Here is a 55,906-nt window from a genome sequence, read left to right as displayed (position 1 = left end):
CGAGCACCAGTTGCTGGCGGCCAATGCCAATATCGGCGCCGCACGCGCGGCGTTCTTCCCGAGCATCAGCCTGACCGCCAATGCCGGGACCTTGAGCCCGGACATGGGTGGCCTGTTCAAGGGCGGTTCGGGGACCTGGTCGTTCTCGCCGAGTATCAACATTCCGATCTTCAACGCCGGCAGCCTGAAAGCCAGCCTGGATTACTCGAAAATCCAGAAGGAGATCAGCGTCGCCAACTACGAGAAAGCCATTCAGACCGGCTTCCGGGAAGTCTCCGACGGCCTGGCTGCGCGCCAGACCTTCAACCAGCAGTTGCAGGCCCAGCGTGACCTGGTCGCCGCCAACCAGGATTACTACCGCCTGGCCGAGCGTCGCTACCGCATTGGTGTCGACAGCAACCTGACCTTCCTCGATGCCCAGCGCTCGTTGTTCAGCGCCCAGCAATCGCTGATCAGCGATCGCCTGTCGCAGCTCACCAGCGAGGTCAACCTGTACAAGGCCCTCGGCGGTGGCTGGTACGAGCAGGCCGGCCAGGCCCAGCCGATCGACGAGACGCCACCGAAGGGCTGAAGCCTTTCACGCCACACAAAAAACCCGCCACCGGCGGGTTTTTTCATCCCTGAACTGTTCTGTTCGATAATCGCACAAAATCGCCCGATCTCAATTGAACTAACTGGTTAATTCGCCGCACCATTCCCTGCACTGACCCATAGCCATAACAACAACAGGTTCATCCGCATGTCTCGATACCCCGCCCTCACCGGCTGATCACACCCGCCGTTCCCCGTTCGAACACCTTGTCTGCACCCCTGGTTGCGGCTACGCCCTGCTTCATCCCTAACAACTAGAGAGACCGATCCATGAAGCCACTGAACACGCGCATCGTTTCCTCCCGCACCCTGCTGGCCATCGCCATGGCCAGCGCGACCCTGCCGGCCATGGCCGAGGAACATGGCTTTGTGGAGGACGCCCAAGCCAACCTGAACCTGCGTAACTTCTTCATCAACCGCAACTTCACCAACCCGGCCTTCCCTCAATCAAAGGCCCAGGAATGGACGCAGAGCTTCATCCTCGATGCCCGATCCGGCTTCACCCAGGGCACCGTGGGCTTCGGCGCCGATGTGCTGGGCACCTTCTCGGAAAAGCTTGACGGCGGCAAAGGCACCGGCGGTACCCAGTTGCTGCCACTGGACGGTAACGGACGCCCAGCCAGCAACTTCGGGCGCCTGGACGTGGCCTTCAAGGCGAAGATTTCCAAGACGGAACTGAAGGTCGGCGAATGGATGCCGGTGCTGCCGATCCTGCGCTCGGACGACGGTCGCTCGCTGCCGCAAACCTTTCGCGGCGGCCAGATCACCTCGAAGGAAATCGACGGCCTGACCCTCTACGGCGGCCAGTTCCAGAAGAACAGCCCGCGTAACGATTCGAGCATGACCGACATGTTCATGAACGGTAAGCCAGGCATCACCTCCGACCGTTTCAACTTCGAGGGCGGCGAATACACCTTCAATGACAAGCGCACGATGATCGGGCTGTGGAATGCCCAGCTCAAGGACATCTACAGCCAGCAGTACGTCAACCTGGTCCACAGCCAACCGCTGGGCGACTGGACCTTGGGCGCCAACCTCGGCTACTTCTACGGCAAGGACGACGGCAGCGCCCGCGCTGGCGAACTGGAGAACAAGACCATGTCCGGGCTGTTCTCGGCCAAATACGGCGGCAACACCTTCTATGTCGGCTTGCAGAAACTCACCGGCAACAGCGTCTGGATGCGCGTCAACGGCACCAGCGGCGGCACCCTGGCCAACGACAGCTACAACAACAGCTACGACAACGCCCGGGAGAAGTCCTGGCAGCTGCGCCATGACTACAACTTCGCGGCCCTCGGCATTCCGGGGTTGACCCTGATGAACCGCTATATCAGCGGGGACAACGTGCACACCGGGGCCATTACCGACGGCAAGGAGTGGGGGCGTGAGTCCGAGCTGGGCTACACCGTGCAAAGCGGTAGCTTCAAGAACCTCAACGTGCGCTGGCGCAACTCCAGCATTCGCAAGAGTTTCAGCAGCAACGAATTCGACGAAAACCGCCTGATCGTCAGCTATCCGATTTCGTTGCTGTAGGCCTACCTCGGCCTACTCTGAATTCTTGTTCCACCACCAGTTCCAGAACCCGGGCAAACGCACGGGCACGGAACTGTCCTGAACCGTGCGGGCCATCACGGCCCGCAACAAAACCGAGCGATCCGTATAGAACGGTTGCTCGGCCGTCCGCACTCCGGTCTCCCGTGCGCAGTCCATCAGGATCTGCAAATACTCCTGCATATGCCGGGCGGTGTAGCGATTGAGGTCGTGGAAAGTCACCACCACCGGAATCACCCCATCGACCACCGGCATCTTGCCCTGGGCAATCTGCTCGCGGACCTCGGCCAGGTGCTTGAGCAGGTTGGCCCGGCGCTGCGGGCTGGCGGTAATGCCCCAGATCTTGCCGTCATTGGCACTCAGGTCCGTCAACAACACGTGCAGGCCATGCTGCTGGTAGGCGGCGAAAGTGCGCTTGTCGTAGTTCCAGAACGGCGGGCGCAGGATCGTCGGTGGCGCACCGGTGATCGCCGCAATATCCGCACTGCCGTCGGTGAGCGACTGTTCCAGTTCCTCCGGACTCAGCGAGCGGTGATTGGTGTGCCAGGGGGTCGCAGTATGAAAGCCGAGGATATGCCCCTCGGCATGCTCGCGCCGCATCAGCGCACGACCGATGTCGCTGTTGCCGGCCCGCGGGGCACGGGTCTGGACAAAGAACACGGCCTTGATCCCCGGCTGGATCGGGTTGCGCGCCAGGTCGTCGAGCACCGACGCCGTCGGGTTCCAGAAACTCGAGGCGCTGGGCCCGTCATCGAAGGTCAGCAGGAAACGGATCGGTGGTTGCGAGCGCAGGGCCTGTTCGGTCTGTGCGGTCAAGGGCATCGGCGGACCGATGCAACCGGCCAGGCTGACGGCGATCACAACGGCGGACAAGAGTGCGGCAAACGACTTCATGGGATTGGGCGGGTCCAGATCAAAGCAATGGCAGAGCAGCCATTGCTTCCATCAGAGCACAAACACCCGGAGCTGTTCAGGTGGCGGCGAAATTTTCATCCAAAAGAGAAAGATTTCGCTCGAAACCTTTCAAGCCCCGGCGGACAGAAACGCCAGCACCCGCTGGCTGAACGCATCGCCGGCCTGCACGTTGGACAGGTGCGCGGCGTGGAACTCGGCGTATTCGGCGCCCTCGACGTGCTCCTGGATAAAGATCCCGCCCGACGGGGGCGTCACCGCATCCTCGGTACCGGAAATCACCAGCAGCGGCACTTGGATCTGCACCAGTTGATCGCGAAAATCCGCGTCGCGCACCGCACAGCAGTTGGCCGCATAGCCCTGGGGCGACGTGGCGGCAAGCATATCGGTAATCGGCGTGACCCGATCCGGATGCGCCTGGGCGAATTCCGCGGTGAACCAGCGTGAAACCGCCCCGTCGCGCAGGGCCAGCATCGCCGCCTGGCCGCCCGTCGACACCGCCTCGATCCGTGGATTCCAGATGCTCGGATCGCCGATCTTCGCCGCCGTGTTGCAGACGATCAGCCGCTGCAGACGGTGGCCGGCGTTGATCCCCAGCCACTGACCGATCAGGCCGCCCATGGACAGGCCGCAGAAATGCGCGCGCTCGATCTGCAGCGCGTCCAGCAACGCCAGCACGTCACGCCCCAGTTGCTCGATGCTGTAGGGCCCGGGCGTGACCAGCGAGCGGCCATGGCCGCGGGTGTCGTAGCGCAAGACCCGAAAATGCTCGGCAAACGCGGGTATCTGGGTGTCCCACATCCCCAGATCGGTTCCCAGCGAGTTGGACAACACCAGGACCGGCGCACCGGGCGGGCCCTCCAGCTGGTAATTCAGTTCACCTTCGGCAAGTTGTACGAAAGCCACGCTCATCTCCTTCAAATGAAAGCCAACGGTAGGGTCCGGTCGTTACAGGGGTGAAGCGCGCCCGCAAAGGACGCGCGAACCGATCAATGATCGCTATGCAGGTAGGCCGCCTGCTTCGGCAGGCGCAGGCTGAACAGGAAAGCGACCACCATCATCACGGTCACATACCAGTAGAAGGCGTTTTCCATCCCCGCCAGCTTCAGGTTCAGGGCCACGTATTCCGCCGAACCACCGAAGACCGCATTCGCCACCGCGTAGGCCAGGCCCACGCCCAGTGCCCGTACCTGGACCGGGAACATCTCGGCTTTGACCAGGCCACTGATGGAGGTATAGAAACTGACGATCGCCAGGGCCAGGGTGATCAGCACGAACGCCAGGAACGGGCTGGTGACAGTCTTCAGGGCCAGCAGGATCGGCACCGTGAACACGGCGCCCAACGCGCCGAACCAGAGCATCGAGTTACGCCGGCCGATCCTGTCCGAGAGCATGCCGAAGAACGGCTGCATGCACATATAAAGGAAGAGCACGGCGGTCATGATGAAGCTGGCGGTCTTGGCCGTCATGCCGGTGGTGTTCACCAGGTACTTCTGCATGTAGGTGGTGAAGGTGTAGAAAATCAGCGAGCCGCCGGCGGTATAGCCGAGCACGGTGATGAAGGCGGCCTTGTGATCGCGGAACAGCGCCCGCATGCTGCCGGCGTCCTTGTCCTCGCGGTTTTCCTTGCTGGTGGTTTCCTTCAGGGCACGACGCAGAAACAGCGAGATCAGCGCCGCGATGGCGCCGATCACGAACGGAACCCGCCAGCCCCAGGCCTTGATCTCAGGTTCGGTGAGGAACTGCTGGATGATCACCAGTACCAGCACCGCCAGCAACTGGCCACCGATCAGGGTCACGTACTGGAACGAGGCAAAGAAACCGCGCTGGCCACGCAGGGCCACCTCGCTCATGTAGGTCGCGGTGGTGCCGTATTCACCGCCCACCGACAGGCCCTGGAACAGTCGCGCCAACAACAGCAGAACCGGCGCCCAGGCACCGATGGTCGCGTAGCCGGGCAGGAAGGCGATGACCAGGGAGCCGGCGCACATCATCAGCACCGAGATCACCATCGAGTTCTTGCGTCCGTGCTTGTCGGCCACGCGACCGAACAGCCAGCCGCCGATCGGCCGCATCAGGAAGCCGGCGGCGAACACCCCGGCGGTGTTGACCAACTGCACCGTGGGATTGTCGGAGGGAAAGAACGCAGGGGCGAAGTAGATGGCACAGAAGGCATAGACGTAGAAGTCGAACCATTCGACCAGGTTGCCGGAAGAAGCGCCGACAATGGCAATGATCCTCTTGTTACGTTCTTCGGCAGTGTACGGCATCGTTGTTGTTGTCATGTTTCATCACTCGAAGGAGGTAAGTTGCAGTCTAGACATACTTTGCAACGAGCCTGTTTCGCAAGAACATTCGCCCGAATGACGGTGCGTGGCAGTCATCCGGGCGCCTGTTTTGTTGCCTGTGGATCTCAGATCCGTTCAATCGCCAGCGCCAGCCCCTGTCCGACACCGACACACATGGTCGCCAGGCCCTTGCTGCCGCCGGTCTTCTCCAACTGGTGGAGCGCCGTCAGCACCAGGCGGGCGCCGCTCATGCCCAACGGATGACCGAGGGCGATGGCCCCACCGTTCGGGTTGACCTGCGGCGCATCGTCGGCAATGCCCAGTTCACGCAGGACCGCCAGGCCCTGGCTGGCGAAGGCTTCGTTGAGTTCGATGACGTCGAAGTCACTGACGGCCAGCCCCAGGCGCTCGGTCAACTTGCGCACCGCCGGTACCGGGCCGATCCCCATGACCCGCGGCGCGACACCCGCGCTGGCCATGCCGAGCACCCGGGCACGCGGCGTCAGGCCGTGTTTCTTCACGGCCTCGGCAGACGCCAGGATCAGCGCCGCGGCCCCATCGTTGACACCGGACGCATTGCCGGCGGTGACGGTCTTGTCCGGGCCGTTGACCGGCTTGAGTTTGGCCAGGGCTTCCAGCGTCGTGTCGGCCCGTGGATGTTCATCCTGTGCCACCACGGTTTCGCCTTTCTTATGGGCGATACGCACCGGCACGATTTCTTCATCGAAGAAACCGGCGGCCTGAGCAACCGCCGTCCGTTGCTGGCTGCGCAGGGCAAACGCGTCCTGGTCGGCACGGGACACTCGATAGTCGTCCGCCACGTTATCGCCGGTCTGCGGCATCGCATCGACACCGTATTGGGCCTTCATCAGCGGGTTGATAAAGCGCCAGCCGATGGTGGTGTCTTCCAGTTTCATGTTGCGGGAAAACGCCGCGTCAGCCTTGCCCATCACGAAGGGTGCCCGGGACATGGACTCCACGCCGCCGGCAATCGCCAGTTCCATCTCGCCGCTGGCGATGGCGCGGAATGCGGTGCCGATCGCGTCCATGCCCGAGGCGCAGAGACGGTTGAGGGTCACGCCTGGAATGCTTTCCGGCAGCCCCGCCAACAACAGCGCCATGCGGGCAACGTTGCGGTTGTCTTCGCCGGCCTGGTTGGCGCAGCCGAGAAACACTTCATCGACCTCGCTCCAGTTCACCGACGGGTTACGTTCCATCAGCGCCTTGATCGGCACGGCCGCCAGGTCATCGGCGCGCACCGTGGACAGGCCGCCACCGAAGCGACCGATGGGAGTACGAATGGCGTCACAGATAAAGACGTCGCGCATCAGGCTTCTCCCGGGGTTTGGCCATGGGCCGCAGCGGTGCGGGCTTCGAGGTCACGCAGGGCGCTCAGTTCAAGCTCGGTCGGCGCGGCGGTGCTGTCCACCTGCTCGGCGAAACGCACGGCCCAGCCGGTGGCGGCGATCACTTGCTCGCGGGTCACGCCCGGATGCAGCGAGGTGACGATGAATTCGTTGCTCTGCGCTTCCGGCTCCATGATGCACAGGTCGGTGATGATCCCTACGGGACCGGCACCCGGCAGGCCCAGGCGCTTGCGCGAATCGCCGCCTTCGCCGTGACCGACGGAGGTGATGAAGTCCAGCTTGTCGACAAAGGAGCGCGACGACTGCTTGAGGATTATCAGCACGCTTTTCGCGGAGCCGGCGATTTCCGGCGCGCCACCGGCACCGGGCAGACGGACCTTGGGCGAGAAATAGTCGCCGACCACGGTGGTGTTGATATTGCCGAAACGGTCGACCTGGGCCGCGCCGAGAAAGCCGACATCGATGCGCCCGCCTTGCAGCCAATAGCGGAAGATCTCGCCGGTGGGGACCACGGTGTCGGCGGTTTCCGCCAACTCGCCGTCACCGATGGACAGCGGCAGCACACTGGGCTTGGCGCCAATCGGACCCGACTCGTAGATCAGCACCACGTCCGGCGAAGAAGTCAGGCGCGCGAGGTTGGCGGCCTTGGACGGCAGGCCGATGCCGACGAAGCAGACCGAACCGTTCTTCAGTCGACGGGCGGCGGCCACCGTCATCATTTCATTGGTGGTGTAGGTCATTATTCAGCCTCCGAGGCGTGGGCCAGCTTGCTCTGGAACTCGGCAAAGTTCGCGGTGCCATGGATGTACTCGGCGATCCAGGCGGTAAAGGTCGCGCGGTCACGGGCAATCGGATCCCAGGCCTGGTAGAAACGGTTATCGCGCTCGGTATAACCATGGGCGTAGGACGGGTGGGCGCCGCCGGGCACATGACACACGGCGCTCAGCGCCCAGGTCGGCAAGACACAGGCGTTCATCGGGGCCTGCAGGTCGTCGACGATTTCCTCGACGGTGACGATGCAGCGCTTGGCCGCCAGGGCCGCCTCCTTCTGCACACCGAGAATACCCCAGAGCAGCACGTTGCCCTTGCGGTCGGCTTTCTGGGCATGGATCACGGTGACGTCCGGGCGTACCGAGGGCACGGCGGCCAGCACTTCACCGGTGAACGGGCAGGTGACCGTCTTGATCAGCGGATTGACCTTCGGCAGGTCGGAACCGGCATAGGCCCGCAGTACCGCGAACGGCAAGCCGGAAGCACCGGCCACATAGGCATTGGCCAGGTCGGCGTGGCTGTGCTCTTCGATTTCCAGCGGATGCGGCCAGTGTTTCTCGACGGCGTCGCGCAGGCGGTGCAACGAGCCCACCCCCGGATTGCCGCCCCAGGAGAAAATCAGCTTGCGGGCGCAACCGGAACCGATGAGCTGGTCATAGATCAGATCGGGCGTCATGCGGACCAGCGTCAGGTCTTTCTTGCCCTGACGAATGATTTCATGACCCGCCGCAGTCGGAATCAGATGGGTGAAGCCTTCGAGCGCGACGGTATCGCCGTCGTTGACGAACTGCTTCACCGCTTCATGCAGCGAAAGGATTTCAGCCATGGGTGCAGACTCCCGGTTTCAACAAGCCTGAGGGACAGCGCGAGGTTCAGCGCCGTGATGAGCTCAGGTTAAGCCGGGGGGCGGCGGCCAAACAATCCGATAATCGATTAACCGTTCGATAATCGAACCGATTGTTTGCAAGCTACCGGTTTTATCCTTCAAGGCATTCGTCGCCTGGGAAACCGCATCGCGAGCAAGCTTGCTCCTACAGTGCTGTGTCGTACACATAACCTGTGATCGACACAAATTTGTAGGAGCAAGCTTGCTCGCGATGAACGATAACGCGGTCTCCTGCCAGGACTACAGCTCAGGAAAACAACTGCGCACTCAACTCGCGACTGGCCTTGAGCAAGCTCGGCAGGAAACGCTGCTCCAGCTCGCCGCAGCTGACCCGCCCGGCATGGGTGCTGATGTTCAGCGCCGCCAGCACTTGCCCGGAGGCGTCGTAGACCGGCACGGCAATGGAGCGCAAGCCCTGCTCCAGTTCCTGGTCGACAATGCACCAACCTTGCTGGCGAACCTGTTGCAGGCAGTCGAGCAAGGCTTCGGGGGTGTGCAGGGTCCGACTGGTCTTGGCGTGCAGGTCGGCGTGCTCGAGGTACTCGCGCAAGGAGGCATCGTCCAGCGCCGCCAACAGGATTCGCCCCATGGACGTGCAATAGGCCGGCAACCGGCCGCCCACCGACAGGTCGACCGAGATCAGGCGCTGGGTGGTGGCGGAACGGGCGATGTACAGAATGTCGTCGCCCTCCAGGGTCGCCATGTTGCAGGCTTCGTGCAGTTGCTCGCTCATGCGGTCGAGATAGGGTTGGGCCGATACGGCCAGGGGCGTGGACGACAGATAGGCGTGCCCCAGGGTCAGCACCTTGGGCAACAGCGAATAGGTACGCCCGTCGGTGGTGGCGTAGCCGAGCTTGATCAAGGTATGCAGGCAACGTCGCACGGCCGCACGGGGAATTTCCGTACGGTGGCTGATCTGCGCGATGGTCAGATGCCGCTTGCGTTCCTGGAACGCCTGCACCACCGCCAGGCCACGGGCCAGCGAAGTCATGAAGTCGGGGTCGCCGGTAAACGCCTGGATGCGCTTGGCCGGCGAGGCAACGATGGGCGGTGCCACGGAAGCGAAGGCATCACGCAGTTGGTCGTTCATTGCAAATCCCTTCTCTGCGGTGGAAGCCCATTACAGGCCGAGCCCGGGCCGATAGACAAGCCAGGGCAACGTGGTTTGGTTCGATTATCGAACCAATGACCGATAATCGCAATTGACCCTGATCGCCGCAGCTTATACCTTGGGCGTGCCGTCGTGGACTTCCCGGGATACTGGTCAGGTACCCACCGGGAGCTCCCTCGGTCCGGCCTCACCCACGAAGTGAGGCCGTTTTTTTACCCTTGGACGCGCCTCAGCGAGGGGCGATCAGGAAGTTGAACCGCGGTTCTGCAACAGAACCGGGATTCTATTTCCAAGTACCCGGCTTATTGCAGTGCAACTTGAGTTGATAACTGTCGTCAAAAAACAGGCAGCTGTTAGCCGGTCCTCAAGTTACAGTTAAAGATTCCTACATCACAAAACTCACCGACAAAGTTGACGAACTCCCCTATCTTCGCGATAGTGTGAGTCAAACCGACCGCTATAATACCCTGTACGACCATAAGGCCGTCCGGCCCGACAGTGGCTCCAACTGTCAGCGCTCAAACCCCGGATTGAACGACTCGTCAGGGCGGTTGCGTTTAATGGAACACAATAACCCAACTCAAATTAGGTAGTACTGTGACGAAAGACGAACTGCGCGCGGAACTTGAGCGCCAGGAACAACGTTACAAGGATGTTTACGGCGGGGCAGTCACCACCTACGCCGCGCAACCCGATCCAGAACGCAAACCCTGGCGCAAGCGAGCCAGTCTTCTGGACCAGGCTTTTACCCAGGAACTGCAAAAGATGGAAAAGGAACTCAAGGCCGAGGAGCCCTAGGCTTATCGCTATTGAACCTTTTCGGGCCCTGCCCTTCGCCGCCTGGCCTTTCCTACCCGGACAACGCCAGGCCCGCCGGATGCCAAGAATTGCGCCACCCGCGTGTCAACCGTCGGCCCTGACCACCCGCTCAGGTCAAATGGTATCAGGCAGGCCCTCACTTGAAAGTTTTCTGGCATAATCGCGCCCCCTTATGACCGGGTCAGAAAACCTTCATGATCGATTTATTCAGCGGACTGGATGTCTGGGTACTTGTGAGCCTGGTGCTCGCCCTGGCCTTTGTCCTCAGCTTCGAGTTCATCAACGGCTTTCATGACACCGCTAACGCGGTGGCCACCGTTATCTACACCAAAGCCATGCCGCCCGAACTGGCAGTGTTCTTTTCCGGCCTGTTCAACTTCCTCGGCGTGCTGATGGGTGGGGTGGGCGTTGCCTATGCCATCGTCCACCTGCTGCCGGTCGAACTGCTGATCAACGTCAACACCGGACATGGCCTGGCCATGGTGTTCTCCCTGCTCGCGGCGGCCATCGCCTGGAACCTGGGCACCTGGTACTTCGGTATCCCGGCCTCCAGTTCCCACACCCTGATCGGCTCGATCCTCGGGGTCGGCCTGGCCAACGCCCTGCTCACCGGGATTCCCGTGAGCGAGGGGGTGAACTGGCAGAAAGCCGTGGATATCGGCGCCTCGCTGGTCTTCTCGCCGATTGCCGGCCTGGTGCTGGCGGGCCTGCTGCTGGTCGGCCTGAAATGGTGGCGACCGCTGTCCAAGATGCACAAGACCCCGGAACAACGGCGCAAGATCGACGACAAGAAGCACCCGCCGTTCTGGAACCGCATGGTACTGGTGATCTCCGCCATGGCGGTAAGCTTCGTGCACGGCTCCAACGATGGCCAGAAAGGCATCGGCCTGATCATGCTGGTGCTGATCGGTATCGTGCCGGCGCAGTTCGTCCTGGACCTGAGCACCACCACTTACCAGATCGAACGCACCCGCGACGCGACCCTGCACCTGAGCCAGTTCTATCAGCGCAACCACGAAACCCTGAGCGACTTCCTCGCCCTGGGTAAAAACGTGGTGGACGACATGCCGGGCAAATTCCGCTGCAACCCGCAACGGACCGAGCCGACCATCAACGCCCTGATGAGCAACCTCACCGGCGTGACCGACTACCATTCGCTGTCGGCGGAAAAACGCATTGAAGTGCGCCGCGACCTGTTGTGCCTGGATGACACCGCGAAGAAAGTCGGCAAGTTGCCCGGCCTGGATTCCCGTGAAAAGGCCGACCTGGAAAAACTGCGCAAGGACCTGACCGCCACCACCGAATACGCGCCGTTCTGGGTGATCATGGCGGTTGCACTGGCCCTGGGCCTGGGCCTGGGCACCATGATCGGCTGGAAACGTGTGGTACTGACCATCGGCGAGAAGATCGGCAAGCAGGGCATGACCTATGCCCAGGGCATGTCGGCGCAGATCACCACCGCCGGTCTGATCGGCCTGGCGAACATCGTCGCCCTGCCCGTCTCGACCACCCACGTGTTGTCCTCCGGTGTGGCCGGGACCATGCTTGCCAGCAAAAGCGGCCTGCAAGGCAGCACCATCAAGACCATCCTGCTGGCCTGGGTCCTGACCCTGCCGATGACCATCGGCTTGTCCGCCGGCCTGTTCTGGTTGGCGACGAAGATACTCGGCAACTGACCCCGGTCGGATAATAAAAAAGGTGCGCTCCCATCGGGACCGCACCTTTTTTTATTTCATTCTATGACCGGCCTGGATACCGTCGACCGGCTGCTCCTACAAAAAAAGCAAAAAAAGGGCGACCGAAGTCGCCCAAAATGCCTTGCGTGCTCGTTCCCTGGAAGCTCTACGGTTTCTTCCGTTTATGTGAGTCTTTCCAGATAAAAATTCCAAAACCGGCGAAGAACATCACCATGAGGCCAACCGTCAGCACTCCGGCGATCACCACGTTATCGAAGAACATGACTGGCCTCCTGCACTTGCCCTGTTGCGATGGAGCTAAGTTAGCCCAGCGGGCACAGTGGGAAATTGACCAGGGTCAATGCCGTCCAGGGCTGGGCGCGGGAGAAAGGGAATAACTGATCCATATCAAGAATCAGCGGGGGTATCAGCGCTTTTTCGGTTTGTTCTTCGGTTTCTTCTTGCCCTTGCCCAACGGCATGGCCTGTTCGAACGCCTGGCGAACTTCGTTCAAGCGTTTTTCGTTGAGATCATGGACGCGCTTGGCCCGTTCGGCATTAAGGTCGATCAACTTGTCGTCTTGGCTCATGGTCACACTACGTCGCTATCAGTCGAGTTCCATCGAAGCACCACCCTGGGCAGCCTTCGACACACGCTACCGCTTAATAATGCGGGCAAGTGTGGCGGTTATCCAGACCTCCCGCTCAACAAGGCCTGGGCAGTCCCGCGATTTCCCAGCACAATCCCTGACCCCGATTGAATGCAAAGGAGAACTGAAGTGGCACTGCACCAGGATCTCCCGCCGTTGATGGCCCTGCGCGCCTTCGAGGCCGTGGCCCGCCATCTGAGCTTTATCAAGGCCGCCGATGAGCTGTGCGTCAGTCAAAGCGCTATCAGTCATCAGGTACAGAAACTCGAACAGCATCTGGGCCAGCGACTATTTGTCCGACGCACTCGCGCCATTGATCTCACAGAAGAAGGCGGCCAGTACTACCTGCAAATCCGCCCGGCACTGGAACAGATCGCCCAGGCGACGCAACGGTTCAACCAGCCCCGGCAAAACCAGGTACTGCGTATCGGTTTGCTCGCCTCCTTCGCCACCCTCTGGCTGGCACCGCGCCTGGCCGGTTTCACCCGTCGTTACCCGCAGATCCGGGTCGAGCTGAAACCTTCGGTCCAACTGGCCGATGTGGCCGGCGCCGAGGTGGACCTGGCGATCCGCTATGGCAAAGGCGGCTGGCCCCATGTCAACGCCGTGCGCCTGATGGGCGAACGGCTCTTTCCGGTGTGCAGCCCAGCCTTCAAGGCCGCCGGTGTCGAGCAGGGTCCGTTGCTCATGTCACAGGCACCGCAACCGTTCGAATGGATCGATTGGTCCCGCCATCATCACCTCGACGTCCAGCGCTACCCCTGCGTCATGCTCCACGACTACAACATCGTGGTCGAAGCAGCCATCGCCGGACAAGGCATCGCCATGGGCCGCCAGCGCCTGATCGAGCGACGCCTCAAGGAGGGCGTACTGGTGAATGCCTTCGACCAACCGGCCTATGAAAGCGAGATCGGCTACTGGCTGGTCAAGCCCAACGCGGCGCTGAGCCCCGCCGCCGAATGTTTCCGTGAGTGGTTGGTGGAGCAATGCAACTCAGCTGACACATGAGTTATCTGGATACGTCGGATTGAATCTATCCGTTTGTCGCCCCATCGGCGGCCCCGCATGCTCAAGCCTCTTTCCCCGGAGGTTTGCCCATGAATCATTCCCTGTCCGACCGAGTGGCCCAACTGGGCCTGAGCCTGCCGCAGCCTGGCCAGCCGATCGCCAACTACGTGAACTACGTCATCAGCCAACATCAGCTGTTCATTTCCGGGCAGATTCCCCTGCAGGACGGCAAACCGGCCTTTATCGGTCGCCTGGGCGACACCCTGGACGAAGCAGAAGGCGCGCAGGCGGCGGAACTCGCCGCGCTCGGCCTGCTGGCACAACTGGGCCACGCCCTTGACGACGATCTGTCACGCCTGGTGCGGATCGTCCGGCTGGGGGTCTTTGTCGCCAGCAGCCCCGACTTCCAGCGCCAGGGGGCGGTGGCCAACGGTGCGTCCAACCTGCTGGTCAATGCCCTCGGCGACAAGGGTCGCCATGCGCGTACCGCCATCGGTGTCGCCAGCCTGCCCAGCGGTGTTGCGGTGGAGATCGACGCGATTTTCGAGCTGCGCCCATGAGCGACACACTGGCTGACGAGATCGTCCACCTGCGTGCCGCCACCCCCGGCTGCGCCCGGGTGATCCATTTCAATCACGCCGGCGCCTCCCTGCCCAGCCAGGCCACGCTGGACGCCATCACCACCCAGCTGCTGCGCGAAGCGACCCTGGGCCCGATGGAGGCCGGTGTCGAAGGCGCCAGACTGCAGGAAGAGGCTCGCCAGTGGGCGGCACGACTGCTGGGCACCGACAGCGCCGCCATCGCCTTCACCAGCAGCGGTTCGGCAGCCTGGGGCATGGCATTCAATGCCCTGGGCAGCTGGCAACCCGGCGACCGGATCCTGGTGGGACGGCATGAATGGGGCGGCAACCTGGCCTGCATGACCCAGGCCGTCCAGTCCGGAGCCCGGCTCGAGGTGATTCCCTGTGACGAGAACGGCGCGGTGTCGGTGCCCGCCCTGGAGCGGATGATCGACTCCCGCGTTCGGCTGATCGCCCTGACCTGGCTACCGGCCAACGGCGGCCTGATCAACCCGGCCCAGGCCATCGGCGCAGTGGCACGGCGTCATGGTATCGCCTACTTCATCGATGCCGGACAGGCCTTGGGGCAGATGCCCTGCGATGTCCAAGCCTTGGGTTGCGATGTGCTCAAGGGCGCCGCGCGCAAGTTCCTGCGCGGACCTCGGGGCACCGCGCTGCTGTATGTACGCCCGGGCTTCATGGCGCAACTCAGGCCAGCCCAGCTGGATGTGCTCTCGGCGCCCTGGGACGGCCACGCCTTCACCCCGCGGGCCGATGCCCGACGCTTCGAAACCAGCGAAGTCTCCCTGGCGCTGCTGGCCGGGCTGGCGAATGCGTTGAAAGAAGCCGCAGAGCTGGGCATCGAGCGCATTCATCGACGCATCCAGCGGTTGAGCCAGACACTGCGTCAGGCGCTTGGGCAGATCAACGGCCTTGAACTGCGCGACCTGGGCCTACCCGGGCAACAATCCGGGCTGATCGCGTTCACACTGGAAGGTTGGGACGCTTTTGCACTGAAACAACGGCTGGCCGAAAGTGGCATCAACCTGGGGGCCAATGGCACGGCTTATACGCCACTGGACATGCAGGCCCGGGACCTGCCGGCCATTGCGAGGATCGCTGTCAGCTATCTCAATACCGAGGAGGAAATCGACACCCTGCTCAACGCCCTGCGGGCGCTGGCCAACGAGGGTCATCAGACTTCGACGTCCACCAGCAGCCCCTGACGCGGCTGATCTTCCATCAGCGCCACCACGGGCACGGTGTTGTCGGCATTCAACTCATGGCCCGGAACGGCCAGGTGCAGCTCCGGGTCGTCATCGGCCTCGCGCCGACGTTGCTGCTGTTCCTGCTTGCGCCGCTGCTCCTCGCGCAGCAGCCGGCCGGACTCTTCCGGGTTACGTTTTTGCAGGTCGATGGTACTTTCATTGGAGCTTTCCTGGACCGGCACCACGGGCGGGATATCCGGTCGCTGTCGAATCGGATCCGTCTGGGATGTAACCGGTACGACACTCAGGGGCAGTATCGGTGGCAGCATGGTGGTTTTCTCCTGTCATCAGGCTGTCGGCGGCGCGCCCGGCGACTTGAGCGCGGCAGACTCAAAGTGTGACCGGATAGACACACAAAGGTGCCCGACATCCCGATGAGCTACCCTTTTCCCCAGGTCTCGCCTCTACAGGGCCGGGATGCTGGCTAAAAGCACGGTATTTGTGAGCTTCTTTTGGCCTGAAAGCATCGATTCCGTTAAGATAGTCGGCTTTTTCAAGGCGGGAGTCAGGCAGCATGGCGCAGCAGTATCAACCGGGGCAACGCTGGATCAGTGACAGCGAAGCGGAGTTGGGTTTAGGCACCGTTCTGGCACAGGACGGCCGCTTGTTGACCGTGCTCTACCCGGCCACTGGCGACACCCGCCAGTATGCGCTACGGAATGCGCCCCTGACCCGCGTGCGGTTCTCGCCGGGCGACACCATCACCCACTTCGAAGGCTGGAAAATGACCGTGCGCGAAGTCGACGATGTCGACGGACTGCTGGTCTACCATGGCCTCAACGGGCAGAACGAAACCGTCACGCTGCCGGAAACCCAGCTGTCGAACTTCATCCAGTTCCGCCTGGCCAGCGACCGCCTGTTCGCCGGGCAGATCGACCCGCTGCCCTGGTTCTCGCTGCGCTACCACACCCTGGAACACACCAGCCGCCAGTTGCAGTCCTCGCTCTGGGGCCTGGGTGGCGTGCGCGCGCAACCGATCGCCCACCAACTGCACATCGCCCGGGAAGTCGCCGACCGGATCGCCCCACGGGTCCTGCTGGCCGACGAAGTGGGCCTGGGCAAGACCATCGAAGCCGGCCTGGTGATCCATCGCCAACTGCTCTCGGGCCGCGCCAACCGCATCCTGATCCTGGTGCCGGAGAACCTGCAGCACCAGTGGCTGGTGGAAATGCGCCGGCGCTTCAACCTGCAGGTCGCGCTGTTCGACGCCGAACGCTTTATCGAAAGCGATGCCAGCAACCCGTTCGAAGACACCCAGCTGGCCCTGGTGGCCCTGGAGTGGCTGGTGGACGACGAGAAGGCCCAGGATGCGCTGTTCGCCGCCGGCTGGGACCTGATGGTGGTCGACGAAGCCCACCACCTGGTCTGGCATGAAGACCAGGTCAGCCCGGAATACGCCCTGGTCGAACAACTGGCCGAGACCATTCCCGGCGTCCTGCTGCTGACCGCGACCCCGGAACAACTGGGCCAGGACAGCCACTTCGCCCGCCTGCGCCTGCTCGACCCGAACCGCTTCCACGACCTGAAGGCCTTCCGCGCCGAGAGCGAGAACTATCGCCCGGTGGCCGAAGCCGTGCAGGAGCTGCTGGACAAAGGCCGCCTGTCGCCTGCCGCGCATAAAACCATCCAGGGTTTCCTCGGCGACGAAGGCGAGGCCCTGCTGACCGCCATCAATGACGGCGACAGCGAGGCCAGCGCCCGCCTGGTGCGCGAGCTGCTGGACCGCCACGGCACCGGCCGCGTGCTGTTCCGCAACACCCGCGCCGCCGTGCAGGGTTTCCCGGAGCGCAAGCTGCACGCCTACCCGCTGCCCTGCCCGGACGAATACCTCGAACTGCCGCTGGGTGAGCACGCCGAGCTGTACCCGGAAGTCAGCTTCCAGGCCCAGCCGGACATTGACGACGAAACCCGCTGGTGGCGCTTCGACCCGCGCGTCGAGTGGCTGATCGACCAGTTGAAAATGCTCAAGCGCACCAAGGTCCTGGTGATCTGCGCCCACGCCGAAACCGCCATGGATCTGGAGGACGCCCTGCGCGTGCGCTCCGGCATTCCGGCCACGGTCTTCCACGAAGGCATGAACATCCTCGAACGCGACCGCGCCGCCGCCTACTTCGCCGACGAAGAGTTCGGCGCCCAGGTGCTGATCTGCTCGGAAATCGGCAGTGAGGGTCGCAACTTCCAGTTCGCCCACCACCTGGTGCTGTTCGACCTGCCGTCCCATCCGGACCTGCTGGAGCAGCGGATCGGTCGTCTGGACCGGATCGGCCAGAAACACGTGATCGAACTGCACGCGCCCTACCTGGAAACCAGCCCGCAAGAGCGCCTGTTCCAGTGGTATCACGAAGCGCTGAACGCCTTCCTCAACACCTGCCCGACCGGCAACGCCTTGCAGCACCAGTTCGGCCCGCGTCTGCTGCCGCTGCTGGAAAATGCCGACGACAGCCAGTGGCAAGCCCTGATCGACGAAGCCCGCGCCGAGCGCGAGCGCCTGGAAGACGAGCTGCACACCGGCCGCGACCGCCTGCTGGAACTCAACTCCGGTGGCGCCGGCGAAGGTGACGCGCTGGTCGAGGCGATCCATGAACAGGACGACCAGTTCGCCCTGCCTATCTATATGGAAACCCTGTTCGACGCCTTCGGCATCGACAGCGAGGACCATTCGGAAAACGCCCTGATCCTCAAGCCGAGCGAGAAGATGCTCGACGCCAGCTTCCCGCTGGGCGACGACGAAGGCGTGACCATCACCTACGACCGCAACCAGGCGCTATCGCGCGAAGACATGCAGTTCATCACCTGGGAACACCCGATGGTGCAGGGCGGCATGGACCTGGTGCTGTCCGGTTCGATGGGCAACACCGCCGTGGCGCTGATCAAGAACAAGGCGCTCAAGCCCGGCACCGTGTTGCTGGAGCTGCTCTATGTCAGCGAAGTAGTCGCACCGCGCTCGCTGCAACTGGGTCGCTACCTGCCACCGGCGGCACTGCGCTGCCTGCTGGATGCCAATGGCAACGACCTGTCGGCACGGGTGTCCTTCGAAACCCTGAACGACCAGCTGGAAAGCGTGCCAAAGGCCAGCGCCAACAAGTTCATCCAGGCCCAGCGCGACAGCCTGACGCCGAAGATCAATGCGGGCGAAGCCAAGATCGCGCCGCGTCACGCCGAGCGCGTGGCCGAGGCGCAACGTCGCCTGGCCGCCGATACCGAGGAAGAGCTGGCGCGCCTGACCGCGTTGCAGGCGGTCAACCCGAGCGTGCGCGACAGCGAACTGATGGCCCTGCGCCAACAGCGTGAGCAAGGCCTGGCGATGCTGGAGAAAGCCGCGCTGCGCCTGGAAGCGATTCGGGTGCTGGTAGCCGGCTGACACACCACCCTGTAGGAGCTGGCTTGCCGGCGATAGGGACCTCGAGGCTTGCATCGCCCATGATGGCCTCATCGCTGGCAAGCCAGCTCCTACAGGGTTCAGTGTCAAGCGGTAACCGGTGCCACCCCCGGCTCATCCGCCGCCATCCCCTCGCGCATGCGCCGTGCATCCTTGCTGAAACACCGCGCCGCCTGGAACAGAAACACCAGCGTCAACAACAGGGCTCCGGGAATCAGGTACATCGCATCATGCAGCCCGACCGCCTTGAACGCCTCGCTCATCTGCTCGGCTCCCGCCGCCAGCATCGCTGCATGGGCGAAATGATCGGAGAGCAGCCCCACCACCACCGGCCCCAGGCCACCGCCCAATAGATACAAACCGGCAAAGTAGACGGCCATGGCCGTCGCCCGCAGCCGTGGCTCGACCACGTCCTGAATTGCCGTATAGACGCAGGTATAGAAGTTGTAGGCAAACAGCCAGCCGACACTGAACACCACCACGAACACAGCGATCTCGATCCGCCCGGCGTGCAACGCCCAGGCCGTGGTCAGCGTCGAGATCACCAGGCTCACCGCCGCGAACAACAGCCGACCATTGGCAATGCGCTGATGAAGCTTGTCCGCGACCCAACCGCCCAGCGTCAAGCCGATCAACCCGGTGACCCCGACAATCAAACCGGTCGCCACCGCCGCTTCCTGCAAAGGCATCAGGAAATAGCGCTGCAACATCGGCACCAGAAACGAGTTGCAGGCGTAGGTGGCGAAGTTGAAAGTCAGCCCCGCCAGCACCAGCCAGAGAAACGTCGGAATCGCCATCAGGCGCCGCACGGGACGGTCGACCTTCTCCTGGGACACCTTCACCGTTTCCGCCGCACCGCGTTTCGGTTCCTTGATGAAGAACATGAATACCGCCAGCAGCAGCCCCGGCACTGCGGCGATAAAGAACGGCGCGCGCCAGCTGTCGAAGGCCTTGACCATCGCGCCGGTGGTGAAGAACGCCAGCACCAGCCCCAACGGCAAGCCCAGCATGAAGATCCCCATGGCCCGCGCCCGACGGTGCGCCGGGAACAGGTCGCCGATCAGCGAGTTGGCCGCCGGCGCATAGCTGGCCTCACCGATCCCCACGCCCATGCGCACCAGCAGGAAGGTCGCGAAACTGCCCACCAGACCATTCGCCGCCGTCAGTCCACTCCAGGCCGCCAGGCCCCAGCCCATCAGCTTGCGCCGCGAGCCATTGTCGGCCATCCGCCCCAGGGGCAGGCCGGCAATGGCATAGACAATCGTGAACGCGGTGCCGATGATGCCGATCTGGAAGTCGCTCAGGTGCCACTCCATGCGGATCGGCTCGATGATGATCGCCGGCAGGGTACGGTCGTAGAAGTTGAAGAGGTTGGCGAGGAACAACAGGAACAGAATGCGCCAGGCATTCGCCGCTTGGGTCGAGTTCTGCATGGGGTCCGTCTCTTTATTGTTATAGGGGCTGGCCCGCCAGACGCGTTAAGCCCGGAACCCTCAATCTAGTGAGCAGGACCGGGACTGTCTGCCACCATTCGTGGCGCTGATACCCGGCAATGCCCTGCGCACCCTGCCCTGTCACCCCATCGCCGCGGCACCGACGCAGGCCCTGCAAAAAAATACCGTGCCACCCCCTTCCAAAGCCCGGGCCGAAGCCTAGAATAGCCGCCGATCCCCTCCCCCACTTGCTCCGTGACCTTCCATGCCCGACGCTAATCCGTGCCTGAATTGTGGTGCCTGCTGCGCTCATTTCCGCGTGTCTTTCTATTGGGGAGAATGCGCCTCGGCCGGCGGGCTGGTACCCGACGAACTGGTCACCCAGGTCAGCCCCAACCACGTCGCCATGCTCGGCACCGAACGCCGCCCCGTTCGCTGCACCGCCCTGGAGGGTGAAGTCGGCCAGCAGACCAGTTGCTCGATCTACCACCAACGTTCCAGTACCTGCCGGGAGTTCGAGGCCTCATGGGTCGACGGCGTGCACAACGATCACTGTGACAAGGCGCGCGCGGCTTTCGGGCTGCCACCGCTGGAGCAGGAACAGGTCGATTTTTTAGTACCCATTGCTATTTAGATTATTGCCAAATCATTGGCATCACTGTGCCATCCCCCTCTTGCGGCCCGACGCACGCGTCTTCAGCCCCACTTCATCGGAATGCAGTCGCTGCACCGGCTCAATCAGCGTCTACACTCGCCTCCCGGCACGTTCAATCCGCGGGTAGTACAAAATTCATAAAAAGTTCCCCGCCAATTAAAGAACGTCAATTTTTGGCCGATCCAGCGGTATACATTCAAGGATCACCCTTAGGGGAGCCTAGGGATAAACCCTATCGCTCAGGCCAATATCGCGCGCTACAGTCGCGATTTCTCACTCCGTGATGGCGCGTTGATATCCTTTCGACCGCCGAACCCGACCAGGCAAATGGCGCACAATGACCTCTAAAAATATTCCAGCCAACGCAGTATCCGATCTGATGTTGCCCACGGTCGCGGAAAAAACCTACAAGGCCTATTCCACCCCCCGTCCACTGGCGACCCAGCAATATCTCTACTTCACCGAAACCAACACCGACCGCATCCTCGACAACCTCGACGGCCTGCGCGACATGGTGTTCCCCCGCGCGCTCCATGCCGAAGCTGAAAACGAGCAGCGCCGCGACCAGGAATTCCCGTCGGTCTGCCTGATCGGCCTGGGCCGCTGCGGCTCGAACATTGCCCTGGACGTCGCGGAACTGGTCTACAACGCCCGCAAGTTCTACCTCAACGAATTCAACAACGAAGACAAGGCCAGCGACAAAGGCTATCGTCCCGCGCAATGGATCCGTAACAACCTGCGACTGGTGCAGAACAAATCCACCAAGCCGGTGTTCCTGGTGGAACCGCTGGTGATGCTCGGCGACCTGGACAAGGACATTGCCGGGCGCATCCGTTTCTCGCGCAAGGGCGAAAAAAGCGGCTTTATCCGCGACTACAGCAAGATGAAGATCATGGACCTGTCGGAAGTCCATGCCGGCGGCGCGGGTAACGCACCGATCCTCGGCCAGTACCTGGCCAAGATCATCCTGAACAAGGACACCCAGCGCTTTTCCAGCCCCGACTGGAAGATGATCCACTCGTACCTGATCGACTCCTGCGGCATCAAGGCCAACCAGTCGCGCCTGTACTTCTCGATCTTCAGCGCCGGCGGCGGTACCGGTTCGGGCATGGCCTCGGAGTTCGGCCTGGCCCAGCAATACTCCTACATGAACAAGACCTTCGACACCAAGCCGGCCGACGAGCACGACAGCAAGAGCGGCCACTCCTTCGTGTTCGAACCGATCTTCACCAGCGGTATCTGCGTACTGCCGAACATTTCCGACCATCGCAGCGAAATGTCCGAAGCGCTGCACATCAACGCCGGTCGCCTGCTCTGCAAGTACCTGTCCGAAGAATGGGACTTCTCGTACAACTTCGACAACGACGACAGCAGCGAAGCCAGTGTCATGGGCCGCATTCGCCCCTGGAACGCCATGATGCTGATCTCCAACGACATCATGCGTTATGCCGAAGAAAACGATGACGGCAATATCCAGAACATTGATGTCAATGCCATGGAGAAGCACGCCAACCAGTACATCTCCCAGCAGATCTTCAACATCCTGACCGCCCAGGCGGTGACCACCGACTACGACCAGAACTATTTCCGCCGTGCCGGCATCGACATCGGCGAAACCATTCGCCTGGATGCCAACGACCTGTTCATGAGTCTGGCCGGCCCGGTGGCCATCGCCTACGCCGAATCCGTGGTACCGGAACAGCCGACGCCCAGCGGCGACAAATTCAAAGTGTTCGAGAAAGAGCCCCAGCGACTGAACATCGACGACCTGTTCTTCCGCTCCATCGACCTGCCGCACTTCAACAAGGTGACCCAGGCGATCGAAGGCATCAGCCTGCTGCCCATCGAGTCCAAGCGCTATCGCGCGGCCCTGGAGCAGTACAAGGCCTCGGGCTACGATGCGGCGGCGCTGCACGACCTGCATTTCTTCAAGAACTGCTCGTCGGTGGTCTCGATCGTGTCCCTGCCCAAGGACTACAAACTGTCCTACATGGACCTGAACCGGCTCAAGACCCACCTCAACAGCCTGTTCCCCAACACCACGCTCAAGCGTTACGCGCTGGTGATCGGCGCTTCGGCGAACCTCTCGCTGACCACCCTGATCGCCAAGAGCCCGTGCCTGTCGGACGACTTCCTGACGCTGATCGTGGCCTTCATCAAGCGTTGCTTCGCCCGCAATCCGTACCGTTTCGACGATACGCTGGACAACTCGATGCTGGAATTCATCACCCGCGATGAGTTCGACGAGCAGAGCATCGACGAGTTGCTCAACGAATTCGAGAACCCGGCGAAAATCCTCGACACCAACTGGTACGCGATCAAGCCGATGTACGAGAAGAAGTACCGCGAGCTGATCAACGACAAGGACAAGTTCGTCTCGATCAACGATATCCGCCTGTCCCGCGACTGCGTGAAGAAGGCCATCAAGTACCTGCGCGAGATCTACCGTCACCGCATCGGCAAGACCAGGGTCATTTCGCTGAACAGCCACACGGGCAAGACCGAGTACTGAGTACGATCCTGTGGGACCCGGATTGCTGGCGATAGCGGTGGTGAATATCACATCGCAATCGCCAGCAAGCCGGCTCCTACAGTACAGCGTCGTATTCAAGAAAGTCCGGGGTGAGCGGATGACTGTGGAGTTTCTCCACGGGCAAACTGCCATTACTGCGCAACGCAGTTACGGACCTACACACCCCCAGGCCATAAACGCATAAGGCTTATGCACGATTACGGTGCGCTGAATTATTTTGTTGCCCTTTCCTGGATCATCACCCAGGGCGAAACCACCACCGCCCACAGCGTCGGATCGCGCTCGAAAAGATCCAGCGCCCGCGACTCAGACACCTTGGCAAGCTCCCCGCTCGCCAGCCAAGCGGCGACTTTCCCGGCCTGATTCTCGGCCACGGCCTCGGCGGCGGCGATCAGATCCAGTGCCGGTTCGACCCACAATAGGGCACCCCGGGCAAAGAACGGTTGCAGCTCTTCCCAGCGAATAGATGCAGTTTCACCAAGCAGCTTGGCATAGAGGGTGCTAGGTTCTTGAATCATGGGGGTCCACCTGAGAAAAAATCGGCGCAATGATAACGTCGAGGCTCGGTTGGAAACACCCAGATGAAACGCAAGGGGTGAGCGAGGGGATGGAAGGCGCCAGGGATTGCAGCTGAAAGCTAGCAACATCCAGACAAAAATCTGCATGACAATCTGCCGCTATTCTGTATCTTTCTTTCGCCCAGGCGACGTATCTCGATTTTGCCTCCGGCTGCCCGCTATCCAATCGATAAGGGCGCACACTAAACTGTATCGGTACAGTTGCCGGGGCAAGAACCGGGGTATCGGCGTCAATCTGACCCGGTCCCACAGCTCCGGCCGTAGGACTCTAAAAATTACAACAGCAAGAGTGGAGCACTAATGACTAAGCAGATTTCCAAACTGTTCGCCGCTATGGTTCTGGCCGGTATTGCCAGCCATTCTTTCGCTGCTGACACCATCAAGATCGGCATCGCCGGCCCGAAAACCGGTCCTGTGACCCAGTACGGCGACATGCAGTTCAACGGTGCGCACATGGCCATCGAGCAGATCAACGCCAAGGGCGGCGTCGACGGCAAGATGCTCGAAGCCAAGGAATACGACGATGCCTGCGACCCTAAACAGGCCGTGGCCGTAGCCAACAAAGTGGTCAACGACGGCGTCAAGTTCGTGGTCGGTCACCTCTGCTCCAGCTCCACCCAACCGGCTTCGGATATCTACGAAGACGAAGGCGTGATCATGATCACTCCGGCCGCCACCAGCCCGGATATCACCGCTCGCGGCTACAAGATGGTCTTCCGCACCATCGGCCTGGACAGCGCCCAGGGCCCTGCCGCCGGTAACTACATCGCCGACCACGTCAAACCGAAAATCGTTGCTGTTCTGCACGACAAACAGCAATACGGTGAAGGCATCGCCACCGCCGTGAAGAAAACCCTCGAAGGCAAAGGCGTCAAGGTTGCCGTCTTCGAAGGCCTGAACGCCGGCGACAAGGACTTCTCCTCGATCATCCAGAAACTCAAGCAAGCCAACGTCGACTTCGTCTACTACGGCGGCTACCACCCGGAACTGGGCCTGATCCTGCGTCAGTCCAAGGAAAAAGGCCTGAACGCCAAGTTCATGGGTCCGGAAGGCGTCGGCAACGACTCCATCTCGCAGATCGCCCAGGACGCTTCCGAAGGCCTGCTGGTGACCCTGCCGAAATCCTTCGACCAGGATCCGGCCAACAAGGCCCTGGTAGATGCCTTCACCGCCAAGAAACTGGACCCGACCGGTCCGTTCGTGTTCCCGGCCTACTCGGCCGTGGAAATCATCGCCGAAGGCATCAAGGCCGCGAAGAGCGAAGACACCGCCAAGGTGGCCGCCGCCATCCACGCCGGTACCTTCAAGACTCCGACCGGCGACCTTTCCTTCGACGCGAAGGGCGACCTGAAGAACTTCAAGTTCGTGGTCTACCAGTGGCACTTCGGCAAACCGAAAACCGAAGTTTCCCCTCAGTAAGTCAGGCCTGACAGGTCAAGAAGCCCACTGTGCAAGCAGTGGGCTTTGTTTTACGAGGTTTATGGGCCTGACACCCGCGATCCGGGAGCTGGCTCACCTGAAAATCTTAAAACCGTCACCAGCGGTTCGCTGGCAAAGGCTCATGCCGACGTGGCAACAGACCACGGCACCGGGCCGGAACATGACTCCACCAGTGAAATGCGTATCGGGTTTTTAGGAGCGCTGTAATGCCTGAGATCTATCACTTCTTCCAACAGCTGGTTAATGGTCTGACCATTGGCAGCACCTATGCCTTGATAGCCATTGGCTACACAATGGTTTACGGCATTATTGGAATGATCAACTTCGCCCATGGCGAGGTATACATGATTGGTTCCTACGTGGCCTTCATCGTCCTTGCCGGGCTGGCCATGCTGGGTATCCACTCACTGCCGCTGTTGATGACCGCCGCGTTTATCGCGACGATCGTCGTGACCAGTGCCTATGGCTACAGTATCGAGCGTGTTGCCTACCGCCCCCTGCGGGGCAGCAACCGCCTGATCCCGTTGATTTCCGCCATCGGCATGTCGATTTTCCTGCAGAACACCGTGCTGCTGTCCCAGGATTCCAAGGACAAGTCCATCCCCAACCTGATCCCGGGGAGTTTCTCCTTCGGTCCAGGCGGCGCAGAGGAAGTGCTGATTTCCTACATGCAGATCCTGGTCTTCGTTGTCACCCTGGTGGCCATGACCGGACTGACACAGTTCATCTCCCGTTCACGCCTGGGCCGCGCCTGCCGTGCCTGTGCCGAAGACATCAAGATGGCCAACCTGTTGGGGATCAACACCAACAACATCATCGCCCTGACCTTCGTCATCGGCGCCGCCCTCGCGGCGGTCGCGGCCGTGCTGCTGAGCATGCAATACGGCGTGATCAACCCCAACGCCGGCTTCCTGGTGGGCCTGAAAGCCTTTACCGCGGCCGTCCTGGGTGGCATCGGCAGTATTCCGGGCGCCATGCTCGGCGGGCTGGTGCTGGGGGTGGCCGAAGCCTTTGGCGCCGATATCTTCGGCGACCAGTACAAGGACGTGGTGGCATTCGGTCTTTTGGTTCTGGTGCTGTTGTTCCGTCCGACCGGCATCCTGGGCCGTCCGGAGGTTGAGAAAGTATGAACAGATATCTCAAATCGGCGCTGTTCAGCGCCTTGCTGGTCTGGGCCGTGGCCTTCCCGGTGCTCGGACTCAAACTGAGCATCGCCGGGATCAGCCTCGTGGTGGAGGGCAGCAGTCCCCTGACCTTGGGCGTGATTGCCCTGTGCTCGGTGCTGATGTTCCTGCGCGTGCTGTTCAGCGAGCAGTTCAGTGCGCTGTTCAAATCGTCCCGTGGACCGCTGGTCTCGCCCAAGGTCGGCCAGTTCCTGACCCTGCCGCGTACCCAGCGCTGGATCATCATCGGGCTGATCGTGAGCGCACTGATCTGGCCGTTCTTCGGCTCCCGCGGCGCGGTCGACATCGCCACCCTGATCCTGATCTACGTGCTGCTGGGCCTGGGCCTGAACATCGTGGTCGGCCTGGCCGGCCTGCTCGACCTGGGTTATGTCGGCTTCTACGCGGTCGGTGCCTACACCTACGCGTTGCTGTCGCACTACTACGGTCTGAGCTTCTGGATCTGCCTGCCGATCGCCGGCCTGATGTCGGCCACCTTCGGCTTCCTGCTGGGCTTCCCGGTCTTGCGCTTGCGCGGTGACTACCTGGCCATCGTGACCCTGGGCTTCGGTGAAATCATCCGGCTGTTCCTGCGTAACCTCACCGGCCTTACCGGCGGCCCCAACGGCATCAGCAACATTCCCAAGCCGACCTTCTTCGGGCTGACGTTCGAACGTACCGCCACCGAGGGCCTGCAGACCTTCCACGAGTTCTTCGGGCTGACGTACAACCCGGTGAGCAAGGTGGTGTTCCTGTACCTGGTGGCGCTGTTGCTGGCATTGTTCGCGCTGTTCGTGATCAACCGCCTGCTGCGCATGCCGATTGGCCGTGCCTGGGAAGCGCTGCGCGAAGACGAAATCGCCTGCCGGGCCCTGGGCCTGAACCCGACCGTGATCAAACTGTCGGCCTTCACCCTGGGTGCTTGCTTCGCCGGTTTTGCCGGCAGCTTCTTCGCCGCCCGCCAAGGCCTGGTGACCCCGGAGTCGTTCACCTTCATCGAGTCGGCGACCATCCTCGCCATCGTCGTGCTGGGTGGCATGGGCTCGCAGTTGGGCGTCGTGCTCGCCGCCACGGTGATGATCCTGCTGCCGGAGCTGATGCGTGACTTCAGCGAATACCGCATGTTGATGTTCGGCGCCTTGATGGTGCTGATGATGATCTGGCGTCCACAAGGTCTGCTGCCTATGCAACGTCCTCACCTGGAGCTGCATAAATGAGCCGTGAGATCCTGAAAGTAACCGACCTGAGCATGCGCTTCGGTGGCCTGCTGGCGGTCAATGGCGTGGCCCTGACCGTCCAGGAAAAACAAGTGGTGGCGCTGATCGGCCCGAACGGCGCCGGCAAGACCACGGTGTTCAACTGCCTGACCGGCTTCTACAAGCCGAGCGCCGGTAGCATCCTGCTCGACGGCCAGCCGATCGAGGGCCTTGCCGGCCATGAGATTGCCGGCAAGGGTGTAGTGCGGACCTTCCAGAACGTGCGTCTGTTCAAGGACATGACCGCGGTGGAAAACCTGCTGATCGCCCAGCATCGTCACCTGAACACCAACTTCCTGTCCGGGCTGTTCAAGACCCCGTCGTTCCGCAAGAGCGAACGCGAGGCCATGGAGTACGCCAAGTACTGGCTGGACAAGGTCCACCTGACCGAGTTCGCCAACCGCCCGGCCGGCACCCTGGCCTATGGTCAGCAACGTCGCCTGGAAATCGCCCGCTGCATGATGACCCGCCCGCGGATCCTCATGCTCGACGAACCGGCGGCCGGTCTGAACCCTCGGGAAACCGACGACCTCAAGGCGTTGATCAGTGTGCTGCGCGAGGAACACAACGTCACCGTGCTGCTGATCGAGCACGACATGAAACTGGTCATGAGCATTTCCGACCATATCGTCGTGATCAACCAGGGCACCCCGTTGGCCAACGGCACGCCACAACAGATCCGCGACAATCCCGAAGTGATCAAAGCCTACCTGGGGGAAGCGTAAATGCTGCAATTCGAAAACGTTTCCACCTTCTACGGCAAGATCCAGGCCCTGCACAGCGTCAACGTGGAGGTTCGCCAGGGTGAAATCGTCACCCTGATCGGCGCCAACGGCGCGGGTAAATCGACCCTGTTGATGACCCTGTGCGGTTCTCCGCGGGCCCACAGCGGCAGCATCCGCTACATGGGCGAAGAGCTGGTGGGGCAGGAATCTTCGCAGATCATGCGCAAAAGCATCGCGGTGGTGCCGGAAGGCCGTCGGGTGTTCTCTCGCCTGACCGTAGAAGAGAACCTCTCCATGGGCGGCTTCTTCACCGACAAGGGCGATTACCAGGAGCAGATGGACAAGGTCCTGGGCCTGTTCCCACGCCTCAAGGAACGCTTCACCCAGCGCGGCGGCACCATGTCCGGCGGTGAACAGCAGATGCTCGCCATCGGCCGGGCGCTGATGAGCAAGCCGAAGCTGCTGTTGCTGGACGAACCGTCCCTGGGCCTGGCACCGATCATCATCCAGCAGATCTTCGATATCATCGAACAGCTGCGCAAGGACGGGGTGACGGTGTTCCTGGTGGAGCAGAACGCCAACCAGGCGCTGAAAATCGCCGACCGTGCCTACGTGCTGGAAAACGGCCGGGTGGTAATGGAAGGCAGCGGCAACGACCTGCTGACCGACCCGAAAGTGCGTGAGGCGTACCTGGGCGGTTAATCCCTCCAGCGGCCCAAAGAGAAGCCCCGACCTGTCGGGGCTTTTTCTTTTTAAAAAACCCTTAATCTTTTGCTTCCAGGCTGTAACGAATCCTGTCGATGCCACTCAAGTAAGGCAGGAACGCAATGCAACCCACCCCTGACAACTTCTTTACCTGAACAACACTGGAGATCGACCATGAGCACCACCACTACCCGTACCCTGTCCGCCGCCACCCTGGCCCTGGCCCTCGGCTCCGCCCTGAGCATGGCGGCACTGCCGACAACCGCCCACGCCGCCGGCGACGTGGAGAAATGCTTCGGCGTCGCCATGAAAGGCAAGAACGACTGCGCCGCCGGTGCCGGCACCACGTGCGCCGGTACTTCGACCAAGGACTTCCAGGCCAACTCCTGGAAATCCGTGCCAAAAGGCACTTGCACGACGCTTGAAAGCAAGACCTCGCCCACCGGTAAAGGCCAACTGGAAGCCTTCACCCCCAAGGCCTGATCAAAAGCGTCCCTCCCCTGCCAGCCTGAGCGCCGAAGATGCCCATGTCACCGCAACCCGCTGCCCTTCACCGCGCTCAGGCCCTCGGACCCGGGCTCCCGCCCCGCGCGGGGCTGGGGCTCAAGACCGAACACTTTCAGGTCATCCTTGAGACGCGTCCGGACCTCGGTTTCTTCGAGGTCCACGCCGAAAACTACATGGTGGCCGGCGGGCCGTTTCATCATTACCTGGGCCTGATCCGCGAACAGTACCCGCTGTCGCTGCACGGGGTCGGCCTGTCCATCGGCGCCGAAGGCCCCCTGGACCACGAACACCTCAAGCGCCTCGCGACACTGATCGAGCGCTATCAGCCCCAAGCCTTTTCCGAACACCTGGCCTGGTCCAGCCACGGCCCGGTGTTTCTCAACGACTTGCTGCCCCTGGCCTACGACAACGCCACGCTGCAGCGGGTCTGCGAACATGTCGATCAAGTACAAAGCACCTTGAAACGCCCGATGCTGCTGGAGAACCCAGCGACCTACCTGCAGTTCCAGCGTTCCACCCTGGACGAAGCGGACTTCATCGGCGAAATCATCCGCCGCACCGGTTGCGGACTGCTGCTGGACGTGAACAACGTCCATGTCTCCTGCATCAATCACCGGCGCGATGCGCTGGCCTACATCGAGGCGCTGCCGCTGCACGCCGTGGGAGAGATCCATCTGGCCGGCTTTGCCGAAGATGCCGACAACCTCGGTGACCGCCTGCTGATCGACGATCACGGCGCGCCGGTCGATCAGGCAGTCTGGGCGTTGTATCGCCAGGTCCTGGCAAAAATCGGCCCGGTTGCCACCCTGATCGAACGCGACAATCAAATACCCGCCTTCGCCGTCCTGCTGGCCGAAGCCGAGCAGGCCCAGCAGTTGCTGCTGCAGGCCGGAGAGCGACCATGAGCGATCAAGCCAGCTTCAGCGCCGCCTTGCTCGACACCTCACTGTCCTGCCCGCCCGGCTTGTGCAGCGCCAACGGTGCCGACCCGGCCAGCCGTTTCGCGGTGTACCGCAACAATGTCCAGAGCTCGCTGATCAACGCCCTGGCGGACAGCTACCCGGTGGTCAGGCAACTGGTGGGCGACGAGTTCTTCCGCGCCATGGCGGCGGTCTATCTGCGGCACTTCCCGCCGACCAGCCCGGTCCTCAACCACTACGGCCAAGACTTCGGTGATTTTGTCCAGGGCTTTGAACCGGCCGCCGGCCTGCCTTACCTGGCCGATGTCGCCCGCCTGGAGCGACTGCGCGTGCGCGCCTACCACGCCGCCGACGCCCAGCCCTTGAGCCCGGAACAGATCGCCGTTCACCTTGCCGACCCACAGGCGCTCAATGACCTGCAGGTGCGCCTGCACCCCAGCCTTGCGACATTGAATTCAGCCTATGCGGTTATCTCGCTATGGGAAGGTCATCAGGACGGCGGCGACCTGGAACAGGTGAATCCGCTACAGGCCGAGTACGCCTTGGTATTGCGCCATGACTGGCAGGTGGAACTGTTCCGGCTCGACATCGGCACCCTGACGTTTATCCACCGTTTGCAAAGCGACTGTCCGCTCGGGCTTGCCCTGGCACATGCCCACGACGCCAACCCGGATTTCGACCCCAGCCGGGCGCTGGCCTTGCTGATTCGCCATGGCGCCATCATCCAACTACACCCCCAGGAGGCGACCCGCCCATGAACATTCACAGCGAACCCCGGAGTCCCCTCGCCCGCCTGATCGGACGTTTTATTGGACTCTTCGAAGCGATTCCCTACAGCCTGATCGCCTTTGTCGCACGCTTCTCCATCGCCGCGGTGTTCTGGAGATCCGGCCAGACCAAGGTCGAAGGCTTTGCCGTGGACCTGATCTCCGGCACCTTCGATATCGGTCTGCCGCGCCTGGCGGACTCCACCATCCCGTTGTTCGCCAGCGAGTACAAGGTGCCGCTGCTGTCGCCGGAAATCGCGGCGCACGTTTCCGCGTTCGCCGAACACTTTTTCCCGGTGCTGATCCTGCTCGGGCTCGCCACGCGCTTCTCGGCCCTGGCGCTGTTCGGCATGACCCTGACCATCCAGCTGTTCGTCTACCCGGACGCCTACCCGACCCACGGCACCTGGATGGCGATCCTGTTGCTGCTGATGGCCAAGGGACCGGGCGTGTTCTCCATCGACCAATTGATCGCCAAGCGTTATCGCTGATCGGTTGCGCCCTCCTCGTCAATCAAGACCACCGCGGACCCTGTAGGAACGGCCGGTCGACGCTCGATTGCCGGCGATGGGGCCCTTAAGTCTTGCAGCGACTATTTGGGCGCTATCGCCAGCAAGCCGGCTCCCACAGGTTTGCGGTGCGTTCAAGATTGGCGCCTACAACCGATCCAACGCCTCGCTGCTGCGTTTGAACCAACCGATCAGATAGTCCGCCAATACCTGCGTACGCCGGGGCAGGCCGCCCTGGTAAGGGTGCACCAGGTACAACGGCATATCGCGGGTTTGGTAGTCCCGCAACAGCCAGCGCAGGCGCCCATCGGCCAGTTCCGCGGGTAATACGTAGGACGGCAGGCGGGCGATTCCGGCCCCCACCAGCGCGGCTTTCTTCAGCAGGCTGTAGTGATTGCTGGCAAAGGGGCCGCCGACCCGCACCCGCAGCAACTCGTGCTGGCGGTGGTATTGCCACTCCTCGCGACCGCTGTAGTGGCTGTTGAGCAGACAGCGGTGATTGGCCAGCTCCTGGGGCGTCTGCGGTTCGCCGTGACGCTCCAGATAGGCCGGACTGGCGCAGGTCAATTCGTTCATCACCAGCAATGGCCGAGCCACCAGGCGTTCGTCGCTGCCGACCTCGGTGCGAATCGCCAGATCGAAGCCTTCGCGCGCCAGATCGCGGAAACCATTGCTCAGGTCCAGTTCGATCTGCACATCTGGATAATCCCGAGAAAACTCCAGCAACAGGCCATCGAAAAAGGTTTCGCCCAGGGACACCGGCACCGTCATGCGCACCGGTCCGGCAATATCGTCCTTGAGCCGGGCCAGGGCCTGATGCGCCCGTTCCACTTGCACCACCAGTGCCTGGGCCTGGGGCAACAAGGCCGCACCGGCGGCGGTGAGGCTCAGCCGCCGTGTCGTGCGGTGCAGCAACACCACCGAAAACTGCGCCTCCAACTGGCTGATGCGCTTGGACAACTGCCCCTTGCTGCAGCCCAGTTGCTGGGCAGCCAGGGTAAAACTGCCCGCCTCGACCAGCACGGCAAAGGCTGCCAGATCATCCATCTCACTCATGGATTGTTTCCAAAAGAAAACCAAAGGTTGCCTATTAGTGCGCTTATCAGTTGAAAAATCCACTCTAGACTGAAAGCTCGATCACCCACTGGAGGAAGCGCACGATGAAAATCCTATTGATTGGCGCCCACGGCACCATCGGCTCGGCTGTGGCAAAGGAACTGGGCCCGCGTCACGAAGTCATCAAGATTGGCCGCAGCAGCGGTGACCTGCACGTGGACATCAGTGACAGCGCGTCGATTCGCAAGCTGTTCGAGCAGACCGGCAAGTTCGATGCGCTGGTCTGCGCGGCGGGCAATGTGACCTTCGCGCCCCTGGCGGACATGAGCGAGAAGGATTTCGCCCTGGGCCTGCAGGACAAGTTGATGGGCCAGGTCAACCTGGTGCTGATCGGTCGCGAGTACGCCAATGACGGCGCTTCGTTCACCCTGACCAGCGGCATCCTGAACCGCGATCCGATCCTGGCCGGGGCATCGGCCAGCCTGGTCAACGGTGCCATCGACAGCTTCGTCAAGGCCGCCGCGATCGAACTGCCACACGGCCTGCGGGTGAACTCCGTCAGTCCGAACGTGCTGGTGGAAGCCATGGGCAGCTATGCGCCTTATTTCCGGGGCTTCAAACCCGTGCCGGCGGCGGATGTGGCCTTGGCCTACGCCAAGAGCGTGGAAGGCCGGCAGACCGGCCAGACCTATCAGGTCGGTTGATCCAAAAGAGACACTTGAAAACGCTACAAAACCTGTAGGAGCCGGCTTGCTGGCGATGACGTCCGCAAGATTCACCGGCCTCATCGCCAGCAAGCCGGCTCCTACAAGGGATCGTGTCCGCATCGAGGCTTGTGCAGCCCTCCCGGCCTGAGTAACGTGGCGGCACTTGCCAGGAGACCCCATGATGCGTGCCGCCCGTTCCTTGATGATTTTCGCCCTGCCGCTGTTCGCCGCCGGTTGCCAGTGGCTGGCGCCAGCCACCTCGCACCCCACGGCGGGCCTGAGCCGGATGCAAGGCGAACTCGCCAGCGTCAACGGCAAGATGATGTTCCAGCCCTGCCAGGAACAGCGGCACTTTGTCGTCAGCGACAGCGGCAACACCAGCGTCCTGCAGCAGGCCGCGAGCCTGTCCGGCCCCTCGGGCAAGCTGTTCGCCGACCTGCGCGGACGGTTTTCCTCCAGCACGGTCGACGGCAGCGACGGCCAGGTGGACCTGCAACAGTACTATCGCCTGGAACGTGGCACCGGCAGTTGCGACGATCCCGACTTCAAACGCCAGACGGTGGTCGCCAGCGGCCACGGCCCGGACTGGAGCCTGAAGGCCAGCGGCAACGGCATGGTCCTCGAACGCGAAAACCAGCCGGCCCTGGTCCTGCCCTACCTGGAAGAACAACTGGGTGACGGGCGCTTCAGCCTGAGCACCGAAGCCAACGCCCAGCGTATCGAGCTGTGGGTCGCGCCGCAGCCCTGCGTCGACAGCAGCACCGGCAGCGTGCGCCACCTGAGCGCCGAACTGCGGGTCAACGGCCAGGTCCAGCGCGGTTGCGGCTATTTCGGCGGTGCCCGTAACGACTGATTCGACGAGCAGCCGTTTTAGCCTCACGGAATCTGGCCGTTGGGGCTTATAATCACCGGTTTGATGTAAAGCCGGCGCGCCCGCGTGGCCCGCACACTGGACCCTGTCATGTTACGAATCACCGAACTCAAGCTGCCGATCGACCATCCCGACGAAGACCTGCGCCCGGCCATCCTCCAGCGCCTGGGTATCGCCAGCGATGACCTGCTCGATTTCACCTTGTTCAAGCGCAGCTACGACGCCCGCAAGAAATCCTCCGAGCTCTGCTTCATCTACACCATCGACCTGTCGACCCGTAACGAAGAAGCCCTGCTGAAAAAATTCGCCGACGACCGCAACGTCAACCCGGCCCCGGATGTCAGCTACAAGGTGGTCGGCCAGGCCCCGGCCGATCTGCCGGAGCGTCCCGTGGTCGTCGGCTTCGGTCCCTGCGGGATCTTCGCCGGGCTGCTGCTGGCGCAGATGGGCTTCAGGCCGATCATCCTCGAACGCGGCAAGGAAGTGCGCCAGCGCACCAAGGACACCTGGGGCCTGTGGCGCAAGAGCGTGCTCAACCCCGAGTCCAACGTGCAGTTCGGCGAAGGCGGCGCCGGGACCTTCTCCGACGGCAAGCTCTACAGCCAGATCAAGGACCCGAACCACCACGGGCGCAAGGTGCTGCACGAGTTCGTCAAGGCCGGCGCGCCGGAAGAAATCCTCTACGTCAGCAAACCGCATATCGGCACCTTCCGCCTCACCGGCGTGGTGGAGAACATGCGCCAGCAGATCGAAGCCCTGGGCGGCGAAGTGCGCTTCCAGCAGCGGGTCACCGATGTGCTGATCGACGACGGCCAACTGACCGGCGTCGTGCTCGACAGCGGCGAACAGATCAACGCCCGGCACGTGATCATGGCCCTGGGCCACAGCGCCCGCGATACCTTCCGCATGCTCCACGGTCGTGGCGTGTACATGGAAGCCAAGCCGTTCTCGGTGGGCTTCCGTATCGAACACCCGCAATCGCTGATCGACCGCGCGCGCCTGGGCAAATACGCCGGGCACCCGAAACTCGGCGCGGCCGACTACAAGCTGGTGCACCACGCCAAGAACGGGCGTTCGGTCTACAGCTTCTGCATGTGCCCGGGCGGCACCGTGGTGGCGGCGACTTCCGAGCCGAACCGGGTGGTCACCAACGGCATGAGCCAGTACTCGCGCAACGAGCGCAACGCCAACTCCGGCATCGTCGTCGGCATCACCCCGGAAGTGGACTATCCGGGCGGCCCGCTGGCCGGTATCGAGTTGCAGGAGCGCCTGGAATCCCACGCCTTCGTTCTCGGCGGCAGCAACTATGAAGCCCCGGCGCAGTTGGTCGGCGACTTTATCGCCGGCAAGCCTTCCACCGCCCTGGGCAGCGTGGAACCGTCCTATAAGCCGGGGGTGGCCCTGGGCGACCTGGCGCTGGCCCTGCCGGACTTCGCCATCGAGGCCATTCGCGAAGCCTTGCCGGCGTTCGAACGGCAGATCAAGGGTTATTCCCTGCATGACGCGGTGCTGACCGGGATTGAAACCCGCACCTCCTCGCCTCTGCGTATCACCCGCAACAAGTCGATGCAGAGCCTGAACGTCAAGGGCCTGTTCCCCGCGGGCGAAGGCGCCGGTTATGCCGGTGGGATCCTGTCGGCGGGTGTCGACGGTATCCGCATCGCCGAAGCCGTGGCCCGGGACATGCTGGGGATCGAAGCCTGAGCCCGACCATGACCTACAGCGTGTCTCCCATCGGCTTCGTGCGCTCCTGCTTCAAGGAGAAATTCGCCATTCCGCGCCAGCCACAGCTGGCGCCGGCTGCGCGCGGCGTGCTGGAACTGGTCGCGCCTTTCGACCAGGGCGACGCGGTGCAGGGGCTGGAGCAGGTCAGCCATGTCTGGCTGCTGTTCCTGTTCCACCAGGCCCTGGAGGACAAGCCACGGCTGAAGGTGCGCCCACCGCGCCTGGGGGGCAACCAGTCCATGGGTGTCTTTGCCACCCGGGCGACCCACCGGCCGAACGGTATCGGCCAGTCGGTGGTCAAGCTGGACAAGGTCGAAGCCCAGCGTTTGTGGATCTCCGGCATCGACCTGCTGGACGGCACGCCGATTCTCGATATCAAGCCGTACGTGCCCTACGCCGACAACGTCCCGGGCGCCACCAATGCCATCGCCAGTGCTGCGCCGGTGCTGATTCCCGTGCTGTGGTCGGACAATGCGCGGCAACAGGCCCATGGCCATGCGCAGCGCCTTGGCGAGCCCCTGGTCGAGCTGATCGAGCAATGCCTGGCCCAGGACCCGCGCCCGGCCTACCAGACGCCCACGCCCGAACGGGAATACGGCGCCCAGTTCTGGGACCTGGATGTGCGTTGGCATTACCCCGCCGCCGGGACGATACGTGTGCTGGAAGTGATCCCCGCCCGCTAGAACCACCAGAAACGACAAAGCCCGCGTTGCCTTCCCAGGCAACGCGGGCTTTGTGTTTCAACGCGGACGCTTATTTCTCGACGAACGCACGCTCGATCAGGTAGTCACCCGGCTCGCGCATGCGCGGCGAGACGGTCAGGCCGAAGCTGTTGAGCACTTCGCTGGTTTCGTCGAGCATGCTCGGGCTGCCGCACAGCATGGCACGGTCGTCCTGCGGGTTGATCGGCGGCAGGCCGATGTCGCTGAACAGCTTGCCACTGCGCATGAGGTCGGTCAGGCGACCTTCATTCTCGAACGGCTCGCGGGTCACGGTGGGGTAGTAGATCAGCTTCTCACGCAGGGCTTCACCGAAGAATTCATTCTGCGGCAGATGCTCGGTGATGAACTCGCGGTAGGCCACTTCATTGACGTAGCGCACGCCGTGGCACAGGATCACCTTCTCGAAACGCTCGTAGGTTTCCGGGTCCTGGATCACGCTCATGAACGGTGCGAGGCCGGTACCGGTGCTGAGCAGGTACAGGTGCTTGCCCGGCTTGAGGTCGTCAAGCACCAGGGTCCCCGTAGGCTTCTTGCTGATGATGATCTCGTCGCCTTCCTTCAGGTGCTGCAACTGGGAGGTCAACGGACCGTCCGGCACCTTGATGCTGAAGAACTCGAGATGCTCTTCCCAGTTCGGGCTGGCAATGGAATAAGCACGCATCAACGGTCGGCCATTGGGCTGTTGCAGACCGATCATCACGAACTGACCGTTTTCAAAGCGCAGGCCCGGGTCGCGGGTGCACTTGAAGCTGAACAGAGTGTCGTTCCAGTGGTGAACACTGAGGACACGCTCGTGATTCATGTTGCTCATTTGGATGGGGCTCCTGGGAATTTGGCCTGCGCCGTCGATGACGCGCAATTGCATAGCATTCTAATGGCGGCGACAATATCTGTTAAATGAATTATCAAGATAAGGGTTATCGGTTATATAGATATGCGATTTACTCTCCGTCAACTTCAGGTCTTCGTCGCCGTCGCCCAGCAAGAAAGCGTGTCCCGGGCTGCCGGGCTGCTGGCCTTGTCACAATCCGCCGCGAGCACCTCGATCACCGAGCTGGAGCGCCAGTCGAGCTGTCAGTTGTTCGACCGCGCCGGCAAGCGCCTGAGCCTCAATGCCCTGGGTAAACAACTGTTGCCCCAGGCCGTGGCGCTGCTGGACCAGGCCAAGGAGATCGAGGACCTGCTCAACGGCAAGTCCGGTTTCGGCTCGCTGGCGGTGGGGGCCACCCTGACCATCGGCAATTACCTGGCAACCCTGCTGATCGGCAGCTTCATGCAGGTGCACCCGGAAAGCCAAGTCAAGTTGCATGTGCAGAACACCGCCAATATTGTGCAACAGGTCGCGCACTACGAAATTGACCTGGGTCTGATCGAGGGCGATTGCAGCCACCCGGACATCGAAGTGCAGACCTGGGTGGAAGACGAACTGGTGGTGTTCTGCGCGCCCCGGCACCCGCTGGCCCTGCGCGGCCAGGCGAGCCTGGAAGAACTGACCCATGAAGCCTGGATCCTGCGCGAACAGGGATCCGGTACGCGCCTGACCTTCGACCAGGCCATGCGTCATCATCGCAGCGCGCTGAATATCCGCCTGGAACTGGAACACACCGAAGCGATCAAGCGCGCGGTGGAGTCGGGCCTGGGGATCGGCTGCATTTCGCGCCTGGCCCTGCGCGATGCCTTCCGCCGTGGCAGCCTGGTGCCGGTGGAAACCCCGGACCTGGACCTGTCGCGACAGTTCTATTTCATCTGGCACAAACAGAAATACCAGACCTCCGCCATGCGCGAATTCCTCGAACTGTGCCGCGCCTTTACCGCCGGGGTTCAACGCAGCGACGAGATCGTCCTGCCGAATATTGCCTAGGCTCTGTACGAAAACTGCCTGCGCTTAAAGCAGAATGACCGCCCAGACCAGGGCGATCATGCTCAGCGCCACGAACTGCGCGGCGCTGCCCATGTCCTTGGCATTCTTGGACAAGGGATGACGGTCGAGGGAGATGCGGTCAATGGCCGCTTCGACCGCCGAATTGAGCAATTCGACGATCAACGCCAGCAGGCACACGGCAATCAACAGCGCACGCTCGACCCGACTGACATGGAAAAAGAACGCCAACGGGATCAACACGGCGTTGAGCCAGACAAGTTGGCGAAACGCCGCCTCGCCGGTAAACGCCGCCCGCAAGCCATCGAAAGAATAACCCACCGCGTTAAGCACACGTTTAAAACCGGTTTGACCTTTGAAGGGTGACGGCATAAGTAGGCAACTACGAGAAATGGAGTAGGAAAACTAACGCAACCAGCGTCAAACAACGATGAAAGAGCCAGCAACTACTGGCTCGAAATTGACTCAAGTTGTTGCAGCAACAGCGCCGCCTGGGTTCGGGTGCGCACCCCCAGCTTGCGGAAAATCGCCGTGACGTGGGCCTTGATGGTCGCCTCCGAAACGCTCAGCTCGTAAGCAATCTGTTTATTCAACAAACCTTCGCACACCATGGTCAATACCCGGAACTGCTGGGGCGTCAGACTGGCGAGGCCTTCACTGGCGGCCTTGGCCTCGGCGGACACGCTGACGGCTTCGAAGGCCTGGGGCGGCCACCAGACATCGCCATCGAGGACACTGCGCACCGCTTGCTGGATCACTTCCAGGGAACTGGATTTGGGGATGAAACCGCTGGCACCGAACTCACGGGAGCGCACCACCACCGAGGCTTCTTCCTGGGCCGAGACCATGACCACCGGAATCTGCGGGTATTGGCCGCGCAGCAGCACCAGGCCGGAAAATCCGTAGGCACCCGGCATGTTCAGGTCCAGCAGGACCAGGTCCCAATCGGCTTTCTCGGTGAGACGGGTTTCCAGCTCGGCAATGCTGGCCGCCTCCACCAAGCGCACGTCGGGCCCCAGACCCAGGGTCAGCGCCTGGTGCAGGGCGCTGCGAAAGAGAGGATGGTCGTCGGCAATCAGGATGTCGTACGTGGTCATTTTTCCAATGATCCTGTTTTATGCGTCAGGCTCGACGCTGTGCAGCCACTAGATTACAGGAAAGTCTTCAGCTGCTCGTGGGCTTCATCTTCAATGTTGATCGGCAACTGAAACTTGGCACCCAGGTAATGCGCGGTAAACACGTCCAGTAATGCGTCCAGCCCTTGGGCCGCACGGGTGTCCCCGGCCAGTTCCAGGCACAACGCCGCGACTTCCGCGGTGCAGAAATGATCATCGCGCTTGGAACGACGCAGCTTGTAGCGGGACAACTGTTCGGATTCCAGGCTCAGCACCGGGAAACGCTCCAGATAAGGGCTCTTGCGAAACATCTTGCGCGCTTCGGTCCAGGTCGCGTCCAGCAGGATAAACAACGGGCGCTTGCCGGGTACGGGCGGCACCTGTGTCACCACCCGCTCAGGCGCCACGAACTCCCCCGGGAACACGATGAACGGCTGCCACTGCGGATCGTCCAGCAGGGCCAGCAGTTGTGGGTCGACTTCGGTCCGCGACCAACTGAAGGCGCTGGTGTCGGCGATCACATCGGCGATCAGCCAGCCGGTGTTGCTCGGTTTCATCGGCTCGACATCGTGCATCAGCAGGCACATGGCCGAATTCGAGGCCACCCTGGGGCGCCAGGCGCACAGGCAATACTGTGGAATCACACGGCAGCCCGGGCAACGCTCGGCTCGTGACCCACGAGCGAGGAAGGGTGTTTTTGCCCGGGCCAGGCGCTCGGCCCGCAGACGGGAGACAGCGTGGCTCATCGCGCAAGACACTGGCGGGAGGAAGGGATGAACACGAAAAATACGACTCGCAAAAGCATAAAGTGCGCGAAGTCTACCAGAGACCCAAGGACCGTTTGGGCCTTCAGACGTCGACATTTCCGTCAGCCTCACCCTAGTAGGGCCTACAACCGCCCTCTATACTTCGCGACCACTGAACGCACGCCCCGGTAAAGGGTCGAAGCACCAGTTACCGAATCAGGAGAGTTGCATGCTGCGCCGTATCGTACCGTCCCTGGCCCTTTTACTGGCCCTGCCTTTCAGCGCCGCCCAGGCGGCATCGTTGAAGGATTTCGAACTGAACAAAATGCTCAAGGACGTGGCAGAAGAGAGCAACGTGGGCCTGCCCCGTGAGCTCGACGAGAACATCCTCGATGTCGGCTACACCGTTGAAGGCAGCGAGCTGATCGACCACCTGAGCGTCCAGTCCGACTACGCGCAAAACATGCGCGATAACGCCAAGGCGGTTTATCTGCAACTGGGGGCCAGCGTCTGCCGTAACGCCAACTACCGCAAGTTGATGGCCAGGGGCGCCGTCATGCGCTATGAGTTCACCGAGAACAAGAGCAACCGCCCCGTCACTTCCGCACGTTTCGTGGAAAGCGACTGCCCGAAAGAAACCGCGGCGAAAAAGAAAAAGTAACCCCTGTTGTTGCCTGGCGCGCCGCTGCCTGTCATCGGTGCGCAGTTCCACCTCCCGCCCCGCGCAACCCTTGCGAGAAGCAGCTAAAGTCCTTTGCAAAGGGGCAATAAGCGGTTGCCAGCCATGACTTTATAGGCTCATCATCAAATCGACATGGCACACATGCGACACATGCAGTGACGCGGCCTTGGCGAACTTTCTTTCGGCCACGCCAAGGGTTCCGTGCAGAAGGAGACGTTGAATGCCTTACGAACCGAATGACTTGCTGTCCCGTCATTTCCAGAACAACGGTATCGACCTTAGCCGGGTCGAAGAACAACTCAACCAGGTTGCTCCCAATAGTCCGAACCTTGCGCTTTACCGAGACATGATGCTGACCGTCCTGCGCATGGCCCAGGACGACCGCAACCGCTGGAATGCGAAGATCGTCCTGCAAACCCTGCGTGAACTGGAGAACGCCTTTCGCGTGCTGGACCAGTTCAAGGGTCGCCGCAAGGTCACGGTGTTCGGCTCGGCGCGAACGCCCACCGAACATCCGCTCTATGCACAAGCCCGCGCACTGGGCACGGCGCTGGCCCATTCCAACCTGATGGTCATCACCGGTGGCGGTGGCGGCATTATGGCTGCGGCCCACGAAGGTGCCGGCCTGGAACACAGCCTCGGGTTCAACATCACCCTGCCCTTCGAACAACACGCCAATTCAACCGTGGACGGTACGCAGAACCTGCTGTCCTTCCACTTTTTCTTTACCCGCAAGCTGTTCTTCGTCAAGGAAGCCGATGCCCTGGTGCTCTGCCCCGGCGGCTTTGGCACCCTCGATGAGGCACTGGAAGTGCTGACCCTGATCCAGACCGGCAAGAGCCCGCTGGTTCCGGTGATTCTGCTGGATGCCCCAGGGGGCAGCTTCTGGCAGGGAGCTCTGGACTTCATCCGCAATCAACTGGAGGCCAATCACTACATTCTGCCCAACGACCTGAAACTGATGCGCCTGGTCTACAACGCCGACGAGGCGGTGGAAGAGATCAAGCGGTTCTACAGCAATTTCCACTCCAGCCGCTGGCTGAAAAAGCAGTTCGTGATCCGCATGAATCATCCGCTCAACGAACGGGCGATGGAACAGATACAAAAGGACTTTGCCGACCTGTGCGTCAACGGGCACTTTTATCAGGGTGCCTGCGATGACCAGCAACACGATGAACCGCAGTTCGACCATTTGACGCGCTTGTCGTTCGCCTTCACGGCCCGCGACCAGGGGCGCCTGCGGGAGCTGGTGGACTTCATCAACAGGACGGAAAACTGGAGCAAGGCCAAGGCGCCGGCACAGGAACGCACGCGCGAACCGATCAAGGCAACCTGATCAGTCATCCAGCCCACGGCCGCTGAACAGGCGGCCGATCATGTCCATGGAATAACCCCGATAACTCAGGAAGCGTCCCTGCTGGGCACGCTCACGGGCGTCAGTGGGCAAATGCCCGGCGAATTTGCGGCGCCAGGTGTCTTCCAGCTGCGCTTGCCAGTCGAAACCGCTTTCACGCAAGGCCAACTCGATATCGGCACGTTGCAGGCCGCGCTGGCTCAGCTCTTCGCGAATACGCATAGGGCCGTAGCCGGAACGGGCACGGTAGGAAACGAAGCTTTCGAGGTAGCGGGATTCGGACAACAGCCCCTCTTCCGTCAAGCGGTCGAGTTCTGTGTCGATCATTTCAGGTGGGGCGCCGCGCTGACGCAGTTTACGCGTCAGCTCGACTCGACCGTGCTCGCGTCGCGCAAGCAGGTCCATGGCAGTACGCCGTACGGCGACCGGGGTATCCAGTACGGCGCTCATTGGCTCACTCAGATATCGGCGTCAGCCAGATCATCTTCGGTCTCGTCAACGGTGGCTACGCCTTTGACGTCGGCACCCGCGCCAGCATTCAGCAGCTTGTCACGCAGTTGCTTCTCGAGGGCCGCGGCGACTTCCGGGTTATCCGCCAGGAACTTGGCCGAGTTGGCCTTGCCCTGACCGATCTTGCTGCCGTTGTAGCTGTACCAGGCACCGGATTTCTCGACGAAACCGTGCAGCACGCCCAGGTCGATCATCTCGCCGTTCAGGTAGATGCCCTTGCCGTAAAGGATCTGGAACTCGGCCTGACGGAACGGCGAAGCCACCTTGTTCTTCACGACCTTGACGCGGGTTTCGCTGCCCACCACTTCGTCGCCTTCCTTCACCGCGCCGGTACGGCGGATGTCCAGGCGCACCGAGGCGTAGAACTTCAGCGCGTTACCACCGGTGGTGGTCTCAGGGCTGCCGAACATCACGCCGATCTTCATGCGGATCTGGTTGATGAAGATCACCAGGCAATTGGCGTTCTTGATGTTACCGGTGATCTTGCGCAGTGCCTGGGACATCAGACGGGCTTGCAGGCCGACGTGCATGTCGCCCATTTCACCTTCGATTTCCGCTTTTGGCACCAGGGCGGCCACGGAGTCGACGATGATCACGTCCACCGCGTTGGAGCGCACCAGCATGTCGGTGATCTCCAGGGCCTGCTCGCCGGTGTCCGGCTGAGAGACCAGCAGGTCGTCGACATTGACGCCCAGCTTGCCGGCGTATTCAGGGTCCAGGGCGTGTTCGGCGTCGACGAAGGCGCAGGTCGCACCGGCTTTTTGCGCCTGGGCGATGACGGAAAGCGTCAGGGTGGTCTTACCCGAGGATTCCGGACCGTAGATCTCGACGATACGGCCTTTCGGCAGACCGCCGATGCCCAGCGCAATGTCCAGGCCCAGGGAACCGGTGGAGATCGAAGGGATCGCCTGACGGTCATGATCGCCCATCCGCATCACGGCACCCTTGCCGAATTGACGTTCGATCTGACCCAAGGCCGCAGCCAAGGCTTTCTTCTTGTTGTCGTCCATTAAAGTCCTCACGTAATCAATAAGGCCTGACGGCCAACACCTGTATAAGTAGCCAGTATTATTCCACAGCGTCGGCGGATCGCCTACCCCTGATTTGCGATTTCTGCTTCCGCCCGTCGTAACAGGCCTTCCAGCGCGGCCAGAACCGTTTGTCGACGGACCGCGTCGCGGTCGCCGGGAAAGTGCCGGCGCTCGGCAATCACTTCGTCGCCGCAGCCCCAGGCCAGCCAGACGGTGCCCACCGGTTTCTCGGCGGAACCGCCATCCGGCCCGGCCACGCCGCTGACCGCTACGGCGAAGCGTGCCGCGCTGTAGGCCTGGGCGCCGCGGACCATGGCCTCGACCACTTCACGGCTGACAGCGCCGACCTGGCCGAACAAGACCTCGGGCACGTCCAGTTGGAGGGTCTTCTGTTTGTTGGAATAGGTCACATAACCGGCTTCGAACCAGGTCGAACTGCCGGGAATCCGGGTGATCGCCTCGGCGATGCCGCCGCCGGTGCAGGACTCGGCGGTGGTGACCTGGGCCTTGAGCGTCTGCAAGCGCTTGCCGAGTTCGGCGGCAAGCCGGGTGATTTCGTCCACGTTCCTCTCCTGGTCGGGGCGAAGCGGAACCCTTGTAGATACCGTCTTGACCCTCATCGCGCAAGCGCGATGTTTGGGTCAAACGGTATGCCTGATTTGAGCACTCCGTAGACCAGATGTAACAGCTTGCGCATTGCTGCACAGATGATCTGTTTAGGGGCCTTTCCTTTGGCTTTCAGGCGCTCGCTCAGTGCCCTGACCGCCGGGTTCCATCTCATCGCCACCATCGCAGGCATGTACATTCCGGTCCGTAGGCTGGCCGAGCCGGTCTTGGATATCGGCGTCGGACCAACGTAGTTACCTGATTGGTCTATCAATGGATTCAGGCCTGCAAATGCCACAACAGCGCGAGGGCCACTGTAGTCCAGAGGGTCGCCCAGTTCGGCGAGGATCAAGGCGGCGCTCGTTTCACCCAACCCGTCGATGGACACGATCAAATCACGCTTCTGACGTAGGTCAGGATCGTCATCAATGTTGTCTTTGATGGCCTTCTGAGTCGCGGCAATCTCACTTTTCACGTGATTGATCACGGACAGGATCGAGGCTTGGACGTTGGCTTGGGCGACGTCCAGGCGGTTGGTCTCCATTTGCAGGATTTCCTGGAGATCCTCCAGTCGCCGGACTAAAGCCCTTAAACGACGGCGAGCAGGCAGTTCTGGTACCCAGGCTCTGAGTTTGTGCTGCTTCTGCTGGGCATAGGCGGCGATCAGTTTGGCATCGGCTTTGTCGGTTTTGACCCGACGCAAATCCTCCTTGCCGAACGCATGAATGACGGCAGGGTTAACGATGCAAACTCGATAACCTTTTGCATGCAGGAAGTCTGCGAGAGCCTCGTGATAGGTGCCGGTAGCCTCCATGACGACCCAGGCTTGCGGATCGGCATGTTTCTCCAGCCAGGCCTCGACCTCGCTGAAGCCTGAAGCGTTATTGGGCAGCTTGGCCTTCGTACGGAACTTGCCGTTGTCCAACGGCGTAGCGATGTCGAAGGTGTTTTTGGCTGTGTCGATACCCACGAAAGCGGACATGGTCTTCTCCCTGAAATCCGAAAAGATCACCACTGCACTCGGTTCTGCCTTGCCAATACGTGCTCACGCCGAAGCGGGCCACTAGATACCGTTCGAACTTGCTGAGTGAGTGTGGAAGGCCGGAGCACGTATCTATAATGCGGGCTCGAGGCCCTAGGAGCTGGACGGCTTCTCGGTCTTCCCTCGATGATCAGTCGAGAACTATCGCCTCTGACGAGGCGTTAGTCGAGATACAAGGAGCTGGCTTGCCAGCGATGAGGCCCTTGAGTCCTGCATTGTCCTTTCGGTCGCCATCGCTGCGGTGCGGCGTTCCGACAAGCCAGCTCCTACAAAGGGTGCAGCGTGGGGTATCAGCCCGGCGGCCAGTGCATCTGGCGCTGACCCAGCACGTGCATATGAATGTGATAGACGGTCTGCCCGCCTTGTTCATTGCAGTTCATCACCACGCGAAAGCCTTCTTCGCATCCCAGCTCCAGGGCCAGGCGCTGGGCGGTGAAGAGGATGTGCCCGGCCAGGGCCTTGTCGTCTTCGGTCAGGTCATTGAGCGTGCGTACCGGCTTTTTCGGCACGACCAGGAAATGCACCGGTGCCTGCGGGGCGATATCGTGGAAGGCGAGGACCTGGTCATCTTCGTAGATGATCCTCGCGGGTATTTCTCTGTTGATGATCTTGGTGAACAGAGTATCCACAGCTGTTTCTCCGTTGGGTGAGTCGGGCCAGAGTCTGTACGGACACGGCCGTGAGTTCAAGTTTCAGCGCGGGCAATAGGCCTTGGTGGTGACACCGGCGAGCTTGCGCATCATCCAGCGTGGCATCAGGCGCGGAGCCCGGGCCAGCCAGCGGTTGCGCCAACCTGGAATGATCACCGCCCGGTTCTTGTCCAGGGCGCGCACCGCGTACAGCGCCACCTCTTCGGGGCTCATCATCAGCCGGCTGTGGGCAAGCTTTTCGACCGCCAGCTGGGCCGTACGAAAGAACGCGGTCCGGGTCAGGCCCGGGCAGAGCACCGACACCTTGATGCCGGTTTTCTTCAACTCTTCGCGCAGGCCTTCGGAGAAGTGCAGCACGTAGGCCTTGCTCGCGTAATAGGTGCTCATCCAGGGGGCCGGGTGAAAAGCCGCCACCGACGCCACGTTGAGGATCTGTCCACCACCGTGTATCGCCATGAGGTTACCCAGGGTATGACAAAGTCGGGTCAGGGCCAGGATATTGACCTCGATCAGGTCCTGCTCCGTCCCCCAATCCTGGGCCAGGAACGGGCCGCAGGTGCCGAGGCCGGCGCAATTGACCAGCAGGTCGATCTGCCGTTCGCCTTCTTCCAGTTCCAGGAGAAAGCCGGAAAGGCGTAGCGGCTCGCTCAGGTCGCAGGCGCGAAACAGCACCTCGACGCCGAAGCGCTGGGTCAACTCCAGGGCAATGGTTTCCAGCTGATCACGCTGGCGGGCCACCAGAATCAGGCTGCGGCCCCGGCGCGCCAGGGCTTCGGCCAGTGCCAGGCCAATACCACTGGAGGCGCCGGTGATCAGGGCGTAACGGGTCATGCAGTTCTCCATCACAACGGCTCCGAGCCTTGGGACAGAGGGTCGCAGGCTCGGAAACGGTTATTCTTTCTCGTCTTTCCCATAGTCTACAGCGGGCGGAGCGGGTTCGGCTGCTGCATCGCTGGCGCTGTCGGCCTCGTCGGGGCTGACGGCGTCGCTGCTTTCGGAATAGCTGGCCGATTCGTTGGCGTAGTCTCTCTCCAGGTTGGCCAGGCCACCGGTGACGCCCGCGATGACAAAGACCACTGCGAAGACGACCGAGAGCACGGCCAGGACCTTGACCGCGGTGCTGTTGGGCGGTGGCGGTGCGCCGTATTGGTTGGCGCCGTTGTTGCCGGGGCAGAACATCAGCACGAAGGGGAATACGCTGCCCACGAACGGTACCAGGGTCAGCAGCCAGAGCCAGCCGGACCAGCCGATGTCATGCAGGCGCTGTACGGCTATCTGGATGGACACGACCACGAAGGCGATCAAGGCCGCGCCACCGAGCACCACGCCGATGGTGATCGCCGTGTTCAACGAGGCGGCTACCGTGCCCATGGCGAGGGCGAAGATGGCGCCGGCCACCGGGATGGTGACGAACATCAGGGCCATGGTCCAGGCCAGGTAGCGCAGCCGCCCGATCCGCCCGCGAGTGGTGAAGGCCTGGAGCTGGCCAAAGGCGGGGAGGGTATCCCCGACCCGGGCCTGCGGCGGGGCGTAGGGCGATTGCTCGGTCGCGGTGTCCGCGGGGGCGGTACTGGCCGGCAGGTCATCGATATCCGCCAGGCTCAGCTCGACCGCGGCCGGTTCGGCTTCCAGGCGGGCCTCGATGCCGGTCTTGCGCAGGGCTTGCAGGTAGGACTCGGCCTCGGTGGCCGAAAGGTCGCGTTTCAGGGCAACCGGCTGACCGCTGAACAGCCGCTCGATCGAAGCGGCATCGGTCTTGAACAGGGCGGCGAGGTTGTGCAGGGCAGTGGATTTTTCCACTCCCGCCTGCAAGGTGCCGTCGAACACGATTTTGAAGCGGTTTTCGCTCATGAAGGGCGTCCTTGTCACAAGTCATTGGCGTTGCAGTGTAAGCCTGCAACAGGGGTGCAGGCCACCTTCTACTTACCGGCGCGGCCAGTGCCGTGGCAGTTCCGCGGCCAGCGCCTGGGCTTTGCAGTACTCGGCATCGAGCCGGGAGATCAACTGGTCGACGCTGGGCAGGTCGGCGATTTCACCGACCCCCTGGCCGGCCGACCAGACGGTTTTCCAGGCCTTGGCCTCATCGCTGATCGGCTTGAGCTTGGCACCGAAGTTCACCTCGCCCTTGCCTTGCAGCGCGGCGAGGTCGAAGCCGGCCTTTTCCAGGCTCTGGCGCATGAAGCTCGCCGGTACGCCGGATACCGCCGCAGTGTGCACGATATCGGCTGCCTGGGCTGTGAGCAGCATCTCTTTATAGGCATCGGAAGCATGACTTTCCGTGGTTCCGATAAATCGGGTGCCGAAATAGGCCAGGTCCGCCCCGAGCAACTGTGCGGCGAGAATCTCGTGACCGTGGTTCAGGCAGCCGGCCAGTAGCAGCGTCTTGTCGAAGAACTGGCGGATTTCGGCGATCAGGGCAAACGGACTCCAGGTGCCGGCATGGCCACCGGCACCGGCTGCCACGGCAATCAGGCCATCCACCCCGGCTTCGGCGGCTTTTTCGGCATGGCGACGGGTGGTCACGTCGTGGAACACCAGGCCGCCGTAGCCGTGTACGGCGTCCACCAGTTCCTTGACGGCGCCCAGGCTGGTGATGACGATCGGCACCTTGTGTTCGATGCAGATCTGCAGATCGGCCTGCAGTCGCGGGTTGCTGTTGTGCACGATCAGGTTGACGGCGTAAGGCGCCGGATTGTCCAGCGTCGCCAGGCCCGCTTCGATTTCCTCGAGCCAGGCCTTGAAGCCACTGCTTTCGCGCTGGTTCAGTGCCGGGAAGCTGCCCACCACCCCGTTGCGGCAGCAAGCGAGCACCAGTTGCGGGTTGGAAATCAGGAACATCGGCGCGGCCACCACGGGCAAGCGCAGGCGTTGTTCGAGCAGGGCGGGCAGCGACATGGAGAGTGCTCCGATAGGGGATGAGTGGGCTCGTAGCTAGAACGGCCGGACAACGACCAGAATGACAATAGCCAGCAATAGCAGAACCGGCACTTCATTGAACCAGCGATAAAAGACATGACTGCGGGTGTTTTCGCCACGGGCAAAGCGTTTCACCTGGGCGCCGCACATATGGTGATAGCCGATCAGCACGGCTACCAAGGTCAGCTTGGCATGTATCCAGGCGCCTTGGCTGAAGATGCTCGGGTTGAGGGCGATCAGCCAGCCGCCGAAGATCAGCGTGGCGATCATCGCCGGGCCCATGATCGCGCGATACAGCTTGCGTTCCATGACGCTGAAACGCTCCTGGCTGGCGCTGTCCTCGCTCTGGGCGTGGTAGACGAACAGGCGCGGCAGATAGAACAGGCCGGCAAACCAGCAGATGACGCTGACGATATGAAAGGCTTTGACCCACAGATAGAGCATTTTGGTTATTCCCAGGTTCACGGTAGGCCGAATAGTAGAGGCTCGTGTGTCCGCACGTCACCTTGACGGTTGTCGCAGGCGCGCGCGACCCCTATCATCGTGGGCTTTCCAGTGGTTTCGTTGAGGGGCAGGTCATGGTCAAGGTCGGTATCGTCGGCGGCACGGGTTACACCGGTGTCGAATTGCTGCGTCTGTTGGCACAGCATCCGCAGGCAGAAGTGGTCGTCATCACTTCGCGATCCGAGGCGGGCCTGGCCGTGGCCGACATGTACCCGAACCTGCGCGGTCATTACGACGGCCTGAGGTTCAGCGTGCCGGACATCAATACCCTTGGCGCCTGCGATGTGGTGTTCTTCGCTACACCTCATGGCGTGGCCCACGCCCTGGCCGGTGAGTTGCTGTCGGCCGGCACCAAGGTCATCGACCTGTCCGCCGACTTCCGTCTGCAGGACGCCGAGGAATGGGCCAAGTGGTATGGCCAGCCGCACGGTGCGCCGGGGTTGCTGGACGAGGCGGTCTATGGCTTGCCGGAAGTGAACCGCGAGAAGATCAAGCAGGCCCGCCTGATTGCCGTGCCGGGCTGCTATCCAACCGCGACCCAGCTGGGTTTCCTGCCGCTGCTTGAAGCGGGCCTGGCGGATACCACGCGCCTGATCGCCGACTGCAAGTCGGGCGTCAGCGGGGCCGGTCGCGGTGCCAGTGTGGGCTCGTTGTACTCGGAAACCTCCGAAAGCCTGAAAGCCTACGCGGTGAAGGGCCATCGTCATCTGCCGGAAATCCGCCAGGGGCTGCGGCGTGCCGCCGGCCAGGACGTGGGGCTGACCTTCGTGCCGCACCTCACGCCGATGATCCGTGGTATTCACTCCACGCTTTACGCGACCGTAGTCGATCGTTCGGTGGATCTGCAGGCGTTGTTCGAGAAGCGTTACGCCAACGAACCGTTCGTCGACGTGATGCCGGCCGGCAGCCATCCGGAAACCCGTAGCGTACGCGGCGCCAACGTGTGCCGGATTGCCGTGCATCGTCCGCAGGACGGCGACCTGGTGGTGGTGTTGTCGGTGATCGACAACCTGGTCAAGGGGGCCTCGGGCCAGGCGGTGCAGAACCTGAACATCCTGTTCGGTCTGGACGAGCGCCTGGGCCTGTCCCATGCGGGCATGCTGCCGTAAGGCATCGATCGTGCTCGCCAGGAAGGCCCGTCAAGCGGGCCTTCCTGCATTCTGCGAGGTCGCATGGATTGATATACCCTAACAATAGTTGACCGCTTTTCTAGGAGAAGCGGATAATGCGCGTCATCACGCATTATGGCGGCGTAACGCCGGGAGATAGTCAGCATGAGCGTCGAATCCTTCACCCCCACGGCTTTGCAATTCACCCACGGTGCCGCGCACAAGGTGAAGAGTCTGGTCGACGAAGAGGGTAATGATCGCTTGAAGCTGCGCGTATTCGTTACGGGTGGCGGTTGTTCAGGGTTTCAGTACGGCTTCACCTTCGATGAGGAAGTCGCCGATGACGATACCATCGTCGAGCGCGAAGGCGTCAGCCTGGTGGTCGATCCGATGAGCTTCCAGTACCTGGCAGGCGCCGAGGTGGATTACCAGGAAGGCCTGGAAGGCTCGCGTTTTGTGATCAAGAACCCGAATGCCACCACGACCTGTGGTTGCGGGTCGTCGTTCTCGATCTGATTGTAGAGTGCGCTTTACCGCCAACGCCGCGAACTTCGCGGCGTTTTGCTGTGTGTCAGGCGGGGTAGATGGCGCCCAGCACCCGCAGGCCGCGTGCGCCGGTGACACTTGGGCGATTGGCTTTGATGCCATCAAGGCAGCATTGGGCCAGCCAGGCAAAGGCCATGGCTTCGACCCAGTCGGGGTCCACGCCATGGGTGGCGGTGCTTCCGACCCGGGTGCCGGGTAGCAACTGGGCCAGTCGCGCCATCAGGGCCGCGTTATGGGCACCGCCGCCACACACCAGTAATTCTTCAGTCTTCTCCTGGGCGCTTGTCAGCGACTCGACGATGGTCCGTGCGCTGAGTTCGAGCAGGGTGGCCTGGATATCCTCGGCCGCCAGGGCGGGCAGGCGGCTCAGGTGCCGTTTCAGCCAGTTCAGGTTGAACACCTCCCGGCCGGTGCTTTTCGGGCCCTGGGTCTGGAAGAACGGATCGCTGAGCAGGGCTTGCAGCAGAGCGGAGTCAACCCGGCCGCTGGCCGCCCATTGGCCGTTGCGGTCGTAGGGTTCGTTGCGCTGATCCTGGATCCAGGCGTCGAGCAGCACATTGCCGGGGCCGCAGTCGAAGCCGGAGACCGCCTGGCCCGGTTCGATCAGGCTCAGATTGCTGAATCCGCCGACATTCAGCACGGCGCGCTGTCCCTTGCGCGCTTCGAAAAGCGCTTCATGGAAGGCCGGAACCAGTGGCGCGCCCTGGCCGCCGGCCGCCACATCGCGACGCCGGAAGTCGCTGACGACGGTGATGCCGGTCAGTTCCGCGAGCAAGGCCGGGTTGCCGATCTGCACGGTAAAACCGCGTGCCGGTTCGTGGCGGATGGTCTGGCCGTGACTGCCGATGGCCCGCACGGCATCGGGCTTGAGTCGCTGTTGTTCCAGCAGGGTGTTGATACCCTGGGCGGCCAGGCTGACCCAGTTCTGCTCGGCGATGGCGGCCCGGGCAATTTCGTCGGGGCCGCTGGCGCACAGGCCAAGCAGTTCTGCGCGCAAGGCCTGCGGCATGGGGATGTAGTGGCTGGCCAGCAGCCGGATGGAGCCATCCAGCGCTACCAGGGCAATGTCCAGCCCATCAAGACTGGTCCCGGACATCACGCCTATGTAGAGCATCGTGGTTTACCGTTTGGCCGAGGCGACTTTGCTGGGCTTTTCCTGGTCCATGCGCGCCATCAGCGGCTGGCTCTGTTGCAGGAAGCGGGCCCGTTCGGACTTGGCGATCGAGTCGGCCATGGGCAGCTTCTGGCCCAGCGGGTCAACGTGTACGCCATTGACCTGGAACTCGTAGTGCAGGTGCGGACCAGTCGACAGGCCGGTGGTGCCGATGTAGCCAATGACCTGGCCTTGCTTGACGCTGCTGCCGGTGTGTACGCCCTTGGCAAAACCCTGCATGTGACCGTAAAGGGTCCGGTAGGTATTGTTGTGCTGGATGATCACCGTGTTGCCATAGCCGCCGCGACGACCGGCCAGGAGTACCTTGCCGTCGCCGGCGGCCTTGATCGGCGTACCGCGCGGAGCTGCGTAGTCGACGCCTTTGTGGGCGCGAATCTTGTTCAGGATCGGATGTTTGCGGCCCATGGAGAAGCGCGAGCTGATGCGGGCGAAATCCACGGGCGTGCGGATAAAGGCCTTGCGCATGCTGTTGCCATCGGCGGTGTAGTAGCTGCTGGAACCCTGCTTGTTGGTGTAGCGCACGGCGGTGTGGACCTTGCCGCGATTGGTGAAGCGTGCGGACAGGATATTGCCGGTGCCCACGGTCTTGCCGTTGACCACTTTCTGTTCGTAGATCACTTCGAATTCGTCGCCGGGGCGGATGTCCTGGGCGAAGTCGATGTCGTAGCCGAACACCTTGGTCATTTCTTGGGTCAGGCTATGGGGCATGCCGGCGCGTTGGGCGGAGAGTGACAGCGAGCCTTTGATAACGCCGTGCACGTAGGCAGAACGCACCACCGGCTTGGCAATCACACGATTGAAGGTGAAACCTTTCGGGCCCTTGGTCAGGGTGATGGTCTCAAGGTCGCTGACCTTGCTGTGCAGGTTGTTCAACTGGCCGTCGGGGCCCAGCTCGAACTCCAGGGTCTGACCATGCTTGAGTTGGGAAAACTGCTTGGCTTGTTTATCGCTGGCCAGGACCTCATGTACCGATGCAGCCGGCAGGCCGACCTTTTCGAACAGGGTAGAGAGCGTATCGCCGCGGGTAACGGTCACTTCGCGGTGGCTTGGCGCCTTCTTTTCCTCGGGTGCCGGTTCGGTCTTGGCGGTGTCGTGGGTGTCATCGGCGCTGTTGTCGATCTGGGCAAAAGGCGATGGATTGCCTTCATTTGTGGCTTGATCGAGTTCAACGGCGTCTTTGTCTTGTGTCAGTTGATCGGCTGGGCGTTCCAGCTCCAGGTTCAACGTTGTCTTCTTGGCCTCTACGTCACTGGATGGAAATATCAGTAGCGCCAGGCTGAGAAGGGCGGCGATGCCACTTGCGGCCAGCAGGTGGGTCTTCGGATAAAGCGGGGGCGCTTTAGGCGGCTCTGTGGTCATAGGTAATTTGACTTTGAAGAAGATGAACTGGAAAAGATGAATGACATGATGAAGATGAAATAACTGTATAAAATATAACCAAAACACCTCTGAAGCAAGTCTGTCATGTGCGGACGGGCGTTTCGTGCCCGTATGCCGGGCAAAACTTGTATTTGGGCTGTGATCTTGTATGGTTGGTTCCCTTTGAATCTGAGCCTTGCAGGTTGGTTATGAAGTCGGTTGAAGAGCAGCTCGCGCTGATCAAGCGTGGTGCGGAAGAGGTGTTGGTCGAGTCCGAATTGGTCGAGAAGCTCAAGCGCGGCCAGCCGTTGCGTATCAAGGCCGGCTTCGACCCGACGGCACCGGATCTGCATCTGGGGCACACGGTCCTTATCAACAAGCTGCGCCAGTTCCAGGAGCTGGGGCATCAGGTGATCTTCCTGATCGGCGACTTCACCGGCATGATTGGTGACCCGAGCGGCAAGAGCGCCACGCGTCCACCGCTGACGCGCGAGCAGGTGCTCGAGAATGCCGAGACCTACAAAAACCAGGTGTTCAAGATCCTTGATCCGGCCAGGACCGAGGTGGCGTTCAACTCCACCTGGATGGACCAGATGGGGCCGGCGGACTTCATTCGCCTGACGTCGCAGTACACCGTGGCACGAATGCTCGAGCGCGACGACTTCAGCAAGCGCTATGGCACCAACCAGCCTATCGCCATCCATGAGTTCCTTTATCCGCTGGTGCAGGGGTATGACTCCGTTGCGCTGCGCGCGGATGTCGAGTTGGGCGGTACCGACCAGAAGTTCAACCTGCTGATGGGGCGTGAGTTGCAACGCGCCTATGGACAGGAGGCTCAGTGCATTCTCACCATGCCGTTGCTCGAAGGGCTGGATGGCGTGAAGAAGATGTCCAAGTCCCTGGGTAACTATGTGGGGATCCAGGAAGCGCCGGGTGTCATGTACGGCAAGCTGGTATCGATCCCGGATGCCTTGATGTGGCGCTACTTCGAGCTGCTGAGCTTCCGTTCGATGGATGAGATCAATCAGCTGCGCAAGGATGTCGAGGCGGGTGCCAACCCGCGTGATATCAAGATCAAGCTGGCTGAAGAGATCGTCGCTCGCTTCCATGGTGAAGAGGCGGCGGCCAATGCTCACCGTGGGGCGGGTAATCGCATGAAAGATGGCGAGCTGCCGGATGATCTGCCTGAGGTCGAAATCGGCGCGGCTGAAGACATGCCGATTGCCGCTGTCCTCAATAAGGCGGGTCTGGTGAAGAACTCGGCGGTCGCTCGTGATCTGCTGGGTTCCGGCGGTGTGCGTATCGATGGGGAGGTCGTCGACCGCTCCTTTATATACAAGCTGGGTGCTACTCACGTTTGTCAGGCTGGAAAGAAGGCATTTGCACGGATCACCCTCAAGGCCGAGTAACGCTGTCTTTTAGATAGAGGGCGCGCCTGTTGGGTGTGAGGTGAACGCTAAGGGAGCCGCAGGCTCCCTTAGTTGTTTTTGCGGTGCCTTTGACCTTTATGACAGAAAAGTGAAATTAACGGTTGACGGCAAATCCTACAGGTCTATAATTCGCCCCACTTCCGGC

At 61.8% G+C, this 55,906-nt stretch carries 58 protein-coding genes (1 of these 58 cut by a window edge); 30 read left to right on the top strand and 28 right to left on the bottom strand.

Annotated features, from left to right (window positions below):
* A protein-coding gene (gene adeC, locus UCMB321_RS07205; protein WP_040064915.1) for an AdeC/AdeK/OprM family multidrug efflux complex outer membrane factor crosses the window boundary here: on the top strand, positions 1-571 show its 3' portion. The gene continues 881 nt to the left of window position 1, outside the view; 571 of the gene's 1,452 nt are visible here — the last part of the coding sequence; the start codon falls outside the window, past its left edge; it ends in the stop codon at positions 569-571.
* Positions 572-861: 290 nt separating this feature from the next.
* Positions 862-2,124 carry an OprD family porin gene (locus UCMB321_RS07200; protein WP_040064914.1) on the top strand — a complete coding sequence of 421 codons (1,263 nt, stop codon included), beginning with the start codon at positions 862-864 and terminating at the stop codon, positions 2,122-2,124.
* Between the two features lie 12 nt (positions 2,125-2,136).
* Here the strand turns inward: UCMB321_RS07200 and UCMB321_RS07195 are convergent, their stop codons facing one another.
* From UCMB321_RS07195 to pcaR, 7 genes are all read right to left on the bottom strand, one after another.
* The gene (locus UCMB321_RS07195) at positions 2,137-3,036 is read right to left on the bottom strand and encodes a polysaccharide deacetylase family protein (protein ID WP_040064913.1); all 900 of its coding nucleotides are present in this window, start codon (positions 3,034-3,036) and stop codon (positions 2,137-2,139) included.
* Between the two features lie 129 nt (positions 3,037-3,165).
* Positions 3,166-3,960: a 3-oxoadipate enol-lactonase gene (pcaD, locus tag UCMB321_RS07190; protein WP_040064993.1), complete on the bottom strand. Its 795-nt coding sequence runs from the start codon at positions 3,958-3,960 to the stop codon at positions 3,166-3,168.
* Between the two features lie 83 nt (positions 3,961-4,043).
* Positions 4,044-5,339, bottom strand: coding sequence for an MFS family transporter (locus UCMB321_RS07185; RefSeq protein WP_040064912.1), 1,296 nt, complete (start codon positions 5,337-5,339; stop codon positions 4,044-4,046).
* 128 nt (positions 5,340-5,467) lie between these two features.
* Entirely contained in the window at positions 5,468-6,673 is a 1,206-nt protein-coding gene (gene pcaF / locus UCMB321_RS07180) for a 3-oxoadipyl-CoA thiolase (RefSeq protein ID WP_209437139.1), read from the bottom strand.
* The gene (locus UCMB321_RS07175; protein WP_209437138.1) at positions 6,670-7,452 is read right to left on the bottom strand and encodes a CoA-transferase subunit beta; all 783 of its coding nucleotides are present in this window, start codon (positions 7,450-7,452) and stop codon (positions 6,670-6,672) included. The genes pcaF and UCMB321_RS07175 overlap by 4 nt, the downstream gene beginning before the upstream one ends.
* The gene (locus UCMB321_RS07170; protein ID WP_040064909.1) at positions 7,449-8,306 is read right to left on the bottom strand and encodes a CoA transferase subunit A; all 858 of its coding nucleotides are present in this window, start codon (positions 8,304-8,306) and stop codon (positions 7,449-7,451) included. Before UCMB321_RS07170 ends, UCMB321_RS07175 begins: the two co-directional genes overlap by 4 nt.
* A 307-nt stretch (positions 8,307-8,613) precedes the next feature.
* Complete coding sequence (gene pcaR, locus UCMB321_RS07165) at positions 8,614-9,456, bottom strand: pca regulon transcriptional regulator PcaR (RefSeq protein WP_040064908.1); 843 nt, start codon at positions 9,454-9,456, stop codon at positions 8,614-8,616.
* 618 nt (positions 9,457-10,074) lie between these two features.
* On the opposite strand from pcaR, the gene UCMB321_RS07160 reads away from it, so the two are divergent.
* A complete protein-coding gene (locus tag UCMB321_RS07160) occupies positions 10,075-10,275 on the top strand; it encodes a hypothetical protein (protein WP_040064907.1) in 201 nt (66 codons plus the stop codon).
* 215 nt (positions 10,276-10,490) lie between these two features.
* On the top strand, positions 10,491-11,972 hold the full coding sequence (locus tag UCMB321_RS07155) for an inorganic phosphate transporter (RefSeq protein WP_040064906.1): 1,482 nt from the start codon (positions 10,491-10,493) through the stop codon (positions 11,970-11,972).
* A 166-nt stretch (positions 11,973-12,138) separates the two neighbouring features.
* On the opposite strand, the gene ccoM is transcribed toward UCMB321_RS07155, so the two are convergent.
* Both ccoM and UCMB321_RS31025 read right to left on the bottom strand, forming a co-directional pair.
* Positions 12,139-12,255: a cytochrome c oxidase subunit CcoM gene (ccoM, locus tag UCMB321_RS31585; RefSeq protein ID WP_040064905.1), complete on the bottom strand. Its 117-nt coding sequence runs from the start codon at positions 12,253-12,255 to the stop codon at positions 12,139-12,141.
* A gap of 144 nt (positions 12,256-12,399) precedes the next feature.
* Positions 12,400-12,561, bottom strand: coding sequence for a hypothetical protein (locus tag UCMB321_RS31025; protein ID WP_017906116.1), 162 nt, complete (start codon positions 12,559-12,561; stop codon positions 12,400-12,402).
* 189 nt (positions 12,562-12,750) lie between these two features.
* Here UCMB321_RS31025 and UCMB321_RS07145 point away from each other — a divergent pair, with 189 nt between their 5' ends.
* The 3 genes from UCMB321_RS07145 (at position 12,751) to UCMB321_RS07135 (ending at position 15,415) form a co-directional block, all read left to right on the top strand.
* Complete coding sequence (locus UCMB321_RS07145) at positions 12,751-13,629, top strand: LysR substrate-binding domain-containing protein (protein ID WP_040064904.1); 879 nt, start codon at positions 12,751-12,753, stop codon at positions 13,627-13,629.
* Positions 13,630-13,718: 89 nt separating this feature from the next.
* Complete coding sequence (locus UCMB321_RS07140) at positions 13,719-14,189, top strand: RidA family protein (RefSeq protein ID WP_040064903.1); 471 nt, start codon at positions 13,719-13,721, stop codon at positions 14,187-14,189.
* Positions 14,186-15,415, top strand: coding sequence for an aminotransferase class V-fold PLP-dependent enzyme (locus tag UCMB321_RS07135; RefSeq protein ID WP_040064902.1), 1,230 nt, complete (start codon positions 14,186-14,188; stop codon positions 15,413-15,415). Before UCMB321_RS07140 ends, UCMB321_RS07135 begins: the two co-directional genes overlap by 4 nt.
* On the opposite strand, the gene UCMB321_RS07130 is transcribed toward UCMB321_RS07135, so the two are convergent.
* A complete protein-coding gene (locus UCMB321_RS07130) occupies positions 15,385-15,726 on the bottom strand; it encodes a hypothetical protein (RefSeq protein WP_040064901.1) in 342 nt (113 codons plus the stop codon). The genes UCMB321_RS07135 and UCMB321_RS07130 overlap by 31 nt on opposite strands.
* Before the next feature lie 245 nt (positions 15,727-15,971).
* Between UCMB321_RS07130 and rapA the strand changes: the two genes are divergently transcribed.
* The gene (gene rapA, locus UCMB321_RS07125) at positions 15,972-18,818 is read left to right on the top strand and encodes an RNA polymerase-associated protein RapA (RefSeq protein WP_040064900.1); all 2,847 of its coding nucleotides are present in this window, start codon (positions 15,972-15,974) and stop codon (positions 18,816-18,818) included.
* A 104-nt stretch (positions 18,819-18,922) separates the two neighbouring features.
* Here rapA and UCMB321_RS07120 read toward each other — a convergent pair whose 3' ends face one another.
* Positions 18,923-20,269, bottom strand: a complete 1,347-nt coding sequence (locus UCMB321_RS07120; protein WP_040064899.1) for a spinster family MFS transporter — start codon at positions 20,267-20,269, stop codon at positions 18,923-18,925.
* Between the two features lie 265 nt (positions 20,270-20,534).
* Between UCMB321_RS07120 and UCMB321_RS07115 the strand changes: the two genes are divergently transcribed.
* Positions 20,535-20,903 (top strand): YkgJ family cysteine cluster protein, encoded by a 369-nt coding sequence (locus UCMB321_RS07115; RefSeq protein WP_040064898.1) that lies wholly within the window; start codon positions 20,535-20,537, stop codon positions 20,901-20,903.
* Positions 20,904-21,261: 358 nt separating this feature from the next.
* On the top strand, positions 21,262-23,436 hold the full coding sequence (locus UCMB321_RS07110; RefSeq protein WP_040064897.1) for a hypothetical protein: 2,175 nt from the start codon (positions 21,262-21,264) through the stop codon (positions 23,434-23,436).
* Positions 23,437-23,669: 233 nt separating this feature from the next.
* On the opposite strand, the gene UCMB321_RS07105 is transcribed toward UCMB321_RS07110, so the two are convergent.
* Positions 23,670-23,975: a DUF2288 domain-containing protein gene (locus UCMB321_RS07105; RefSeq protein ID WP_040064896.1), complete on the bottom strand. Its 306-nt coding sequence runs from the start codon at positions 23,973-23,975 to the stop codon at positions 23,670-23,672.
* Positions 23,976-24,335: 360 nt separating this feature from the next.
* Between UCMB321_RS07105 and UCMB321_RS07100 the strand changes: the two genes are divergently transcribed.
* The 10 genes from UCMB321_RS07100 (at position 24,336) to UCMB321_RS07060 (ending at position 32,009) form a co-directional block, all read left to right on the top strand.
* A complete protein-coding gene (locus UCMB321_RS07100; protein WP_040064895.1) occupies positions 24,336-25,454 on the top strand; it encodes a branched-chain amino acid ABC transporter substrate-binding protein in 1,119 nt (372 codons plus the stop codon).
* Between the two features lie 45 nt (positions 25,455-25,499).
* Complete coding sequence (locus tag UCMB321_RS30605; RefSeq protein WP_157015861.1) at positions 25,500-25,682, top strand: hypothetical protein; 183 nt, start codon at positions 25,500-25,502, stop codon at positions 25,680-25,682.
* The gene (livH, locus tag UCMB321_RS07095; protein ID WP_040064894.1) at positions 25,682-26,605 is read left to right on the top strand and encodes a high-affinity branched-chain amino acid ABC transporter permease LivH; all 924 of its coding nucleotides are present in this window, start codon (positions 25,682-25,684) and stop codon (positions 26,603-26,605) included. The genes UCMB321_RS30605 and livH overlap by 1 nt, the downstream gene beginning before the upstream one ends.
* Complete coding sequence (locus tag UCMB321_RS07090) at positions 26,602-27,855, top strand: high-affinity branched-chain amino acid ABC transporter permease LivM (protein ID WP_040064893.1); 1,254 nt, start codon at positions 26,602-26,604, stop codon at positions 27,853-27,855. Before livH ends, UCMB321_RS07090 begins: the two co-directional genes overlap by 4 nt.
* Positions 27,852-28,619: a high-affinity branched-chain amino acid ABC transporter ATP-binding protein LivG gene (gene livG, locus UCMB321_RS07085; protein ID WP_040064892.1), complete on the top strand. Its 768-nt coding sequence runs from the start codon at positions 27,852-27,854 to the stop codon at positions 28,617-28,619. The genes UCMB321_RS07090 and livG overlap by 4 nt, the downstream gene beginning before the upstream one ends.
* Entirely contained in the window at positions 28,620-29,321 is a 702-nt protein-coding gene (locus UCMB321_RS07080; RefSeq protein WP_040064891.1) for an ABC transporter ATP-binding protein, read from the top strand.
* Between the two features lie 177 nt (positions 29,322-29,498).
* Positions 29,499-29,807 (top strand): BufA1 family periplasmic bufferin-type metallophore, encoded by a 309-nt coding sequence (locus UCMB321_RS07075; protein WP_040064890.1) that lies wholly within the window; start codon positions 29,499-29,501, stop codon positions 29,805-29,807.
* A 38-nt stretch (positions 29,808-29,845) separates the two neighbouring features.
* Positions 29,846-30,736 (top strand): MNIO family bufferin maturase, encoded by an 891-nt coding sequence (bufB, locus tag UCMB321_RS07070; RefSeq protein ID WP_425338535.1) that lies wholly within the window; start codon positions 29,846-29,848, stop codon positions 30,734-30,736.
* Positions 30,733-31,509, top strand: a complete 777-nt coding sequence (locus UCMB321_RS07065; protein WP_040064889.1) for an HvfC/BufC N-terminal domain-containing protein — start codon at positions 30,733-30,735, stop codon at positions 31,507-31,509. Before bufB ends, UCMB321_RS07065 begins: the two co-directional genes overlap by 4 nt.
* Positions 31,506-32,009, top strand: a complete 504-nt coding sequence (locus tag UCMB321_RS07060; protein ID WP_040064888.1) for a DoxX family protein — start codon at positions 31,506-31,508, stop codon at positions 32,007-32,009. The genes UCMB321_RS07065 and UCMB321_RS07060 overlap by 4 nt, the downstream gene beginning before the upstream one ends.
* Positions 32,010-32,174: 165 nt before the next feature.
* On the opposite strand, the gene UCMB321_RS07055 is transcribed toward UCMB321_RS07060, so the two are convergent.
* Positions 32,175-33,083: a LysR family transcriptional regulator gene (locus UCMB321_RS07055; protein WP_040064887.1), complete on the bottom strand. Its 909-nt coding sequence runs from the start codon at positions 33,081-33,083 to the stop codon at positions 32,175-32,177.
* Between the two features lie 104 nt (positions 33,084-33,187).
* Between UCMB321_RS07055 and UCMB321_RS07050 the strand changes: the two genes are divergently transcribed.
* From UCMB321_RS07050 to tsaA, 4 genes are all read left to right on the top strand, one after another.
* Entirely contained in the window at positions 33,188-33,787 is a 600-nt protein-coding gene (locus tag UCMB321_RS07050; protein ID WP_040064886.1) for a short chain dehydrogenase, read from the top strand.
* Positions 33,788-33,971: 184 nt separating this feature from the next.
* Positions 33,972-34,643 carry a COG3650 family protein gene (locus UCMB321_RS07045; RefSeq protein ID WP_209437137.1) on the top strand — a complete coding sequence of 224 codons (672 nt, stop codon included), beginning with the start codon at positions 33,972-33,974 and terminating at the stop codon, positions 34,641-34,643.
* A gap of 108 nt (positions 34,644-34,751) precedes the next feature.
* The gene (locus UCMB321_RS07040) at positions 34,752-36,365 is read left to right on the top strand and encodes an NAD(P)/FAD-dependent oxidoreductase (protein ID WP_040064884.1); all 1,614 of its coding nucleotides are present in this window, start codon (positions 34,752-34,754) and stop codon (positions 36,363-36,365) included.
* An 8-nt stretch (positions 36,366-36,373) separates the two neighbouring features.
* Positions 36,374-37,069 (top strand): tRNA (N6-threonylcarbamoyladenosine(37)-N6)-methyltransferase TrmO, encoded by a 696-nt coding sequence (gene tsaA, locus UCMB321_RS07035; protein WP_040064883.1) that lies wholly within the window; start codon positions 36,374-36,376, stop codon positions 37,067-37,069.
* A gap of 70 nt (positions 37,070-37,139) precedes the next feature.
* On the opposite strand, the gene fpr is transcribed toward tsaA, so the two are convergent.
* The gene (gene fpr / locus UCMB321_RS07030; protein ID WP_007923929.1) at positions 37,140-37,919 is read right to left on the bottom strand and encodes a ferredoxin-NADP reductase; all 780 of its coding nucleotides are present in this window, start codon (positions 37,917-37,919) and stop codon (positions 37,140-37,142) included.
* 123 nt (positions 37,920-38,042) lie between these two features.
* Here fpr and UCMB321_RS07025 point away from each other — a divergent pair, with 123 nt between their 5' ends.
* Positions 38,043-38,969 carry a LysR family transcriptional regulator gene (locus UCMB321_RS07025; protein WP_040064882.1) on the top strand — a complete coding sequence of 309 codons (927 nt, stop codon included), beginning with the start codon at positions 38,043-38,045 and terminating at the stop codon, positions 38,967-38,969.
* A gap of 24 nt (positions 38,970-38,993) precedes the next feature.
* On the opposite strand, the gene UCMB321_RS07020 is transcribed toward UCMB321_RS07025, so the two are convergent.
* The 3 genes from UCMB321_RS07020 to UCMB321_RS07010 form a co-directional block, all read right to left on the bottom strand.
* Positions 38,994-39,359 (bottom strand): diacylglycerol kinase, encoded by a 366-nt coding sequence (locus UCMB321_RS07020; RefSeq protein ID WP_040064881.1) that lies wholly within the window; start codon positions 39,357-39,359, stop codon positions 38,994-38,996.
* A gap of 74 nt (positions 39,360-39,433) precedes the next feature.
* Complete coding sequence (gene erdR / locus UCMB321_RS07015) at positions 39,434-40,084, bottom strand: response regulator transcription factor ErdR (RefSeq protein ID WP_040064880.1); 651 nt, start codon at positions 40,082-40,084, stop codon at positions 39,434-39,436.
* Positions 40,085-40,137: 53 nt separating this feature from the next.
* Positions 40,138-40,848 (bottom strand): tRNA-uridine aminocarboxypropyltransferase, encoded by a 711-nt coding sequence (locus UCMB321_RS07010; protein ID WP_040064879.1) that lies wholly within the window; start codon positions 40,846-40,848, stop codon positions 40,138-40,140.
* A gap of 229 nt (positions 40,849-41,077) precedes the next feature.
* Here UCMB321_RS07010 and UCMB321_RS07005 point away from each other — a divergent pair, with 229 nt between their 5' ends.
* Both UCMB321_RS07005 and UCMB321_RS07000 read left to right on the top strand, forming a co-directional pair.
* Positions 41,078-41,509 (top strand): PA3611 family quorum-sensing-regulated virulence factor, encoded by a 432-nt coding sequence (locus UCMB321_RS07005; protein ID WP_040064878.1) that lies wholly within the window; start codon positions 41,078-41,080, stop codon positions 41,507-41,509.
* Positions 41,510-41,750: 241 nt separating this feature from the next.
* The gene (locus UCMB321_RS07000) at positions 41,751-42,866 is read left to right on the top strand and encodes an LOG family protein (RefSeq protein WP_040064877.1); all 1,116 of its coding nucleotides are present in this window, start codon (positions 41,751-41,753) and stop codon (positions 42,864-42,866) included.
* Here UCMB321_RS07000 and recX read toward each other — a convergent pair whose 3' ends face one another.
* From recX to hemJ, 9 genes are all read right to left on the bottom strand, one after another.
* Entirely contained in the window at positions 42,867-43,334 is a 468-nt protein-coding gene (gene recX, locus UCMB321_RS06995; RefSeq protein WP_040064876.1) for a recombination regulator RecX, read from the bottom strand.
* Between the two features lie 8 nt (positions 43,335-43,342).
* Positions 43,343-44,404, bottom strand: coding sequence for a recombinase RecA (recA, locus tag UCMB321_RS06990; protein ID WP_040064875.1), 1,062 nt, complete (start codon positions 44,402-44,404; stop codon positions 43,343-43,345).
* An 83-nt stretch (positions 44,405-44,487) separates the two neighbouring features.
* A complete protein-coding gene (locus UCMB321_RS06985; RefSeq protein WP_040064874.1) occupies positions 44,488-44,988 on the bottom strand; it encodes a CinA family protein in 501 nt (166 codons plus the stop codon).
* A gap of 53 nt (positions 44,989-45,041) precedes the next feature.
* Positions 45,042-46,013 (bottom strand): IS110 family RNA-guided transposase, encoded by a 972-nt coding sequence (locus UCMB321_RS06980; protein WP_040063012.1) that lies wholly within the window; start codon positions 46,011-46,013, stop codon positions 45,042-45,044.
* Positions 46,014-46,363: 350 nt separating this feature from the next.
* Positions 46,364-46,702 (bottom strand): histidine triad nucleotide-binding protein, encoded by a 339-nt coding sequence (locus UCMB321_RS06975; RefSeq protein WP_040064873.1) that lies wholly within the window; start codon positions 46,700-46,702, stop codon positions 46,364-46,366.
* A 63-nt stretch (positions 46,703-46,765) separates the two neighbouring features.
* On the bottom strand, positions 46,766-47,554 hold the full coding sequence (locus UCMB321_RS06970) for an SDR family NAD(P)-dependent oxidoreductase (RefSeq protein ID WP_040064872.1): 789 nt from the start codon (positions 47,552-47,554) through the stop codon (positions 46,766-46,768).
* A 60-nt stretch (positions 47,555-47,614) separates the two neighbouring features.
* Positions 47,615-48,574 carry a DUF805 domain-containing protein gene (locus tag UCMB321_RS06965; RefSeq protein WP_040064871.1) on the bottom strand — a complete coding sequence of 320 codons (960 nt, stop codon included), beginning with the start codon at positions 48,572-48,574 and terminating at the stop codon, positions 47,615-47,617.
* Positions 48,575-48,646: 72 nt separating this feature from the next.
* Positions 48,647-49,618, bottom strand: coding sequence for an NAD(P)H-dependent flavin oxidoreductase (locus tag UCMB321_RS06960; RefSeq protein WP_040064870.1), 972 nt, complete (start codon positions 49,616-49,618; stop codon positions 48,647-48,649).
* Between the two features lie 36 nt (positions 49,619-49,654).
* Complete coding sequence (gene hemJ, locus UCMB321_RS06955; RefSeq protein ID WP_040064869.1) at positions 49,655-50,083, bottom strand: protoporphyrinogen oxidase HemJ; 429 nt, start codon at positions 50,081-50,083, stop codon at positions 49,655-49,657.
* 134 nt (positions 50,084-50,217) lie between these two features.
* Here hemJ and argC point away from each other — a divergent pair, with 134 nt between their 5' ends.
* Positions 50,218-51,252, top strand: a complete 1,035-nt coding sequence (gene argC / locus UCMB321_RS06950) for an N-acetyl-gamma-glutamyl-phosphate reductase (RefSeq protein ID WP_040064868.1) — start codon at positions 50,218-50,220, stop codon at positions 51,250-51,252.
* Positions 51,253-51,417: 165 nt separating this feature from the next.
* Positions 51,418-51,768: an iron-sulfur cluster insertion protein ErpA gene (gene erpA / locus UCMB321_RS06945; RefSeq protein WP_007906865.1), complete on the top strand. Its 351-nt coding sequence runs from the start codon at positions 51,418-51,420 to the stop codon at positions 51,766-51,768.
* Positions 51,769-51,823: 55 nt separating this feature from the next.
* Here erpA and UCMB321_RS06940 read toward each other — a convergent pair whose 3' ends face one another.
* Together UCMB321_RS06940 and UCMB321_RS06935 are read right to left on the bottom strand one after the other, a co-directional pair.
* Positions 51,824-52,912: an anhydro-N-acetylmuramic acid kinase gene (locus UCMB321_RS06940; RefSeq protein ID WP_040064867.1), complete on the bottom strand. Its 1,089-nt coding sequence runs from the start codon at positions 52,910-52,912 to the stop codon at positions 51,824-51,826.
* Between the two features lie 6 nt (positions 52,913-52,918).
* The gene (locus tag UCMB321_RS06935; protein WP_040064866.1) at positions 52,919-54,331 is read right to left on the bottom strand and encodes a peptidoglycan DD-metalloendopeptidase family protein; all 1,413 of its coding nucleotides are present in this window, start codon (positions 54,329-54,331) and stop codon (positions 52,919-52,921) included.
* A gap of 209 nt (positions 54,332-54,540) precedes the next feature.
* Between UCMB321_RS06935 and tyrS the strand changes: the two genes are divergently transcribed.
* Positions 54,541-55,740 carry a tyrosine--tRNA ligase gene (gene tyrS / locus UCMB321_RS06930; RefSeq protein WP_040064865.1) on the top strand — a complete coding sequence of 400 codons (1,200 nt, stop codon included), beginning with the start codon at positions 54,541-54,543 and terminating at the stop codon, positions 55,738-55,740.
* Positions 55,741-55,906: the final 166 nt, after the last annotated feature.

The organism is Pseudomonas batumici (assembly GCF_000820515.1).
GTDB classification, from domain to species: Bacteria; Pseudomonadota; Gammaproteobacteria; order Pseudomonadales; family Pseudomonadaceae; genus Aquipseudomonas; species Aquipseudomonas batumici.
This window is presented reverse-complemented; position numbering and strand designations above follow the sequence as displayed.

Bases quoted from the DNA above. Each gene is read 5' to 3' on its own strand.
- UCMB321_RS07200 (WP_040064914.1), top strand. From the start codon at position 862: ATGAAGCCACTGAACACGCGCATCGTTTCCTCCCGCACCCTGCTGGCC.
- UCMB321_RS07195 (WP_040064913.1), bottom strand. From the start codon at position 3,036: ATGAAGTCGTTTGCCGCACTCTTGTCCGCCGTTGTGATCGCCGTCAGC.
- UCMB321_RS07185 (WP_040064912.1), bottom strand. From the start codon at position 5,339: ATGACAACAACAACGATGCCGTACACTGCCGAAGAACGTAACAAGAGG.
- UCMB321_RS07170 (WP_040064909.1), bottom strand. From the start codon at position 8,306: ATGGCTGAAATCCTTTCGCTGCATGAAGCGGTGAAGCAGTTCGTCAAC.
- pcaR (WP_040064908.1), bottom strand. From the start codon at position 9,456: ATGAACGACCAACTGCGTGATGCCTTCGCTTCCGTGGCACCGCCCATC.
- UCMB321_RS07155 (WP_040064906.1), top strand. From the start codon at position 10,491: ATGATCGATTTATTCAGCGGACTGGATGTCTGGGTACTTGTGAGCCTG.
- ccoM (WP_040064905.1), bottom strand. From the start codon at position 12,255: ATGTTCTTCGATAACGTGGTGATCGCCGGAGTGCTGACGGTTGGCCTC.
- UCMB321_RS31025 (WP_017906116.1), bottom strand. From the start codon at position 12,561: ATGAGCCAAGACGACAAGTTGATCGACCTTAATGCCGAACGGGCCAAG.
- UCMB321_RS07140 (WP_040064903.1), top strand. From the start codon at position 13,719: ATGAATCATTCCCTGTCCGACCGAGTGGCCCAACTGGGCCTGAGCCTG.
- UCMB321_RS07135 (WP_040064902.1), top strand. From the start codon at position 14,186: ATGAGCGACACACTGGCTGACGAGATCGTCCACCTGCGTGCCGCCACC.
- UCMB321_RS07130 (WP_040064901.1), bottom strand. From the start codon at position 15,726: ATGCTGCCACCGATACTGCCCCTGAGTGTCGTACCGGTTACATCCCAG.
- rapA (WP_040064900.1), top strand. From the start codon at position 15,972: ATGGCGCAGCAGTATCAACCGGGGCAACGCTGGATCAGTGACAGCGAA.
- UCMB321_RS07120 (WP_040064899.1), bottom strand. From the start codon at position 20,269: ATGCAGAACTCGACCCAAGCGGCGAATGCCTGGCGCATTCTGTTCCTG.
- UCMB321_RS07115 (WP_040064898.1), top strand. From the start codon at position 20,535: ATGCCCGACGCTAATCCGTGCCTGAATTGTGGTGCCTGCTGCGCTCAT.
- UCMB321_RS07110 (WP_040064897.1), top strand. From the start codon at position 21,262: ATGACCTCTAAAAATATTCCAGCCAACGCAGTATCCGATCTGATGTTG.
- UCMB321_RS07105 (WP_040064896.1), bottom strand. From the start codon at position 23,975: ATGATTCAAGAACCTAGCACCCTCTATGCCAAGCTGCTTGGTGAAACT.
- UCMB321_RS07100 (WP_040064895.1), top strand. From the start codon at position 24,336: ATGACTAAGCAGATTTCCAAACTGTTCGCCGCTATGGTTCTGGCCGGT.
- livH (WP_040064894.1), top strand. From the start codon at position 25,682: ATGCCTGAGATCTATCACTTCTTCCAACAGCTGGTTAATGGTCTGACC.
- UCMB321_RS07090 (WP_040064893.1), top strand. From the start codon at position 26,602: ATGAACAGATATCTCAAATCGGCGCTGTTCAGCGCCTTGCTGGTCTGG.
- livG (WP_040064892.1), top strand. From the start codon at position 27,852: ATGAGCCGTGAGATCCTGAAAGTAACCGACCTGAGCATGCGCTTCGGT.
- UCMB321_RS07080 (WP_040064891.1), top strand. From the start codon at position 28,620: ATGCTGCAATTCGAAAACGTTTCCACCTTCTACGGCAAGATCCAGGCC.
- UCMB321_RS07075 (WP_040064890.1), top strand. From the start codon at position 29,499: ATGAGCACCACCACTACCCGTACCCTGTCCGCCGCCACCCTGGCCCTG.
- bufB (WP_425338535.1), top strand. From the start codon at position 29,846: ATGCCCATGTCACCGCAACCCGCTGCCCTTCACCGCGCTCAGGCCCTC.
- UCMB321_RS07065 (WP_040064889.1), top strand. From the start codon at position 30,733: ATGAGCGATCAAGCCAGCTTCAGCGCCGCCTTGCTCGACACCTCACTG.
- UCMB321_RS07060 (WP_040064888.1), top strand. From the start codon at position 31,506: ATGAACATTCACAGCGAACCCCGGAGTCCCCTCGCCCGCCTGATCGGA.
- UCMB321_RS07055 (WP_040064887.1), bottom strand. From the start codon at position 33,083: ATGAGTGAGATGGATGATCTGGCAGCCTTTGCCGTGCTGGTCGAGGCG.
- UCMB321_RS07050 (WP_040064886.1), top strand. From the start codon at position 33,188: ATGAAAATCCTATTGATTGGCGCCCACGGCACCATCGGCTCGGCTGTG.
- UCMB321_RS07045 (WP_209437137.1), top strand. From the start codon at position 33,972: ATGCGTGCCGCCCGTTCCTTGATGATTTTCGCCCTGCCGCTGTTCGCC.
- UCMB321_RS07040 (WP_040064884.1), top strand. From the start codon at position 34,752: ATGTTACGAATCACCGAACTCAAGCTGCCGATCGACCATCCCGACGAA.
- tsaA (WP_040064883.1), top strand. From the start codon at position 36,374: ATGACCTACAGCGTGTCTCCCATCGGCTTCGTGCGCTCCTGCTTCAAG.
- fpr (WP_007923929.1), bottom strand. From the start codon at position 37,919: ATGAGCAACATGAATCACGAGCGTGTCCTCAGTGTTCACCACTGGAAC.
- UCMB321_RS07025 (WP_040064882.1), top strand. From the start codon at position 38,043: ATGCGATTTACTCTCCGTCAACTTCAGGTCTTCGTCGCCGTCGCCCAG.
- UCMB321_RS07020 (WP_040064881.1), bottom strand. From the start codon at position 39,359: ATGCCGTCACCCTTCAAAGGTCAAACCGGTTTTAAACGTGTGCTTAAC.
- erdR (WP_040064880.1), bottom strand. From the start codon at position 40,084: ATGACCACGTACGACATCCTGATTGCCGACGACCATCCTCTCTTTCGC.
- UCMB321_RS07010 (WP_040064879.1), bottom strand. From the start codon at position 40,848: ATGAGCCACGCTGTCTCCCGTCTGCGGGCCGAGCGCCTGGCCCGGGCA.
- UCMB321_RS07005 (WP_040064878.1), top strand. From the start codon at position 41,078: ATGCTGCGCCGTATCGTACCGTCCCTGGCCCTTTTACTGGCCCTGCCT.
- UCMB321_RS07000 (WP_040064877.1), top strand. From the start codon at position 41,751: ATGCCTTACGAACCGAATGACTTGCTGTCCCGTCATTTCCAGAACAAC.
- recX (WP_040064876.1), bottom strand. From the start codon at position 43,334: ATGAGCGCCGTACTGGATACCCCGGTCGCCGTACGGCGTACTGCCATG.
- recA (WP_040064875.1), bottom strand. From the start codon at position 44,404: ATGGACGACAACAAGAAGAAAGCCTTGGCTGCGGCCTTGGGTCAGATC.
- UCMB321_RS06980 (WP_040063012.1), bottom strand. From the start codon at position 46,013: ATGTCCGCTTTCGTGGGTATCGACACAGCCAAAAACACCTTCGACATC.
- UCMB321_RS06970 (WP_040064872.1), bottom strand. From the start codon at position 47,554: ATGACCCGTTACGCCCTGATCACCGGCGCCTCCAGTGGTATTGGCCTG.
- UCMB321_RS06965 (WP_040064871.1), bottom strand. From the start codon at position 48,574: ATGAGCGAAAACCGCTTCAAAATCGTGTTCGACGGCACCTTGCAGGCG.
- UCMB321_RS06960 (WP_040064870.1), bottom strand. From the start codon at position 49,618: ATGTCGCTGCCCGCCCTGCTCGAACAACGCCTGCGCTTGCCCGTGGTG.
- hemJ (WP_040064869.1), bottom strand. From the start codon at position 50,083: ATGCTCTATCTGTGGGTCAAAGCCTTTCATATCGTCAGCGTCATCTGC.
- argC (WP_040064868.1), top strand. From the start codon at position 50,218: ATGGTCAAGGTCGGTATCGTCGGCGGCACGGGTTACACCGGTGTCGAA.
- erpA (WP_007906865.1), top strand. From the start codon at position 51,418: ATGAGCGTCGAATCCTTCACCCCCACGGCTTTGCAATTCACCCACGGT.
- UCMB321_RS06940 (WP_040064867.1), bottom strand. From the start codon at position 52,912: ATGCTCTACATAGGCGTGATGTCCGGGACCAGTCTTGATGGGCTGGAC.
- UCMB321_RS06935 (WP_040064866.1), bottom strand. From the start codon at position 54,331: ATGACCACAGAGCCGCCTAAAGCGCCCCCGCTTTATCCGAAGACCCAC.
- tyrS (WP_040064865.1), top strand. From the start codon at position 54,541: ATGAAGTCGGTTGAAGAGCAGCTCGCGCTGATCAAGCGTGGTGCGGAA.